The sequence below is a fragment of the Chitinophagales bacterium genome (assembly GCA_041392475.1).
Taxonomy (GTDB): domain Bacteria; phylum Bacteroidota; class Bacteroidia; order Chitinophagales; family UBA2359; genus JAUHXA01.
The window spans coordinates 1-48,551 of sequence record JAWKLZ010000005.1; the positions used below are offsets into that span (position 1 = coordinate 1).

The window sequence follows — 48,551 nt, forward strand, 5'->3', positions numbered from 1 at the left end:
TCTTAGTGATTGGTTACTCGTCACCAATTACTCATTACTACTCACTAATTATTCCCTCAACATTCGCCAAAATAGGGCTAACAACATCACACCCGAAAAGATAAGTCCTATCAAACTAATGTATGGGATTCCATAGCTACTCACAGGCCCTGCGGCAGCTCCTGCGGTCATGCCAATGGCTGAAGCAATCAGTATTCCAACAATCAATAGGGTGAGAATAAAGCGATTACCAAGCCGCTCAAAAGACTGCATGAGGGTAGTAAAACCTTCAATTTCTACTCGTGACTGATATTTGCCTTGACGCATCTGCTTCAAAATCTCGCGTGCTTCCATCGGAAAACTATAGGCGAGACTCATAAAACTGGTGAAGACAGTATAGGCATCCGAAGCCAAATTTTTGGGCGAATATTGTTCTTGAATCAGCTTTGCACCATAGGGTTTTACGTATTGAAATACATTCATATCGGGATGTATCGTTTTTCCGATACCCTCCAAAATCGCCATTGCCCGCAAAATGATGAAAATACTGCCCGGTACTCGCAGTTTGTAGGTGTAAATCAGCTTCTGTATTCGAGAAGTTAAGTCTGCTATGCTGCTTTCACCAATGTCTAAAGCCGAAAAGTCTTCGACCAAAAGATTGAGGTCTTGCTCCAATGCCCGCATGTCATTTATTTGATCGTCAATGGCTAACTTCCGCAAGTTGAGTGCCATTGCCTGTGCATTTTGTTGGGTCATACCAATGAAAATACCCGCAAAGGCATATTTGTCCCGGCGGGTTAATTTACCCACCATGCCAAAGTCAATCAAACAAATCATGCCGTCTTCTCGCACCAATACATTGCCAGGATGTGGGTCGGCGTGGAAATAGCCAAATTCAAAAATCTGTGAAAGGTAAATATTCATGCCCTGTTCGGCAATTCGGGTAGGAATCAAGCCCCATTTTTTGATTTGTTCGATATCCGTGATTTTGCAGCCCTTGATAAACTCCAAAACCAATACACGCCCTGTTGAAATAGATTTGTAGGCATTAGGTACATAAAAATCATTGCGGCCTTTGTAAAACTCTCTGAATTGAAGGATATTGCGAGCTTCGTTTTTGTAGTCGAGTTCCTTTTGCATATTGCGCTCAAAGGCTTCAACCACATCCATTGGATTCAAAATACCCAAAGATTCAAAATATCCTTGTCCTCGCCTGACGATTTCTTTGACAATCGAAATATCGGTTTCTATCAATTGCGCTACTTCAGGACGCTGCACCTTGACCACTACCCTTTCACCTGACTTCAATTTGGCTGCATAAACCTGACCAATTGAAGCCGAACCTATGGTTTTTTCATTGAAGTAACTAAAAATGGCTTCTAATGGCTTACCTGTATCTTCTTCAATGATTTGCCGTGCCAATTCGTATTTGAAAGGCGGCACACTGTCCTGCAATTTTTCGAGTTCGGCAATGAGTTCTTTGGGTAAAATATCGGGTCGGTTGCTCAAGACTTGCGCTCCTTTGATAAACGTTGCGCCCAGTTCTTCTACTGCCATACGCACCCGTTCCCAACGGCTGTATTCAAAAACAGGCTTTTCTTCTCGCAGCCAAGTCAGTCGCTTTTTTTGAGGCACAAAGTTTTGCAGGGGAGTATTTGTCACCACATCTTCAAAACCATATTTGAACAAAATGGCAATGATTTCGCGGGTTCGATTGATATTTTTGATTGTTTGGTCGAAAAGCATGGAAGCGACAAATTTTAATCAAAACTACCAAATTCTGCATAAGGAATCAATTAAAATCAAAATGAAAATCAAAATGAAAAAAATACATTGATTATCAGCCCACTGATAAATCATTTAACAATCTCTGTCATATCCTTCTCTAAGGAAATATTTGGACTTTCCACGATTCGCCCCATTTCTTGGTCGCCTTTGTAGAAAATAATGGTGGGTACTCGCTGTATATCCAGACCTGTTTCGTATTCTTCGGGCGTTTCTTTGTACTTATCCATACTGATAACCGTCAATTGGTTTTCATCAAATTGCAGGTCGTCAAGGATTTTATAAAAATGAGGTACTTCTCTTTGACTATCAGGACACCATGTTCCCATAAACACCTTCACTTCTACGTTTTCCAGTTTTCCCTGCAAAACCGCCAAAGTAGTTTCGTCCACCTCGTATTCGTTGTAACTGGCTTGAAACCAGTCGTTGTAGTTTTCTTTCATAAAACCTTCTCGATTGACTTTTCCGATTAGGTAACTTGATCCAAATACAGGTTTCACTTCTTGATTCATGCTTTGTTGAGTTGATGCCTGAGGTTGGGCTTTTGCTTCGTGCATGGTTTTGCAGGATGCAAACAAAAGGGTGGTAATTAGAAGGAACAATAGGTTTTTCATACAAACAAATTAATGAGGTTAGCAATGTTGGTTCTTTGATAATTTTTGTAGATTCTATAAAAGACTTCGGTAGTTTCGCAAACAATTTTTTTTGCATAAAATGCCTCTGTAATCTTTTCAAAGGATAAACTACCGAAGTCTCACTTCACAGACTTTGTCAAATAACCGCAATGTTTTGCAGGCATTAAACCCCAATTGAAGGAAGTTTGTTTATTGCAGCAAATGACAGAAATAGAAAAAGGCAGCAACCTACAATTTTGGTTACTGCCTATTATTCTTTTTGCCATTTCTATTTTTTTAGAAAAACCTCGGAGATTTGATTCGACCGCTTTCTCTCTTCACATCATACGACAACATGATTTCGTGAGAACCCGTAGTATAATCACTCAAGTCGCTCAATGTCAAATCATAAGCATAGCCAATTTTTACACCATTTTGCAATTGAAGGGCTACAATAAAGTCTAAGGATTCGGGCGCAGTACCTTGATCGGCTCTAAAGGAAGTACCCAACCAAATGGTTTCTTTGAACAAAGCCATCAAGCTAAGGTCAAATTGTATGGGTGCATTGCCTGGCACCATTTTGAAAAGCACCGAAGGGCGAAGTTTGATTTCATCACCAAATACCATTCCAGCGGTCACATAGTAGTGTCTGAATTCACGGGCAATCTTCTCAATAGCAGCATCTTGATCTCTAAAATTGTTGGTCAACAAACGAGGAACAGACAGTCCGATATAGTATTTGTTAGGCAAGAAATAATACGCTCCCAATCCGAAGTTAGGTAGAACTTTGCTCATATCGTCACCACTGTTGAATATAGGGTCAATCGTTGGGTCAATGACGCTGTTGCCTTGTGCTTCACTCAGGCTTTTCTGCATATAGGTTGCACCTGCACTGATTCCCAAATTGAGCATCGGGGTTTCTCCTCTTCTACTCGATTTGAGGCAATAGGCATAACTCGCAAAACCGCTGTAAACTTTGGTCAAACCGATTTCGTCAAACTGTAAATTCAAACCCAAACCCACCTTGCCGTCTTCAACGACTTTGGAGTGTGCGCTTAGGTTTGCGGTTTGTGGCGCACCTTCAATGTTGACCCACTGTTTGCGGTATAACGCCGCCAATGCCAAACCATCGCCGCTACCTGCATAAGCTGGATTGAAGGCCAAATTGTTGAACATATATTGTGAAAAACGGGTATCTTGTTGGGCAAAACTTGAAGTACAAGTCATGGCTAAACAACAGATTATCAGCAGTAGAATCTTTTTCATTACTGTATTGTATTGGTTAAATCATGTAGAACTTGGCAAGAAAAATAAAAATTGGGCTTGCATACAGTAATAGACAAAAACCATGCTAAAACACCTTTTTCGTCAATAGATGTCTGTGCCAAAAAGCTGGATTTGATTCGTCATAAAATGGTTTTCAGGAAACAAATAACATTTTTTATACGCTCACAACTTTCTTTTTATAAATTGTTTAGGCATTATCTTTTATTCCAAAAACACTTTTTACCTCATCGTGACATTTTTTTCAATTTCGTTATTAATTGACTTTTCCATGACAATAAGGTGACGATTTGTACTGTTTGGACTGTAAAGAACAGAAATTTTCTCAACGGCTTTGTGTTTCATAGTTGATTATTGTTGCAATTTATTTCACCACCAACTTCCCCCTTTCCCTTCAATGCTCACTTTATACAAATACAATCTACTTTCCCAACCTTCAATATATAGCTACATCTAATCATTCATTCAATAAGCTCCAAACAATTTTACATAAAAAAAGCCACTCAAAATCAATTGAATGGCTTTACGTCGTACTTTTATAAGAACCGCTTTCGCAGTTAGTTTTCATTGTATCATTCCACAAGGGTAGAATCACCCACTTCCTCCAATGTAGGTTCAGGCGGTGCAAGAACAAAAGCAGAAGCCCCTTGATTGAAGGCAAAACTCAACATTCCATCCACTGCATAAATTTCATCTTCCCCTTCCAAGCGCACATAAGAGGTAATCTCAGGGCGTTGTTGCTGCTGCTGCATTTGCTGTCGTGGATCAGCACCTGCTGGTGTTTTGGGTTGAGCAACGGTAAATTTACCCACATACAAATCCAAACTCGTTTTATCCCCTTCCATGACCTTCAATCGGGTTGTTTCGCTGCCTTCGACTTTGTATTCTGCCCACTTGTCTTTGTTTTTGGAGACAACCCGCTGCGGTTTGACCGTTTCAAGCATCGCAATCATGCTATTTATCCTGCTGCTGTCACCTGCTTGAATTGCGCCATTTTCGTCCGTCACCGTCCAATTACCAGACCCATCCTTCACCATTTTAATTTCCTGTCCACCATTGTTTTGTGGAGATAAATAAACGGCTGTCACTGCATCGGGGTCAATCGTTACTATTTCCTCTTTGAAGGTGCTGCTGCCTTTTTTGCTGTTTTGTAGCAACATCAAAGCCACTAAAGCTGCAAGCAATCCTACAACTCCAATCAATAAGGTATTGGAAAATCGTTTTTTTGACATTTCTTTTTATTGTGTTAAGGTTTTTGTGTTGGGATGTTGATGTATTAAGGTATTAATGTTGCTTGTATGGGTTTTGTTTTTTTGTGTTCCCGAATAAGGTCGTTGAGTATTCCCACAAAATTCTTGTGATCTCCGTGTCATCGTGCCTCTGTGTTCAATTATACACTCATTCATCTCCAAATTCTTATAATACTCTCGAACAAGATTCCTACGGAATGACAAATTAAAAGAGAAGAATCTCTGTGTCACCGTGCCTCTGTGTTCAAAAATCAACCATATTTTTCCGACATCCATTTCATTTTCCTTCGGTTACGGATTTGAGAGCGAATAAATCCATAAAAAACAATCAAGAAAATCGGCAAAAAGAAATTACCATATTTTACAAAACTTCTTTCACTATCACTCAACTCCTTTTGAATCGGTCGAGAAGTAACAACCTTATTTCGCAAGTCTGTCAAACCTGTATCGTCTGACAACCAATCAATTCCATTCGCCAAAAAGTTGATATTATCAGGCTGCAATCCTTGTGCTTGTTGCCCGATACCATTCACTGCAAAATCACCGTCCCCATATACCACCATTTTCGACAAGCCCTTTTCCCATACACCTGCTATGGTCAATCGAGAAGTAGGAAAATCTGCGGCCGTCCATTCTTTTTGCAGGGTAGTTGCATCGAAAGTGATAGGCGGTTGTGCCATACCCGATCTATCTGAAGTATAAGCAATTGGAGTGAATTTTGCCTCCGTATCCGTTGCAGTATAGGTGATGGAACTTGCAAAAGGTAAAATCAACTGCTCCAAACCTTTGGTAATGGGGTGGTCCGAAAAGTTTTTAATCAAAGGAAGGTAAGGGAATTTTACCTGTTCATTGATGGTAAAAAATCCTTGCTGCCTCTGCATCGTAATGCTTCCACTGTTCACATCCATCACAAAATTGGGATTGACGGTGATGCCCTTCGATTCGAGCCACGTTTCTAAACCTGTATAAACCTCTGTCCCAGAGCCTGTTTGTAAATCTGCATTAACTCGATTCAAGGCAATCAATACACCTTTGCCAGCGTTCACAAATTTATCAAGATTCGCAAGTTCGGCAGGGGAAATCGTGTCTTTTGGAGCAACGATGACCAAGGTTTCAAAGTCTGTCACCAAAGCCGTATCGCTCAACAAAGCAGTTTGGGCGTTGTACAACACATCCAAGGTTTCTTTTACTTGCTGCATTGCATCCAATCCAGCTTCTCCATGTCCGCCCACAAAACCAATCTTGGGCTTATTGGTAGCCGATATTTTTTTGATGGCCGAAGACATAGCATATTCCATTGCGCCTTCTTGCGAAATGATGGGAATAACTTCCGATTGGTCTTTGTAGCTGAACTTTGCGCCCAAATAAACGCGTTGTTGCTTCATCTGATCCCGCTCACGCATATTCACCATCCCAGGTTGCATTCCTTCCTTCATCGCCTCTTGTTCCAACTCCTCGCTCTCATTGGGGTTCACAAACTTGTATTCGATATTGCCACCCGAACGATTCGAGTATTCGGTCAGCATGTCCTCAAAACTTGTTTTTATTCGCTCCAAATTTGGAGGCATATCTTCGGAGAAATAGGCCGTAACGGTAACAGTTTCATCCAACTCCTTCAAAATGTCTTTGGTTGCTTGACTCAAGGTATAACGTTTGTCACCCGTAAAATCCAATCGAAGGAAATATTGACTGACCAAAAAATTGAGTAAGATGATGATGGCTAAGACCAGTAAAACCCGCAATCTGATTCCACCTTTGGTTAGCATAATATTGTTATTTTTTTTGAATTAAAATTTAAGATAAAAGATTTCAGAAGCAAAGAATTAGGATTGAAATTATCTTTTGTCTTTCTTCTCATGTCTTATTTGTCTAATCCACTACATTTCGTTTTGACAACATTGCTTCGGTCAAGACCAAGCAAAACGCAGTGATAGACAGGAAATATACGATGTCCTTGGTGTCAATCACTCCTCTAATCATCGAATCGTAATGCACCCGTAAACTCATGTAGTCTAATAAATTGGCAAGCCAACCACCCGATGCTGCTTGCGCCAAAAAGCCAAACAAGAGGGCAAATAACAGGTTGAGCATCAACGACAATAAGATGGCTACGATTTGATTGTTGGTGATGCTGCTCGCAAACAAGCCAATACCGATATAGGCACTGCTCATCAACAAAATTCCCAAGTACCCTACCAAAACCGCACCGTGATCAACAGAACCAAGCCATGCAGCAGTGAAGTAATAGGGTAAACTGAAAACAAGCGTCACTGCAACCAATGCCAAACACGCCAAAAATTTACCGAAAATGATTTGCCAATCCGTCAAAGGGTTGGTTAGCAAGAGTTCGATGGTTCCCGATTTCTGTTCTTCTGCAAACATTCGCATCGTCAATGCAGGAATGAAAAAGAACAAAGCCCAATAGGCAATGTCGAAAAAAGGAGCAATGCTCGCTTGTCCTCTCAAAAAAACATCTGCTCCAAAGAGCCAAGTGAAAAATCCACTAAAGCCCAAAAAAACGACAACCATGATATAGGCAATCAAAGAATCAAAAAAAGTGTTGAATTCCCGTTTTGCTATGGTGAATATTTTGTTCATTGTCACTTTTAAATTAAAATAAGTTTGAAAATTACCCTTCGTATTCCGTCAAGCGTCAGTCGTCCAACGTTTTACCCCATCGTCACATTCCTAAACACATCCTCCAAATCTCTTTCGATGGGAGTCAATTCGGTGAGAATCCACTGATTGTCCACACACATTTCAAAAATAGCTCGCCTTGAACCCACTCCTTGTTTACTTTTCACCTCATATAGATTTCCAGTTCCCGACCAGTCCACCAACTCTACAGTGTTGATGCTGCTCAATCGTTGAAAAACCTCATTTGGACTACCTTCTTCAATGCGAACTCGGCTGATTTCGGCACCACTCGCTTGCTTCCGCAATTCGCTTGGCACTCCATCCGCCACAATTTTACCATCGTTGATGATAACGATTCTATCACAAGTAGCTTCCACTTCTGGGAGAATGTGGGTGCTGAGAATAACCGTTTTCTGCTCGCCCACTCGTCGAATCAACTCACGAATTTCTACGATCTGGTTGGGGTCAAGCCCCGTAGTCGGTTCGTCCAAAATCAATACTTCTGGGTCGTGAATCATGGCTTGCGCCAAGCCCACTCTTTGACGAAAACCTTTGGAGAGTTCGTCAATTCGCTTGTGTTTTTCCTTGTCCAATCCACAGACTTTTACCATTTCTCGGACTCTTGCATTGATATTGCTTTTGGCAACACCTTGAATTGCTGCTGCAAACTGCAGGTATTCAATGACAGGCATTTCGAGGTAAAGCGGATTGTGCTCGGGTAGGTAGCCAATGCACTGTTTGATGGCAGCCGCATCGTCTCTGATAGAGTAGTTTCCTACTTTCACATCGCCCTCAGAAGCAGCCATGTAGCAGGTGATGATTTTCATGGTAGTTGTCTTGCCAGCACCATTCGGACCGAGAAAGCCCAATATTTCCCCACTTTTCACTTCAAAGGAAATACCGTCCACTGCCCGTTGAGTGCCATATTTTTTTACCAAACTTTCAACTTGTATATTCATACTGTTGGAGATGTAAGTTTAATTTTCTGATTGTAGATTTCGGACTGCAAATATAAAAAACGTAAGGTAATTATGTCATATCGAAATACGCAGTTTTTGCTTACTTTTCTGCAAAAATTTAGAGTGAGATGCAAAAAAATGAAGCTATAAAATATTTCCCTTATGTAACGATCAAAAAATAAGTTGTGCATTTGAAATTTCCAACAATCTGATTTAGGAGTGGTTTTTTCATTTTAATTCTTATTCTAATTTTTATTCGTTTCTTATTCAATCTTTTGTTTCAGTCTCTTTATTTTTTCGTTTGGAAAAGGTTCTAACCAATCTATCGTTTTGAAGGGAGAGTAAGAAATAGCAATAGCTGCTAAATTTTTGTCGGGTTTGATGTAGGGTTTGAGGGGACGGCCATTCAGTGCTACTTTGATATCTGCTTGAACCGTTGCATCTTCCATGCCGTTCTTGCGGTATTCTTGTTTCAGATAATGAACAAATTGAAGGATCATATCTGGATGTACTTCCATTTTCCGTTCTTGCTTTTCGCTGAGGTAGTTGTTGGGGAAAATGGTCCACGTTTTACCAGTTTTTGGGTCTGTTCCTTTGAAGTAAGCGTGCGCTCGTTTGTGTCGGAGCATCATTCTCCACGAAAAACGATGCCCTTGTTCTGTCCATGCCACGTTGTTGGGATAGAGATGGTGTCGAAGGGGAAGTGCTATTTGCAGTAAACAATAGACAAGGATAAGCCCAAACGCCCATTGAGGGAGTTTTGAAGGAGTTGCATTGTCTTTTCCGTTCTCTTTTTTAGGCGAAAAAGAGGGAAACCATGCTTCCAAGTATTTTCTGCTCCAATTGGCCGAGAAAAACATCAGGGTCATGGCAATGGATAAAATGGGAAATATGCCAATGTCGAACAGTATTTTGTTGATGAGGTGAAAGAAAACAACCATCACCAAAGCAAAAACACGGGTCCTTTTGAAGACAAGTAAAGGAACAATGCAAAGATCAAAGGCCAAGCCGCCATAGCTGATGAAGTAAGCAAACCAATCTTGGGTGACTATATCGCCAATAAGCCAATAATTGTACTTATAAGACAACCAAGTTCTTATGGGTTCTGCATTGAACCAATCGGCATTGATTTTTGCCAATCCTCCAAAAAAATAAACTACTGCCATCTGGAACTGCAATAAGAATACAGGCCAGAAATGAATGGTATTGGTGTGAATATCAGGATGCTGCTTTGCATCCAATGACCACGCACGATTTGCAGGAAAAATTGCCATCATCACACTTACCAGACATATCAAATATGCGTGATTCAAATAATCGGCGGTGTCTATCAAAAAGGTATATATTGTTCCGACTGCAAATAGGATGGCACTGATACGGTATTTCCAGCCCAACATTATATTGATTGACAGAACGCCCATGATTGCCCACAGTATATACATTCCCCAACCTGGTAACGGATGTACCCATCCAAAACCGTAGTAGGTGAAGTGCATTTTGGGGGCAATTTGAGAATCGTATATCCACCCTGATGCAAAGTTGTTGATGACATCTATAAGCATGGTTGCCCCAAATACTATGCGAAAAAATACTAGAGAGGCGATGTCTATCGGGCTTGAGAGTGCTTTGAAATTCAATGGTTTCATTTGCAGATAATATAGAATTGTTGACACAAAGCTACTACAAGTAGAAAGAGATTTTAGAAAAAACAGGCAATAAAATGGAAATAATTGAAGATTTGAAGGAAGAAGCGGTCAATATTCCAACTCTAAATCTACCACATTCTTCAATTTTTGCTCACCTGCCGCAAAGGATAAAACATTGTTCACCAATTCATCCCACCGAGCTGTTTCTGAAAATGGTGAGCCTGCTCGGTGTGGTGACAATACAATGTTGTCTAATTCGTGAAATGGAAATTGGTAGGGATATTTTCTTCCTTGTTCATCTGGATTGGGTTTGTAATTATACCATACATCTATTGCAGCACCTGCAATGGTTTTACTTTGAAGTACTTCAAAAAGAGCTTTTTCTTGGACAATGATTCCTCTCGCCACGTTTACCAAAAGCCCTCTTTCCCCCAATAGTTTCAGTTCCGCTTCTCCAATCATGCTCTCTGTTTTTGAAGTATGAGGCAGTGCAATAATGAGTGTGTCAATATGCTGTAAGAAATCATGTAGCTCCTCGGAAGTAAATTTGTTTACATTTTGAAGTGCATCATTTTCTGGGTGTTGCTTTTTCCAATTTCTTTTGAGTATGGAAAATTCTACGCCAAAAGGGGTCAGTAATTGATGCACATTTTGATTGATGGCACCATATCCCAATAAGCCAATTTTGCGTTTGTAAATAGACATGGAGGGAGAGTTTTCATCGCCTGTTCGCCAAATACCTTCTGCCATCCATTGGTGGTGTTGAACGATTTGGTTGCTGAGTGACAGCAGTAGAGCTACTGCGTGCTGTGCGGTTAGGTGGGCATGTCCGTGACCATTGATAAGCATAACAGGTCTTTCTTGATTCAGTTCTTTCATCATCGGGAGTAGGTGGTGAATACCTGTACCTGGATTGATGAATAATTGCAAGTTTTTTGCTGCCCACAACCATTCCTTTTTGGGTTGCCAACCTATCATGATGTGTGCCTTCGTTGCGTGTTGTTCACAAAACTTATCCATATCTTTTTTCTCCTGCGAATCAGTTGGAAACCAAAATTTTAAATTTGGGATAACTCCCAATCGTGTTTGCAACATTGTCTTCAATTTTTTGTCTGGCGACCAAAGAAAAAGTACATGTATGATGTTCATGAATAGAAAGATTTGTTTAAATGTGATTTATAAACAAAAAAAAACGAATAATAATTGAGTCGTTTGGGTACTGACTGAATTATTACTCGTCTTTTCTTTTGCTTCAAAATATAAAATATCTTTAAGCTAAACTTTTATACCTCTTTCTTTTACAGATATTTGGTATGAGGCAAGAGCATCTTTTAACTGCTCAATCTTCTCGTAGTTAAGTGTATAGTAGATATACTTACCTTCTCTACGGGTTTCTACGACCTCCGCATTGCGAAGAATTCTCAAGTGTTGTGATGTGATTGACTGCTCCAAATTGAGAGTATTATAAATTTTATTAACATTAATAATTCCATTTTTGTCAATAAATTCAATAATGGACAATCTCAAAGGATGGGCGATAGCTCTGAGCAATTCAGTAGCATAATCCAAGTTGTGCTGATTTAAAGCTGCCATTTTAATTTTGTTTTTAATAAGTAACAATAAGGTATATATAAAATAAAAAAATTTAAGGTTTCAAAAATAAAAAAAGTCCTGTTATAAAACAAATTATACCAGGACTTTCTTAGTTAACGATATTTTATTTAACTAACGTGCTAATTCCTCAACCAATTGTGCGATTTCAGCAATCCGGTCATGGTTCAAAGCATAGAAGATATATTTGCCATCTCTCTCTGTTATAACGACTCCTGCTTTACGCAAAATAGCCAAGTGTTGAGACGCTACTGATTGTTCAAGTCTCAATTTTACATAAATCTCAGTTACAGTGAGTTTTTTATGTTCTTCCAATAAATGAACTATGGATTGGCGAAGCTTATGATTCACAGCTCTTAAAACCAAAACTGCTTTTCGAAGCAAATCGTAGTTCAAAGTAATAGGATTGTCAGAATCCTTGCGGATAACTACTGTATTAGCTAAAGTTCCCATTTTAAAAAAAATTTAAAAAGTTAAAAAAAAAGTGCGTATTTTAGAAAAGCATATCTACTTTTCTTTAGTTCCCTTATATACAAAGATACGGAATATTTCTTAATATTAGAAGAAATTATTATCACAAACGATTAAATATTTTTTTTGTTTTATGTTTTGGTAAATATTTTTTTAAGTAGTAAGGTTCATAATAGGCTATATCCTCAAATTCATTCTGAATAAAATGCTGATAAGCAATAGAAACAAGGTTTACTGCAGAAAAATATATATCCGTAAAAAACACAGCATTGGGATGAGTAAGTATGGTTGTACATTTAGCTGAACCGTTACCAAAAAACAATACTTTTTTTTGAGATAAATAACTTTCAAAAGAATCGCCTTCAATAATTTTTGCATGTTTAACCTCTAACTCATCTAATTTATTGTCATACACAGATGCATAAACTTCCATGCGTCTTGCATCCATCATCGGAACACAATAAAAATCTTCGTATTTATGACCATATTTTTCTATTGCCACAAAAGCCATTGCCCTTAAAGTATCTACTGCAATCAATGGAATATCCAGCGAATAACACAATCCCTTTGCAGTAGCAGCCCCAATTCTCAAACCTGTATAAGACCCAGGGCCATCGCTGACTGCAATTGCAGCCAATTCGGTCATACTCACAGAAGATTCCTGCAATATTTCTTCAATGAACAAAGTGAGGAGTCCTGCATGTTGCAGTCCTTCCTTTTGTTCTTTTTCGGCAAATAATGTTCCATTTTTAGTCAAGGCAACAGAACAGTTTTCCGTAGTCGTATCAATACATAATATCCAGTTCATAATTCAATTTAAACACTTATTAATGCCATATTTACCCCACATACGTCTTATGGGTTACAGCACTTTCATTAAAAAATCTAACCTTGCAACGCTAAAGCAAAAACATAGTCTTATTATTTAGAATGATTTTCCGCAAATTTGCTATATTCAGCAAATCTTGTCGTCATTATATGTACACAATGTATAAAAACCGTCGAACACACAATATCTATTCTTAATAAAAAAACTACATGCTATGCTAAAAATATACTTTTTCTACATACTTTTCCTTTTGATGACCGTTGCCAGTTGTAAGAAAGAAAACCTAATTATCATTGAAGGAGTTGAATCTATTTCTTTTGATTGTTTAACCTCTATTAACGAACATCAGATTATCAACGATTCGGAAGCATACAAATTGTTTTTGGACACATATAGGAACAATTCCCAAAATTGTCTTACTTACATTTCACCTTCAATTGATTTCACAGAAAAAACTTTGTTGGGGCAATATATTGAAGTGACTGCCTGCAACGTTTCTTCCATATCAGAAGTTTTTGCAGACCCTAGTCAAAAGCGGTATATTTACCAATTACAGGTAAATTTAGAGGGAACTTGCGAAACCCGTTTTGAGAGACTCGTCTGGATTGTAGTTCCCAAACTTCCTGATAATTACACTGTGGCTTTTGAAGCAAACTATGAAAGAATATAAAATTCAAGAAAAAATGATGCAAAATATAACCTCCAACTTCACAGTTTGGCTTATGCTGCTATTGAGTTGGTTATTGGTCTTCAATGCTTGTGGAACGTCAAAAAGAACGGAAGGAAGTACATTGAAAAAAAAATCACTGAAATTTGTTGAAAATCAATTAGAGCGAAATTTGTTTGATGCGGATTGGCTGCGGATGAAAGCAAAGATTACGGCAAATGATGGCAAACAAAAACAAAGCTTCAATGCGGATGTTCGTTTACGAAAAGACAGCGTTTTGTGGATGTCTATTTCACCTACCATTCTAAAAATTGAAGTGGCAAGAGTGCTAATTAGTCGTGACAGTGTTCAGGTGATAGATAGAATTCACAAACAATACTACGCCACCAATGTTGACTTTTTAGAAACACTGACCAACTACCCACTGAATTTTGAAATGCTCCAAAACATTCTTTTTGGAAATCCCATAGTAAAAGGTGATACAAAGTCTGTTTTGTCGATTACCAAAGAAAACTACTGTCTGCAAAATGCGCTTCAGGATTTGGCTCTGGAGCTTTGTTTAGACCCCAAAAATTTCACACTTGCTCAAATGAGTGTGAACGATACCTTACATCAACGCTATTTGAATGTGGCATTGGAGGATTACGAAGCGGTTGATAAACAAATATTTTCACACAAACGCCTTTTGTCCATTGAAGCCCCTCAGAAATATGAGGTAGATATAAGGCTTTCTAAAGTGAAGGCAAATGAAGCCCAAAAAGTAGAATTTTCGGTGCCAGAAAAATATGAAAAAGTAGAGCGTTTGGAAATAAATTAACCATAAAGGTTGTCTAAACATCGAAACAAAATGGAAATCAAAACCAATACAAAAATCAAAACCCCATTTGACTTTCAAGAACCAATCCATCATATACTGAAATATAGTTTCTTATTTGTGCTGTTTATCTTGCTAGTCGGAAAAGCAGATTTGTTTGCCCAAGAAAAAAAAGACTTGGAAAAACAAAAAACGCAGTTGGCAAAGGACATTGCTTTGACCCGAAAATTGCTCAAAAATACTCAGAACAATCAGACCCTTTCTATCAATGACTTGAAACTGCTCCAACAACAGGTTCATAATCGAGAGAAGATGATTCATACGGTTCAACAACAACTTGATATATTGAACATTAGCCTCACCGAAACGGATTACCAGATAGATTCAGTTTCTACGGTTTTGGAGGAACTTAGGGACGAGTATGCCGAATTGATTCGACACGCATATTTGTCCAACAATGCCTACAATCGCTTGTTGTTCCTGTTTTCGGCCGATAGCTTCAATGAAGCCTACCAGCGTTTGAAATATTTGCAGTATTATACCAGTCATCGCAAGAACCAAGTGGGTCAAATAGAGTTAATGAAGAAGGAACTATTGGAAAATCGGGTGCGTTTGGAATCGGAAAAGGAAGAGAAAAAAGGATTGTTGGTCGCAGAACAGCAGCAACGGTTGGCATTGAAGGTGGAAGAAGAACAGAAAAACGAAATGGTGAAAAAATTGAAGCAAAAGGAGAGTTATTTGAAAAAGAAATTGACCTCCAAAAAACAAGCCATTGAAGAATTAGACCGCCAAATCAGAGCGATTATAGAAAAGGTGACAGCTGAGGAAACGCCGATTGATAATTTGCCGAATAGAAAAATGACGGCTGATTTACTAAAATTGAGTGCTGACTTCAAAGAAAATCAAGGTAAACTTCCTTGGCCTGTGGATCAAGGAATTATCACTGGCAAATTTGGCAAACAACAACATCCTATTTTGAAGCACATCACCCTCACCAACAATGGTTTAGATATTGCTACCAAAAAAGGAGAAGTTGCACGAGCCTTGTTTGAAGGAAAGGTCAGCAATACGCTCTACAGTCCTACTTTTCAATGGGCGGTCATTGTGAAACATGGAGAATATTTTACGGTTTACTCCAATTTGGAAGAAGTGCAGGTGAGTAAAGGAGATGAAATTACGACCCGACAGGCCATCGGAACAATTTATACGGATGTAGAAGAAGGCAAAACCGAAGTACATTTGGAGGTGTGGAAAGGCAACGGAAAATTGAATCCTATCGAGTGGATTTACAAAAAATAATGCTCGGAATGTTGAATGGTAAACGATAAATGATGAATTTTGCGGTTTAGATTCAATCCTGTATCGGTTTTGAATTTTGTGTCGGTTTTAAATACACTGCAATTCATTTTCGAACCACAACAGTTTGACAATAATTTATTTGAATGAATGGCATTTGCCATTTCAATATTTTTTAAAATAACTTATCATGAATACATTACTCCTTTTTGGTATCCCAGGCGGACCAGAGTTAATTCTAATTTTAGTGGTCATTCTTTTGCTTTTTGGTGGTAAAAAAATTCCTGAATTGGCGAGAGGTATTGGCAAAGGCATCAAGGAATTTAACAATGCCAAAGCTTCTATCCAACAAGAAATAGATGAAGGAATGAAAATCGAAGAAACAAAAAAAGACAAATAAGTTTTAGCTTTGCGTTCTTTCTTTAGAGGAGAGAAGTAGGAATTAAGAAGCAAGATAAAATAATAAGCGTATCTTGCTTCTTGAAGTGTGAAACGGTCTTGCTTCTTGCATCTAAAATTCTCCATCTCAAAAGAACAACGAGTGCAACATTACAAAAACCTAAAAGTCATACAGCAAGATATTGCTGCAAAAAAAATCACCTGTGCAGAATTGGTAGAATTTTACCTCTCCAATATCGCACAATCTCAAACAACTAATGCCTACCTTGAGGTATTTGAGGAAGAAGCACGCCAAAAAGCAAAAGAACTGGACCAAAAAATAGCCCATGGCGAAAAAATAGGTCGCCTTCACGGAATGGTCATTGCCATCAAAGATGTAATTTGCTACAAAAACCACAAAGTCAGTGCTTCCTCCAACATCCTTCCCAATTTTGAATCCCTCTTTTCTTCAACGGCTGTTGAGCGTATCTTAGCAGAAGATGCGATTATCATTGGACGCACCAACTGCGATGAATTTGCGATGGGTTCGACCAACGAAAATTCTGCTTATGGAGTTGTCCGCAATTTTGCCGACCAAAACAAAGTCCCTGGCGGTTCTTCAGGCGGTTCGGCAGTAGCAGTTCAGGCGAATACGTGTTTGGCGGCTTTGGGTTCAGACACAGGCGGTTCTGTGCGTCAGCCTGCCTCTTTCTGCAATGTGATTGGCTTCAAACCCACTTATGGACGCATTTCACGACATGGATTGATTGCCTACGCTTCGTCCTTTGACCAAATCGGCACATTGACGCACAGCGTAGAAGATGCAGCTTTGTTGTTGGAAATTATGGCAGGAAAAGACGATTTTGACGGCACCAATTCCTCCAAACCCGTTCCGAGTTACAGCCAATCTTTGCAGCAAAAACCCACTGCAAAAAAACGCATTGCCTACTTCAAAGAGGCCTTAGAAAACAAAGGTTTGGATGCAGAAATCCAGCAAAAAATCAAAGATTTATTGACCCAACTTCAATCAGAAGGTCATACCGTTGAAGCAGTTTCTTTCCCTTATTTGGACTACATCGTTCCGACTTACTACATTCTCACCACAGCCGAAGCGTCCTCCAATCTTTCTCGCTTTGACGGTATTCATTACGGACATCGCTCCAAAGATGCCAAAAACATGGAAGACACCTATCGAAACTCACGCAGCGAAGGATTTGGAGCAGAAGTGCAGCGGCGTATCATGTTGGGCACATTTGTATTGAGTTCAGGCTATTACGATGCCTACTATTCCAAAGCCCAAAAAGTTCGCCGACTCATTCACGATTATACCCGCAACATTTTCAAAGACTTCGATTTTATCCTCACACCGACTACACCAACTCCCGCTTTCGACATTGGCGACAAAGAGTATCAAGACCCCGTGAGTATGTACTTAGCGGATATTTATACGGTTCAAGCCAATATTGTGGGAATCCCTGCCATTTCTTTGCCATTGTCGCATCACTCCAATGGAATGTCGTTTGGAGTGCAGTTGATGGCGGATAAGTTTGAAGAGGAGGCGTTGTTGGGGTTTGGGAAAGAGGTTGCGAACTATCAAAATCAATAATGCTTCAATGGAATTTGTAAATGCCTTAAACAGCAAAGCTTTTCAATATATTTTTTTGGAAACAGCAGAAGAAAAATTTTTACTGGCTTTTTTGAATTGCTTTGTGACAGAAAAACTGGACATTGAATTGGCTAAAATCACTTCAACAAGTATTGTTTACAGCAATTCCTTGTTTCAGTTCAAAGGCTGTTTACAAGATGGAATACTCATAGAGGCTATCAGTAGAAGAGGGAGTTTGGTTTTTCTTCAAGTAGATATTCTGAATTTACATTGGGGTGTTACAAACATAGAAATTCTCGCTACGGATAGTCTAAGTTTTTACAGCGATGAGATGGCAAAAATTCAAAAAGATGTAGAATTTATACATCTTGCTTTTATCCACTTTGATATAAATAAAAGTGGAAACCGAGAAGTCATTAAAACCAATATTTACAGTCGAAAAATGAACTTCAAAGCTCATTTTTTGTGGTTTCATTTACCTCTTTTCAACTTCGATGCTTCACAATTGACGGAATTGGAGCAATGGATTTTCTTTTTATGCCGAAGCGTTCAATGTCAAAAGATACCTGCGTACATTGATAGTCAAACGGTCAGACTTGCTTTCCAAAAGGCAAATCCCATAAGTTGGGAAAAAGAGGATTTAGACTGGTATCAAAAATATGAAACGGAATTTCCCATACGTCAAAAGAAAATCAATAACCATTATCGAAAAGCAGGTTTGCCGCTACACCCCGATTTTTTGCAAACTTCACCGCCTTATGCCAATTTGAAAGGCTGGAAACCATTTTTGAAGTCTTTGGGAGTATATCCCAAACAAGATGTATTATCGTCAGATATTAACATTGGCAATACAGACCTTACTCTTGTCTTTTCGCTATTTAGATATTGGACAAAACAGGTAAAAAGTGCATTGAATCAAGTAGTTGAAATTAAAAATGAACAAGATTTGATTAAAGATTTTCAAGAAGAACTGAAGGAAGCGGTTGTTCATCTTTATTTAGAAGATAGTTTTTTGAAGGAAGAATCTGATAAAGAATGGGGAGCAGAATTGTTGGCAAGTCTTGTCAATGTGAAACTCAATCTAAGATGGCATTTTGAATACTTGATAAAAAACACCGAATTGTTCAAAACTTCACAAGCTCTAAGAGCAATCTTGGTTTATCTTGCAGCCAATGAAATAGAGGAGATGAAAATGGATGATATATACCAGCAATTATTAGAAGAAGCAAGCAATTTGCAGGCAATTTCTAAAGAGATTGAACTTCAAAAAGAAAGTAAGTGGGTGCACATTAATGCTGAATTGTATCAAACCCGCCAAAGTCAAGTGAGAACCGTTTTGAAGAATTTGATGGGAAAGAGGATAAAGGAAATATCAGAAGAAACAAAAAATTTGACTTTCTATTTGCGAGGGGCAGAATCTTTACACGATTTGGAAAATTTAAAACAGGTTATTGCTATCAATCGAAGTTTGTTTGAATGATGGAGATAGCATTTACCAAGTCCAAGTTTCAACCAATCCCACTTTTTCGACTTTGGTGCTTAAATGAAAACAAAAAGGACAGTCAAATATTGACTGTCCTTTTTGTTTTTTTTCAAAATATTATTTCTTACATCTGAAAAGTATAATAATAAACGCTTTTGCCACCACTATACACTCCTCCAATCGTCACCAATTCGCCCTCTCTCATGTTCTCCATTATTTTTTTGAATTGGCTAACCGAACCCACTTCTCGTTGATTCACCTCCGTAATCACAAAACCTTTGCGGATGTCGGTAAAAGTACGCAGTTTACCATCCTCCAAACTTTCCACACGAACACCGCTCGGAATGTTCAATTTGGTCAATTCATCGGGCTTCAATTCGCCCAATTCTACGCCCAATTTCTCCAATACAGCAGCACTTTCTTTTGTGACCACTTTGGTATTGCCTTCTCGGTTTTTGAGTGTCACGGGAATGGTTTTTTCCCTGCCGTTTCGAGAAACGGTGATGTTCACTACATCTCCAGGGCGGTGACGACCGACCATTTCCTGCAATTCGGGAACAGAATTAACCGGGCCTCCATCTATTTTCACCACTACATCTCCCTTTTCGATTCCTGCAACAATAGCAGAACCGTCTGTAGCCAAGCTGTCCACATACACACCTTGCGTAAGATTCAAGCCCAATTCTTTCGCTAAAGTGCCGTCCAAATCACGGATGATAATTCCCAAAAATCCACGCTGAACTACACCATGTTCTCTAAGGTCATCCACTACTTTGTGAACAATATTGACAGGAACGGCAAAAGAATAACCTGCATAAGTACCTGTCGGCGTAGCAATTGCAGTATTGATGCCCAATAGTTTACCTTCCGCATTCACCAATGCACCGCCACTGTTGCCAGGATTCACCGCCGCATCTGTTTGGATAAAAGACTCAATAGGTGTTTTGGATTTTTCACGCAAAATATTGATGCTTCGCCCTTTAGCACTCACAATGCCTGCGGTAACGGTTGAAGACAAATTGAAGGGATTGCCAACTGCCAATACCCATTCACCGATTTTCGCTTCATCCGAGTTAGCCAATTCCAAAATGGGTAGGTTAGTTCCTTCAACTTTAAGCAAAGCAATATCCGTGGAAGGGTCAGTACCCACAAGAGTTGCGATAAATTTGCGGTTGTCGTGAAGAGTCACTTCAATTTCATCTGCTCCTTCAATAACGTGGTTATTGGTCACAATGTAACCATCTGCATCAATGATTACACCTGAACCTGTGCCGACTCTCGGCTGAGGCTGCCCACCTCTACCATTCGGGTTGAAAAAGAATTCATCGAAGCCATCGCCAAAAAAGTCTTTGAAAGGATTCGCTCCCTGCGGATCACCTCCTCTTACGGTTCTTGCCTTTTCAGTGGATTTGATGTGTACCACTGCTGGCGTTGTTTTTTCTGCGGCATAGGTAAAGTCGGCAGGGCCAAATTTACTATCCACTGAAGAAGTAGCGTGGTTATTATTTGCAGTTGCATCGTAATTGGTCAGAGCAGCAGGTGATACTGTTCCGTTTGCATCTTGAAAAATGACGGTTTTTTGATTCAAGCCTGTCATTTGAAAGGCAGTGAGGGTTATAACGCTGCCTAAAATTGCTGCTAATACTAGCTGAAAGGTACGTTTCATAAAATATTGATTTTTTATTGGTTTATTATTGATGTTTTAAAAACTAAAAACTCTTTTGCTCTTTCTACAAAGAAATTTAAAGCTCAAAAATATTTTCTTTGAAAATCAGAATCACTTCAAAAAACTATCCACAATTCTTTTCCATCTACTAAATTATAACGTGAAAAATGTAGGATTAGTTGAAAGAAATATTCATGTTTCCTTTCGATTTTTATTAACAACAAACGTTTAAGAATTATTTTTATCGAATAAGAGTTTAACTTAATTTAACGGCAATCGTTAATTTATTTTAATATCTGTAAGCATTGAATCGTCAGCCAACTTGCATTTTCATAGCGAATCTTAACCTTTTCTTAACGCTAAGAACTCTATAAGGAAACCGCTTTCTTTACTCAATTGCGTAAATTTGCGCTTTATTTAAAAAATGCTAATAATCAGACTTTTAATAACACATTTCATATTTATCATACTATTTTTTTAATAAAAATTATTTGAACTATGCGAAATTTTTACGCTTTGTTATTATCGCTTCTGATCAGTGCTGGTGCATTTGCACAGGTAAGCGGCACGATTACAGATGGCGAAACTGGCGAACCTTTGGTAGGGGCTACGGTTCTGGTCAAAGGTACTACACAAGGTACTGTCACCAACTTTGATGGTGATTTTGCTTTAAAAGGTCTTTCTGATGGTAGCCATGATTTGGTTATGACTTATATTGGCTATACCGAACAAGAAATGAATGTAACCGTAAGTGGCGGTAAAGCTGATGTTGGAGAAGTAAAATTGGCTTCTTCTGCAATTGGCTTGTCGGCTGTGCAGGTAATCGCCTCTGTTGCAGTAGATAGAAAAACACCCGTTGCCGTTTCCACCATTAAAGCCGAGCAAATTGAAGCAAAATTGGGAAACCAAGAATTTCCTGAAATTTTGAAATCAACTCCTTCTATTTACACCACCAAACAAGGTGGTGGATTTGGTGACGCTCGTATCAATGTGCGTGGTTTTTCACAAGAAAACGTGGCTTTGTTGATCAATGGTCTTTCTGTTTCTGGTATGGAAGACAACAAAGTATATTGGTCTAACTGGGCAGGTTTGGGTGATGTGACCCGTACGATTCAGGTTCAACGTGGATTGGGTGCTTCTAGAATGGCAATTTCTTCTGTTGGAGGTACTATCAACATCATTACCAAAACAACTGACCAAGAAAAAGGAGGAAACTTCTTTTCTTCTATCGGCAATGATGGCTACAAAAAAACAGGGGTAACACTTTCTACAGGTCGTACTGAAAATGGATGGGCATTTACTTTTTCTGGCTCTCGCACTACAGGTGATGGATATATTGAAGGAACGTACATTGATGCTTGGAGTTATTTCCTTTCTGTTGCAAAAGAAATCGGAACAAACCAACAATTATTGTTTACCGTTTTTGGTGCGCCACAACGTCATGGACAACGTGACTTTTTTCATCCTATTGATGACCAAAGAGATGTGTATGGAACTAAATGGAACGATGATTTTGGCTACTACAAAGGAGAGAAGTTCTTATTTCGTGATAACTTCTACCACAAACCTCAAGCTTCTTTGAACCATATATGGGACATCAATGAGAAAACAAACTTGATTACAGCACTTTACGGTTCTGTTGGTCGTGGCGGTGGAACTGGAGATATTGGAACTGCAAGAGAATTTTTGATTCAACACGATTCTTACGGCAACCAACAATTTGACCAAATTGCACGATACAATGCAGGTTTGAGCAACGAAATTGGCTTGACCGATTTCCCTGACCTTACGTATGAAATGGCTGGAGGTTCATCAGGTTCTGGTAGAATTATTTCTGCTACAAATGGAGGTATCATCAAACGTGCTTCTATGAACGAACACGAATGGTATGGTTTGCTTTCCAACTTATCTCACGACCTATCTGATAACCTAACTTTGACTGGTGGAATTGACTTCCGTTTTTATACAGGTAGTCACTACCGTAAAACCATTGACTTATTGGGAGGTGATTATTGGTTTGATGATGACAACATCAACAACAAAACAGATTGGGTAGATCTCAATGCGGATGGCATCAAAGATGCCAATGAATATGGTGTTTTAGTACGTCCTACCAACGATGCGTCTTCCTTCTTTGGTTCTGTTCCTGATGATCAAAAAATTGACTACTACAACGATGAAGACATCAATTGGTATGGTCTTTTTGCACAATTGGAATATTCAAAAGGTCCATTGTCTGCTTTCCTTTCTGGTGCTTACAATGCAACACAAATGCGCCGATACGACTTTTTCTTGAAAACACCAGGTAATCAAGTGACCGATTGGTTGAACTTCTCTGGTGGAAATGCAAAAATTGGAGCAAACTACAATATTGACGATAACCACAACGTATTCGTAAATGCAGGTTATATCTCTCGTGCGCCTTACTTCGATGCCTTGTTCCCTACCTTCAACAACGATGAACCCAACGAAAATCCTGTAAACGAAAAAGTAGTGGCTTTTGAATTGGGCTATGGCTTACGCACCACTGGTTTTGCAGCAAACCTGAACGCTTATTACACAGATTGGAGCGACAAAACTGAATCTCTTTCAAGCAGAGATGCTGGTGGTCAAATCTTTTTTGCAAGCCTTTTGGGTGTAGATGCAAACCACAGTGGAGTAGAATTGGACTTCAATGCTCGTATTACCTCCAACATCAAATTGACTGGTTTTGCAGGAATCAACAATTGGGAATGGAAAAATGATCCTAATGGTACGATTACAGACGAAAACCAAAATGTATTGGGTGAGGCTACTTACTACATTGATGGCTTGAAAGTAGGTGGCTCTGCTCAAACTACTTTAGGCTTGGGTACAGACATTAACCTCGGTAATGGATTAACATTCAATCTTCAATGGTTTGGCTTCGACAATCTATATGCAAATTACAATCCTTCAAACCGTAGCAATCCAGATCTCAAAGGTATTCAAGCATTGGAATTGCCTTCTTATAGTCTAGTAGATGCTGGTTTCGCTTGGAAATTCAAATTTGCAGGTTTGGATGCAAGGGCAAATGTAAATATCAACAACTTATTTGATGAAGAATACATTGCAGAAGCACAAGACAGATACCGTGCTGGTGACTCTACGGACAAATTAATCAGCGACACCAGTGGTTGGTACGGTTTTGGTCGTACTTGGAACGCAGGTTTGAAAATTTTCTTTTAGTAGATAGTGATTGGTGATTAGAAACTGGTAATTGAATCGGTTTCTAAACAAAACACAAAAGCCCTTAGCATTGCAGAATGTTAAGGGCTTTTTTTGATGTAAGCATTTGAAAATTCAATCTACTACTCCCACTCAATCGTTCCTGGAGGTTTTGAAGTAATGTCATACACCACCCGATTGATGTGTGGCACTTCATTCACAATTCTTGTAGAAATCTTCTCCAAAACATCGTAAGGAATTCTTGCCCAATCCGCCGTCATTCCGTCCGTACTTGTCACGCCACGCAGCGCAATAGCCGTATCGTAAGTGCGTTCATCCCCCATCACTCCCACACTTCGGATACCTGTATAAACTGCAAAGTATTGCCAGATGTGTTTATCCCAACCTGCTTTAGCGATTTCACTGCGATAGATAAAATCTGCTTCTCGCAAGATTTCTAATTTTTGCTCGGTGATGTCACCTATTACCCGAATTGCCAAGCCAGGCCCAGGAAAAGGTTGACGTTCGGTGAGATAGCTCGGTAAGCCAATCACACGCCCAACTTCTCGCACCTCATCTTTGAACAAATCTTCCAAAGGTTCAATAATTTCTTCAAAATCAACATGGTCAGGCAATCCACCTACATTGTGATGGCTTTTGATGGTTGCGCCATGTTTGCTGCCGCTTTCGATGATGTCGGCATAAATAGTGCCTTGTACCAAATAGTCGACCTTGCCGATTTTTTTGGCTTCTTCTTCAAAAACTCGGATAAACTCTTCTCCAATGATTTTGCGTTTTTTCTCTGGGTCGCTTACCCCCGCCAACTTCGACAAGAAACGCTCTTGAGCATTTACCCGAATCAATTTGAGCTTGAATTCGCCTTTGAAGAATTCCTCTACTTCATCGCCTTCATTTTTCCGCAATAGTCCATGATCTACAAAAATACAGGTCAACTGCTCTCCAACGGCATGGTGAATCAAAGCGGCAGCAACTGAAGAATCTACACCTCCTGATAATCCGCACAAGACTTTTTTACCTCCAATTTTCTCCCGCAGTTCTGCAATTTTCTCTTGGGCAAAATCTCCCATAACCCAGTCGCCTTTGCAGCCACAGATATGGTAGAGAAAATTTTGAAGGATTTGAGTGCCATAGGGTGTATGGACAACTTCGGGATGAAACTGGACTCCATAGATTTTCTGGACATCATTGGCGATTGCACCCACAGGACAGGTATCCGTTGAAGCAATTGTCGTAAAACCCGTTGGCGGTTCGCTCACATAGTAGGTGTGACTCATCCAACAGGTAGATTCTTTTTCGACTCCTTCAAACAGGATGTGGTCGGAGGTGACATGCAGTGGTTTTTTGCCATATTCCCGTTCCTCCGCTTTTTCTACTTTTCCCCCCATCAAATGACCAATCATTTGAGTGCCGTAGCATATCCCAAAAATGGGAATGCCCAAATCGAGAATAGCTTTGTCTATAATGGGTGCATCGTCTGCATAAACAACACTTGGACCGCCTGTAAAAATAATTCCCTTGGGATTTTTGGATTGGATTTCAGCAGGAGATGCATCCCACGGTAGGACTTCGCAATAGACTTTGGCTTCTCTTACTCTTCTGGCTATCAATTGGCGATACTGTGCGCCAAAATCTAAAATAAGGATTGTTTCGTGCTGCATGGCAATATTTGAGGTTGCTAAATTGCATGCAAAGATAGACAATGGATGAAAATTAAAATGGCAATAAAAATAAATAATCAATCAATGATTGGGTTATTTGAAAATAGAAGGTAATAAAAAGTAAACAGCAGTCCCTTCTCCTTCCCTAGATTGCAGCCCAATTTCTCCATTGTAAAGAGATACAATTTTCTTACAAATAGCCAAGCCTATACCTGTTCCTTCATAACTTTGCTTGTGTAATCTTTGAAAAATGCGAAATATTTTTTGTTGTTGTTCTGCTTCAATTCCAATACCATTGTCTCTGACTTCAATGTACTGACGGTTGCGTTTTTGATAGGTATGAATATAGATATGACAAAGGCGATTGGGATCACTAAATTTCAATGAATTTTCAATCAATTGAGTCATCAGCCATTGAAAATGTTTGGGTTCGATACTCATAGTAGGCAATATATCTATCTGAACCTTCGCTTTTGCAGCGTCTATTTTGGGTTGTAATTGTGTCAATATTTTTTGAAGGGTTTCATTAGTATCAATTTGCACAACTTTTGCTTCGTTCAATGACAAAGTAGTGTATTTCAGAAGGTCTTCCAGTAATTTGTGCATATAATTTGCTCCTCCTTCAATGTATTGCAACAGTTCTAACACTTCTTCATTGAGTTGTTCTTTGTATTTTGAACTCAACAAAGTCGAAAATCCAGTGATGTTGCAAAGAGGTTCTTTTAGATCATGTGCCACAATAAAAGCATATTGTTTCAACTCCCTGTTATACTGTTGTAATCGTTGATTTTGCTCTTCAATTTTAATATGCCTTTCTACCAATACATCCATTTCTTCTTCTTGCTTGCTTAGAATCGCCTGAACTTTCTCCTTCTGTTCGGGGTAAAAATACTGTGATTGAAGCTGAATGAGTTGATCTTGATAATCTATACAATTCTCCCACCATTTTCTTTCTTTACAGTATTGTATAATGATTTCCAATACTTCTTTCTCTTCCACTATATGTTGGTGCTCACGAGCATTCAAAAGGGACTTTTGGAATGATTGGTAGGCATCATCATATTTCTGCTGACCAAGATAGGCTTTTCCTAACAAACGAAGACAGACACTGATGCGTTTCAACTGCTTGAGTTGGATATTAAAATCAATAGCTTGTCGTAAATAAAGCACTGCATTATCATACTGTTTTTGCGCCAAACTCACCTCTCCAAAGTTTTCAAAACAAGCTGCTTTTTTATCCATATACAACTCGCTGTCACCCATTACCTCCAACGATTTAAGGTAATAAGGTGTCGCTTCTTCATATCTCTCCAGACACTGCAATGTTACACCGATGTTGATATACGTATTTAATTTATTTTTTTCTTCAAAACCCTCTGCACGCTCCATTGTTTTTTGGTAAAACTTCAATGCTTTTTCATATTTTCCTTGCTCAAAAAAAGCTGTTCCAATATTGGAGTAAATAAAACATTCCTGTCCTTCGGTATGTAAACTCAAGGCTTTGAATAGAAAATGTAGCGCATTGCTGTGTTTGTTTCTTCGGAGATTTAGTAGCCCCAAATTGCTGTAAACATGTGCGGTAAATTCGTCTTTACCCAGTTCTTCTGCCACTTTAAGCGCACGGATATACTGTTTTTCTGCCTTTTGATACTGCTCCAAACGGTGCCAATAAAAACCCCATTTAATCGTTAAACGAAACAGATTTTTTTTATCATTCGACTGTTTAGACAGTGCAATGGCTTCTTTTACCAGCACTTCAATATTAGATGGTATCTCATTGATACCCTTATCCAATAAGGCTAAGGCATGGTCTAATATAGAAAGATTTGATATTTTGGGATCAATAGTGTTTTCGCTTACAGCGGCTATCATAAGTATTCATTTGGGTGTGGTTCTCTTTTTTACGAACTTGAATCAAATAAGTTTTTAATTTTGATTTAGTACTTAAATTTTTCCACCATTATTGCTAACCATGCTGCTTCAATTCTCCTTCAATTGTCAGTACATGCTTCTTCAATTTTGCATCCTTTTTCACCAAAAAGCCCACACCCAATAACCAAATCTCCTTGTCCAAACCTTCAAAAGATTCGTAATATTTGAGTTGGTCAATTTGGTTGATGGCTTGCTTTAACAAATAATCCATTGTTCCTTTTTCACCATATTTGAATTCGATGATGTAAATTTTCTTGCCCAAATCTAAGGTGCAGTCAATTCGCCCTTTATCTGTTGCATCCTCCAAATTAGGGCGCACACCTAACAGTGTCATTACCAAATAAAACAAACCGTGGTAGTAGGCTTCACTTGCTTTATTGCGATGTTGATAGGGCAATGCACCAAAAAGTGAGCGAAGGAGCGTTAAGAATCCCTCTTTATCATTTGCTTCCAAAGCAGTTCTCAATTTGATTGCTTTGTAATGAATAGAATTGGTCGTATCTGCTGAAAAAGCACTCAAAATAAAGGCGTTGAAGGAATGTCGGACTTCATAATTGGGGTAAGTCAAAGTATATAAATCTCCTATCTCTGTTTCCAAAAGGTCTGTCACTGTCAAATAACCTGTTTCAAACAATAGTTTCTCCAAAGGAATTTTCTGCTCTAAATCATAACTACTGTCTAAACCAACTGCTTCCTTATTTTCAAACTCCTCCATCGTAGGAGCCTTTTCCCTTTCTTTAGAGTATTTCTCTTTAATCAATTCCATCAAAATAGTGGGTGTACCCGTTTCAAACCAATAGTTTTTGAACTTTAAATCCTTGAAAACATTGACAATAGAATAGGGGTTGAATATTTTGTTCTTTGCCTCCCAAGAATAACCATCATACCAATATGTCAATTTCGCCAATAGTTCATCTTCACTTATTTTTTCCTCTTGAGCAAAGGCTGCAATATAGTCTCCAAAATAATCTTGTAAATCCACTGGAGTAAATCCCACAATGTTGTTGAATGGCTTCAACAAACTCACATCTTTCATTAGGTTTATGACCGAAAAGATAGACATTTTGGCAAATTTAGAAATACCTGTCAAAAACACGAATTTGATTTCGTTGTTACGAGCTTTTAAAATACTGTAAAAATCTCGCAATGAATTTTGGTATTTCGTAGCCAACTCTAAATCAGCAATATGTCGAGCAATTGGAGCATCGTATTCATCCACCAAAATCACCAACTCTTTACCCGTTTTGTCATATACATCTAAAATCAAATTTCTTATTTTGCTCAGATAATGAGAAGACGTAAGACTTATATCATACCTTTCCCCAAATCGATCTAAGATACTTGACATTTGTTCTTCAAATAATTCAAGCGATTTATAATTCAAATCTCCAAAATCAATCCGAAGCACAGGATATTCCTTCCATTCTATTTTATCTTCAATCCAAAGCCCTTTGAACAATTCCTTTTTGCCTTGAAATAAAGCCTCCAAAGTACTAATCAACAAAGATTTTCCAAACCTTCGAGGGCGAGATAAAAATACATACGAACTGTAATTGATTAAATCATATATCTCCTTAGTTTTGTCCACATAAACATATCCTTCCTCAATCATTTGGGGAAAACTCGACTTAGCTAAAGGTAATTTTTTCATCTGCATCAATTGGATTCAATCTATATTGTGTTAATGCTTGTGTGAAGATAAAGGTTTCTTTATACTAAGAAAACCTGTATCCAAAAAGGGAGGTGTGGTGAAGGTAAGGGATAGAAAAAACCGTATATTGGCAACAGAGCGAATATTATTAACTCACTAAACAATCATCTCAAAATAATATTTAATATTACAACACTGAAAAATGATGTGTTACTGCAATTAGAATCAAAAATAAGAAACCCTTACCCCTCATAAAATATCAATCCACCAATCACTACCCTACCGACTTCGGCACCGCAAAAACCAAGTTCCGCCCCTTATAATGCTCCACCAACTGCCGATAAATCGGACTATGCTCCAATACATCCGTATTTCCAATCAAAATCAAATGGTCTTGCGCCCTCGTCAAGGTCACATTCAAGCGTTTGTCCACCGTTTTGTCCTCATTCAAGACAGGTAAATAGCGCAATTGGGAAAAATCATTCACTGCAAAAGAAACAATAATAATCCGCTTTTGACCACCTTGATACCGCTCTACCGTATCCACCGTAATGTCTTGATAATCTTCGTCATCCAACTGTCGTCTAATTTCTGCAATTTGCGAACGGTACGGCGTGATTACCCCAATCGCATCCTTCAAATCTTCGGGCGCAAACAAAGGTGCAAGCTGATTCAACAACCATTTCACCGTTTTTGCCTCCTGCACATTTCGGTTGCGTTCAGGCTCGGTATTCGTTTTGATGAAAATACTTCTATGCAACTGCAATATTTTCAGAAACTTGGGCGCACCTTCTATATTTTCCAAATAGTCGGGTATAGCGGCTTCCTGTTCGGGCAAAAAGTTCTTCAATTCCCCATTGTAAAAATATTGGTTTGGAAACGCCACGATTTGTTCGTGCATTCGCCCCTGATAATCCAACATTCCATAAGCATCCAACCAACCCATTTTTTTGCAGCGCTTCACCAACCGTTCAAACAAGGAATCCGACAAACGCTTCAATTCAATCTCATGCAAAATCTCCTTGTCCGTCACCGATGTATCTGCATTTTGCAGCACAATAGCAGGCAATTGTTTTTCGTCTCCAATCAAAATAAACTTGTCTGTATTCCCCAAAATGCCCACAATTTGCGGCTCCAACAACTGCGAAGCCTCATCCACAATTGCCGTAATTTTGAACTTATCCCCTTGCACAGCCGAGTTAGTGCCTTTTTTGACCTCCAAAAAATGCCGCAATTCACTGCTACGTTGATAAGTCAAAACGGTGGTAATGAATACCCTACAACTTTCAATGGATTCCTTCAATACCTTCAAACTGTTCGCCTTGGCAAACTTCGACAAAACTACATCGGGATGTTCGGTAGAGTGGGCAAAACCCAATCTAAAGAATTTGGGCGTGTCGGGAATTTCTTTGATTGCGGCACACATTTCGTCCACCGCACGGTTGGTAAATGCCAGCAAAAGGATTTTCTCTTTCGGGTCTTTCAACAGTTGTTCCACCAGATTTTTGAGCATGACCTTCGTCTTGCCCGTACCAGGAGGCCCTTGCAGTAAGAAGTAATCCTTTGCAGCCAAGGCCTTCTGAACCAGTTTGTTTTGACTTTCCTTCAATTCTGGAAAACTAATGTCGGGCAGTTCCCCAAACCTCGGTTGACGAGTACCCAAAAGCAGTTCTTTTTTGAAGGGCATAAGGTTCAAAAACTGCTGCAAAAGTTGATACATCGCATCATAGCTCATATTCGTCGACTCCGTTTCAACCGCCCAAAAGTCATGCACTGCAAAATGATCACCCTTCACATGCACATTCACAGGACTAAATGCCAAGCGGTCTTTACCCACTTTTTTGATGGTCGCTTTTAGAATTTGGTGACGGGTCGGCTGCAATGATCCATCCGATTCTTGCGGATACAACAGCACAAAATCACCTACTCGAAAACGAGAAACTTCCAGCGTGTTTTCGGTCTTATTGAAGTGAACCTCCACGATTCCCGCATCGGTTTCTTCAATGTGTGTGTATTGCAGAAAAGCCAAAACACCATACTCTTGTTCTTTGACTTTCAAAGGTTTGTTCCACAAAGCTGCAAAACCATTATTGCCTTTTCCCTGTCTTTCACCAATTTTAGCTGTTCGGTGTTCTCTCGCAATGAAACCCACAAACTCATAAAAATAGGTCAGTTCCAAGGTCTGTGAACTGTCCAAGGTTTGCCGAAAATTGCGGATTTTGTTCTTTTCAGTTTCCCACAGTGATTGCTGCATAAAGCTCTCCAATCGAAGTAGTTGAATTACCTGTTGTGGATGATTACTCAATTGGTATTCATACGTCACCATCGCATTGCGGAGCTTCAATAGGCGGCGTTTGGAAGGAACATCGTTGGGAACGTTGCGGAGTGGGTTTTGGTCTTTGAGTGAACTCGAATAGAGGATGTAACTCACGCCCGTATGTTTGGGATCAATGGTGTCGAGCAAGAGATTGTACGCCACCGCTTGCAGAGAATCCTTGTAATCCACATTTCGCCCACGTTGAAGCGGATCTTTACTCGTTTTAAGCTCAATCACATCTTTCCGATTCGGTTCGTCTGCATAGCTGACCAACATATCCAAACGTCCACGTATCCCAAATTTGTCGGACAAAAAGGTAGGCTCAAAAGACAGTTCCTTGGTTCTCAGTTGTTGAACGGCCTTTGTTTGCAGGGTTGCAAAGTGGTATTCGGTTTCGAGACGCAGTTTTTTGTAGTCGTCGTTGGTGAAAATGAGTGAATAGGTCGGCTTGTTTTGGATGTATTCCGAAAACAAATCCATCAACGGAGGCGCAGGATTTCCCGACATCACCTCATCCAAATAGTTGTTCACGATACTACCCCGCATGAAATAATAGTTGGTGGGGGTTCCTGCAAATTTTGCCAAAATCATCATCAGCGCATTTACCCCTTCTCGCAGGCTGCAATTCGCCATTGAAGTAGCATCTATCAAAAAATCGGGGTCGAGTGTCACCAAACTTTCTCGGCTAATCGCATAAATCGGTTCGGTTGTTTGGAAGCTGCTTTCTTCGATGTCGAGGTGCGTGAAATGAATGCGGGCATATTCCCAAACGAGCGAATGTAGATAGGTAAATTCTTCCCACAAATAGATGTTTACCTTCCCGTATTCTTGTGAGGCACAGGTGAGTTGAAAATAACGTCTATCGTTTTTGGCAGTCTGCAATTCGCCAATCTCCAAAACCATTCCTTGTAGGTAGTCAATGTGTTCGACCTTCACAAAAACGGGAATTTTCTTGGCATCGGCATGAAAGTCCTCATAAATTTCCTCCAAAACCGTAGGCACAGCCGTTTCCGAAAAATGCGCTATCAAATGACTCAAAGTGAGGATTCCCTGTTGAAGGTCACCATAGTCCAAATCGTCTTCTTTCTGCTTGTTGTTATTGACTTGCGTGCTGACATATCCCCATATCCTAAGGTTTTTCTCCAAACCTTCGGGCAGGTCAAACTGATCCATCACGACCACCGAACGCTCGTAGTCCGAACTGAATACCTGCGGCTGATTTTCTGTTAATTGCATCAACAACTCGTGGTACAACTGTGTCATTTCGACTATCAGTTCTACTTTGGGTAGCTTTTTTTGGAAGGTGGCGTAGAGGTAGGTGTAGTAGGAATGGGCGATTTGGGGGGTGATTAGTAGGGAGTTTTTTGAAGTGGTCATTAATTTGTTTTTATGCTACTTGTATTTTTATCTTCAAAGATAGCACTTTTACTAAAACTACTTTTTCGTCTAAAAATCTAAGGTAAGGTTATTTTAGCCTTGTTCAAAACCATTCTATACAAGAAAAGCCGAATTCCCTTTAAAGAGATATTCAGCTTCACTCAAAATTATTTACTGTTTTCTACCGATGAATCACCAAAGGCTTCACCATCCTTTCGCCCTTTTCTCCACTCCAATGCACATAATACAATCCATCCGCCAAAGCTTCAATGGGAACGGCTAAACGCTGTTTTCCCTCCACGGTGATTGTTTGCTGCAATTGTCCATGCGTATTGTAAAACCGAAGTGTTCCTGTAGAAACTCTTGGCAATGTAATATTCACCTTGTCTTGACTTGGATTGGGGTACAAAGTCAATGCTACGTCATTCGATGGCGGTTCTTCAATGTCTGTGAATAAGGCATCTTTGTCAAATACTACTACATAATGCTTCTTCATAATGTTGTCAAGTGGCCCCCAGGGAGATTGATATATAGTATCATGGTCTATACTAAACTGCACCATCATATCTCCAGTATGTAGTTCTTGAGCACGATACATGTTAATTCTCTTGTCTATCACTTCGTTCTCCAATGTCCAATTAGCTATCTCATGTATATTCCCTTCTTCGTCACATTTCCACAAAAAACCCTCTGTACCTTCTCTGACACCTGCCAACAAATAACCTTCTTCGGTTTGAAGACTCGAAGCATAGATAATTTTGTTGGAAGCATCTATATCGCTTCTCCACAAAAAATCTCCATTCTCATCAAATTTGCTGACATAGTAGGGCCTGTCGGAATCATAAGGAATGCTGCCTTGATTCAATCTGCCATAGACCATATAGCCCGAAGTGTTAGACACCACAAGGCTTGCTCCTATTCCCGACTGCTCTGTGATTAGCTTTCGCCATTCTACCTCTTTGGATTCATTGAGTTTCACCAATTCTAAATAATTGGCAGGATTCTGGAAATCATCTACTTGAAATTCTTCTAGCAACAAAATATAGCCCCCTTCCTCTAAGTATTCAAACCCTCCGACTCTATCTCGATAAATACCATCATCTTCGTTGAGAATGCGATTGCCTGTAATGAAAGTATGAGGTTGGGTCTCTATACATGTTGAATCAGCATGAACAAAACGCCAAACGCCCCTAGGGGTTATCTGTGTATTGGGAAACCCTTCTACAACAAGGAAGGAATTGTTGTTAGGATTGTGCGCTAAAGAAGCCATTGCGCCACCGTTATTAACTACAAACGTTCCACCTACTTGCCAAGTAGGATTGTATCTCTCCAATACACTCCCATCTTCCATAGAGATGCGGCTGCGAAATAAATGCCCAGAATAAACGCTTTGAAGTTCTGGGTTTCTCTCATAACCCACTAAGTCAAGTGTGTTGGGACTACTCTGATAGAGATAGGCAGGAAAAGAGGGAATGTTATCCGTTTTTTTGGTAATGACTTTACTCCAAATAACTTCACCCGTTTCTACTTCTATATTGAATATAATCCATCCTTCTGCAAGAGGCTGTTCATAAACAAGGTATATATTCTCATCTAAATCGAGTGTATAAGTTGGATATAACAAATTAGCCATTTTATTTCCAGTAAATGTGCTAAAGTCAGTGGATTCTGTTTTGTTTTGTGACAGATGAAGCCATTTGATAGGAGTACCTGAAAAGTTGGGAAGGGATTGGGCATTTATTAGTAGAAAAAAATGTAGAATAACTATCGCATATAATATATTTTTCATATCATTGTAGTTTAATTAAATCTTCTCCAAAAACTCCCCAACAATCACCTCCAATATACCAACAATTTTCTCCAATTCCGTCTTTTCAAAATAACTAATTTCGTCAATATAAAGATGGTTGCCTTTCAATTGAAGAAACTGCCATTCCTTGCCAGAAGTAGCCACACCATATATAGTTGGATAAGCACTTTGGTGGTTTTCATTGAAGCGTTTAGCCGCTACCATTGCAGCCGCACACTGCCCCAAAGCCTCTTCAACATCTGCTTTTTTCGCTTCAACAATGGCAAAAACAGGAGCAGTGATGAGGTAAGTATCAGATTTATTGCAGAGCAGATAATCGCAATAACCCGTCAAACCTTTTGTTTTATCCACTTCAAATTTCTCTCCCGAAAACAGCGTAAAAGCCGCTTTGTGACGTGCCACCATATTCACCAAAACTGGGAATACCATAGATTCAGACCTTGCTTTTTCTGACTTCAATGGCACTAATTTATTCATTTCCAAGACTTGTAAAAGCAAATTATTGACTTTTAATGGGGGGACAGTTGTAAATAGTTCTGTGCGTACAATAGTCAGCTCAAGTTGTTCTTCTACGTCTCGCAGCGAAAAATCCTGAAAACTTTTAGGCATAAAAATAGTGTCTGTTTGAACTTGTTCTTCAATCGTTTTTAGTAAATCATAAAACTCGTTTTTCTCCAATAATGCCATTAAATTCTTTACTTGTGTTGGGGATAAACTCAATTGAACTGAGTTTGATTCTTGTTTTTGTTGAACATCCAATGGTATTGTAGCAATCATAATATAACATCTTTTGTTGTTTAAAGATAACATTTTACCCTCTCAAAACAAAACCCCAAAAGAGCAACCCAAGTTCACTTTTCCCTTTTTTAGGTGAGAAATAAACTTTTCTCCCTAACTTCACCGTTTATTTGGTGAAATCATCAAAATAGCAAAACAAGACATACCATGCTTAAAAAATTCGTATTCCTTTTATTAGCCGCAAGTTTAACCTTTTCAGTAGGTTGCAATCGAAGTACCTGCCCCAAAATGGACCAAGGACAACTCGAAATGGGCAAAAAGAAGCACAAAACCACATCGGGTTTGTTGCCTCCTAAAGCCTACAAGAAAAAGAAAAAATAGGGAACTCCTCTTTTTCTATTCGTTTAAGTTTGTAGTTTTGCAGCCAAGTAATTTTTGAATTTCAAATTGAAGAACAACACAAACATGATACAACGAATTCAATCCATATACCTTTTATTGTCTGTCATTTTCAGCATTGTCGCTATTGCTGCCCCTATTCCCTATGCGTTTAGTGGTGAAACTGCCATGGAATTCAACGACCAAATCGCCATGATCGTCCTTGCGGCTTTGATAGCGGTGGTTAGTTTGGCCAATATCTTTTTGTTCAACAACCGCAAACGCCAAATGCTTATCTGCAATATTATCACAGGTTTGACCTTGGTAATGATTGGAGTAGCGGGCTATTTTTCGGTAGCACACGAAGCTGTTCCCGATGTTCCCTACTATGGCACTGCCCTTCCTGGTCTTGTATTGGTTGCCAACCTTTTGGCAAAACGAGGCATTCAGGCAGATGAAAATTTAGTTCGCTCGGCGGATAGATTGCGGTAAAGCTGAAGATGGGATAAAAGATTTAACATGGGAGTCATATTGGAGTAGTATATTTGTCACAATTCAATCACCAAATTAGCTCCCATGAAAACGTTTATCCTTCTATTTTCTTTCTCCTTTGTCTTCCTGTTCACCGCCTGTACTCCCCGACCAAATCAAGCCAAAAAAATTGACCTTCAAGGACATAGAGGCGCACGAGGCTTGATGCCCGAAAATACAATTCCTGCTTTTATCAAGGCTTTGGATTTGGGAGTGAATACTTTGGAAATGGATGTGGTCATCACCAAAGACAAAAAAGTATTGCTTTCGCATGAGGCATTTATGTCGTCCGAAATTTGCTTGGATTCATTGGGGCAAGCTATTCCCGATTCTTTGGCGAAGTTCTTGAACATCTACGAAATGAATGCTGAAGAAGTTCAATCCTACGATTGCGGCAGCAAACCTTATGGGCGTTTTCCGCAGCAGCAAAAATTGAAGGTCAGCAAACCGCTTTTGAGTGCAGTTATTGACACCGTTGAAGCCTATATTGCAGCCAATAAACTCGCTCCCGTTTTTTACAACATCGAAACCAAATCTGTTCCCGATGGCGATGACCGTTTTCACCCAAAACCCGATGAATTTGTGCGATTGCTTTTGGAGGTCATTGACCAAAAAGGCATTGCAGACCGTACGATTATTCAGTCTTTTGACCCTCGCACTTTGCAGGCTACCAAAGCTTTGAAGAAAGAGATGGTTGTAGCATTGTTGGTTTACAATGAGGATGGCTATGAGGCAAACATTCAGCGATTGGGTTTTTTGCCCGAAATTTACAGTTGTTATTTTCCTTTGGTGACGGACAGTTTGATGGATTATGCACGCCAACAAAAAATGAAGGTGATTCCGTGGACGGTCAATGATAGCCTCGAAATGAAACGATTGGTAGAAATGGGTGTGGACGGGATTATTACAGATTACCCTGACTTGGGGGTGAAGGTGTTGCGGTAAGAGAAAATTCAAAGTGCAAATTCAAAGATTAAACGCTGCAAATCAGTTTTTTGAGATAAGGGGCGGCTTTCAACAAACGGCTGCCATACCACGAAAACAACTCACCATCTACCAAGCGAATTTGAGTATGCGGCAGTAAAGTCTGCAAGGCTGCAATATGTTTGGTTTTGAAGGGATAAGGCTCAGAAGAAAGCAAAAGCAATTCGGGAGATAGGTTTTGTAAATCTTTGTGAGTCAAGGTCGGATAGCGGCTTTGTGGCTTCAAAACATTCTCAAAACCACAGATGGTCAACATTTCGTCAATAAAAGTTTCGCTGCCTACTGCCATAAACGGATTTTGCCAAATCAAATACAGCACTTTTTTACGCTCTTTTTGAAGTGAAAAACGTTGAAGGTCTGCAAAAGCGGCTTCAATTTGCTGCAATAAGCGTTTGCCTTCCTGCGCTTTTCCCACCAAAACCGACACCTTTTCTATCATCTGCAAAGCATCTGCAAAAGTCTGAATATCACTCATCCATACTGGAAAATGCTGCTGCAAAGCTTCAATTCCTTCTTTTGTATTTTCCTCTTTGTTGCCAATAATCAGATCGGGTTTGAGGGCTTCAATGCGGTCTATGTGAAAATTTTTAGTGCCTCCTACCCTATTTTTGGACTGAAACCATTGTTGCGGATGCACACAAAATTTGGTGATTCCAACTACTTTGTCTCCCAAACCCAAATCATACAATAGTTCGGTTTGAGATGGCACTAAAGACACAATGCGCTGAGGAGGAATTTGATGCAAACAGATTTGATTGCCCATTTGGTCTGTAAAAAGCGGTGTTGACATCTGCTCGTTTGAAGTTTATAGAAGAAAGGACTCAAAAACAAGATACGCATTTCATTGTTAACCACAAGATGTAATTTTGCAACGCTTACAAACGGATTATTCAAAAAAACCGATAATCTCCATACAATCATGCCTACTTCTAATATTTTGACCCAAGAAGAACAAATTTTCGAAGCACTTTACGAGGTGAAAGATCCTGAAATTCCCGTTATTTCGGTGGTGGATCTGGGCATCATTCCCAAGGTGAGCATTGACGCAGAAGGCTGTGTGGTCATTACGATGACTCCGACTTTTACGGCTTGCCCTGCTACTCAGGTGATGCAAAACGAAATCATTGAAGCTGTTGAATCTCTTGATTTTGTGTCTAAGGTAATCGTGAAGGTAGATTTTACTACCCCGTGGACTTCGGACAATATTTCGGAAACGGGTCGCCAACAATTGAAGGAGTTTGGCTTGGCGCCTCCCAACAAACATCATGGTAAGTTGGATTTGGATATGATTTCGGATGTGCATTGTCCACATTGCGGCAGCGATCATACTTCTTTGAAGATTTTGTTTGGGGCTACGCTTTGTCGCTCCACTCATTTTTGTTACGACTGCAAACAGGCATTTGAGGCGTTTAAGCCTGTATGATCACAGATTTTGAAGATGCAAGTTTTAACCGTTTCCATTTTAAACCTTATAGGTTTTTCTTCTATAATTTCTGCGAACTATCAATGTTGTGTGTGTTCTAAAAAAATAAACCTATAAGGTTTTACCTCATAAATATTCTTTTGTCCTATACTTTTCATTCCTTACTTATTATACCCCAAATGCACCGATCCATTGCGGGTTTTGATACGCACTTCTGTTCCTTTTGTATCACCTTTTGAAGTCGAATAACTCTCTTTGGAGCTTGTCACCTTTCCGTCAATGTGCCTCATACCTTCCTCCGAAACACTATCTGCTTGAATCTTGGCATTTTTTTCGGGAAAATAAAAATTATCTCCTTCCTTCAAACTCACATTGAAGTCGTAGCTGACAGAAGGATTGAAACCGAGCGAATAATCGGTATAGTTGCCAAACAGGTTCACACTTTTGACTTGTGGCTCAATACGGCTGACATCTACGCTGCCATATTTGGAGGTGATGTCAATGGATTTGCTCAAATTTCGCACCCTCAAATCCGTTGAAACTTGTGAACCATTCACACTTTCAGCCGAACCAATGTACCATTCATCGTAATTTGCATCTACTTCCAAGTGTTCCACCTCCTCCAAATTAATGTTAGAAGAACGGCTTTCGACCTGCAAACTACCTGCGGATTCAATGACGGCATCTACAAAACTCAAATTCAAATTGCCCTGCCGTATGTTTTCGATGTCCAACTTGCCATATTTTGCAGAAATGTTGCGGGCGTTCCAAATGTCCTTGGCGTGTAAATCACCGTGTTCAATGTCTGTCCGTAAAGCTCCTTTCACTGTTGGCAACAACACATCACCAAACCGATTTTCTATGGTTAGCTTCACTGACTCAGGAAGAAATACCTTGTAATCTACCGTCACATTTTGAGTATTCAATAGGCTATTAGTCAAGTCGGAGGTGCTGTCCCATAGGTCTTGAAAAAAACCGAGAATTCCGCTGCTACCTTTACCGCTTCCAATTTCGGTTCTGAAAATCATGAAATCCTCTGATTCAGTATTCATATCAATGTTGATGCGATCCATGATTCGCTCCACTTTGTCAAAGTTTTTTGCCTGTGCGCTAATACTCACTTCAATATATAGGCTATCCTTGTTCCATGTGTCAATTTCAATTCGCCCATACTTGTTCGCAATTTCCACTGTTGCAGTGCTGGAAATTGCTACGGTTTCTTCAATGGTTTTGGAACGGTTTGTCCATTGCTGGTCGGCAGCCATTGCAGTATTGGTAGCGAAAAATGCCATTGCAGTGATGAGAATTGTGAGGATACAAGAAGCAGAGTGAAAGAAGTGAGGTAATCGTTTATTGAAACACTGAGTTTTATCTTTTTTAATAGCTAAAGTCGTGTTTTGATACATAAACTTCCCCTGTCTTGCCTCTCGCTTCTCACTTCTCGCTTCCAAAGTCCAATTATAAGAAAATGCTGTTTTCATTTTTGTCCTCCTTTTCTGGTTTTGTATCTGGTTCTTTGTGAATTTGCTTGAGCATTTTTTCCAAAATCTTTAGGCGCAACCTGTAGTTTTGAATCATTGCTTCAATGACTTTTTCTTTGTCCAAACTATTTCTTAATTCTTCCTTCAGTTCTTCATAATCTTTGTCTAATACTTCCATCTCTTCTATGAGTGATTGGTAATCAGATTCATTCAGTATTTCGGAGGTCTGCAAAGTGGTGAGCTTGGCTTCAATCAAGGCCATGTAATGACGCTCTACTTCAGCCAATTCGGGTGAAATATCGTGTAGCGCAATCACATTGCCTTTCAATCGTATGTCGCTGTTATTGTTTGATTGAAAAAAAAGCAACAGGGCTGCGCCCAATACCACGACAATCATTGCCGCCATTCTCAATACCAGTTTGAGTGGCACCATTTTAGGGATAGATTTTTCCTTGTCAGGCGGCAATTTATCTGCTATTCGTTCCCAAAGTGCTACATTCGGCTCTTTTGAGTCGAAGGCATCCCGATGCTGCTGGACGAATATTTCTAATGGATCTTTCTTAAAATCGTTCATGTCTGATTGCTCTATGGTTGTATGGCCGAATTGCTGAATTGCTGAATTGCTGAATTGCTGAATTGCTGAATTATGCTAAAAATTGCATCTCACCCATAAAAACTTATTTATATCTAATTGATTGTCCTTGTTAAATTTTCAAATTTTAATATCCATTCCCCATCCTCGATTGCTGCTTCAATAGTATATCCCGCACTTTCCTTTTGGCTCGGCTGTACTGCGACTTTGAGGTGGATTCGGTGATGTTCAATTCCTCCGCAATTTCTTGGTGACTGTATCCTTCAAACATAAACAAACTCATCACCACTCGATAGCCATCAGGAAGAGTTTCGATAGCTCGCTGAATATCCGATACGGTAAAAGACGGAGCTTGTGGCTCATCAAAACCATTGTCATAATCACTGACAAAATTGTCTTTTTCAACTGTTTCGATATCCGTCACCATTAGTTTTTTCTTTTTGACCGCATTGAGCGATTTGTTGATGACAATGCGTTTGATCCATGCACCAATTGAAGCCTCTCCACGAAAGGAATTGATCTTGGTAAACACATCAATAAACGCATCTTGCAACACATCTTCTGCATCTTCGGGCTTGCCCATAATCCGCAGGGTGATGTTGTACATCGCCATTGCATACAACTGATATAGTTGTTGTTGTGCTTGACGATTACCTTTCTGGCAGCGTTCTACGATGTCTTTGTGAATGTTTTGGTATTGAAGTCGCAAACCGAATGGAGTTAGGGTTAATTTTAGAACCAGCCAAGTTTGAAGGTAATGTTTCCACTCACGCCGCTCATATCTGCATCTGTAGTGTTGGTGAATTCTGTATCTCCGATATACCGATACCCCAATCCAAAACCAATTCGTGCAATTTTCCAAATATTGACCTCCAAATTCACACTCGGTTCAACCACCCAAAATACATCCGACTCCACTACATCGTGGTCATAGTCAAAACCTCGCTCATAAAAACGCTCATCCGTCACACCAACCCATCCGCCACCGAGTATAATCGGAAAAGACAAATGCACCAGTTTATTGGAGTGAACTACGGGTTCAACCAACAAACCACCATAACCCATTTCATAAAAATATTCTCTCCCTGCAATGTCTATATAATTGGAATTCACATCTGTCACCAAACCATATCCAGCCAATCCTATGTTGAGCGAATGATTCAACACCACTGCCAATTGTCCACCTGTCAACAAAGCCGTCTGACCATTCACATCTGCTATTTTGCTGCTCAATGCACCAAAACCACCAAAGGCCGTTCCTCGTTTGAGGAGTGTTTCCATTTCGGGTTGAGTTTCTGTTTTTGATGTCATCACATCAGGCGTTTCCTCCATTGAGTCTTGCGCCAATACATTGTAGGTCGTACTACTTAGCAATACTGCTAACAATAAAAGATTTATGATTGATTTCATTTTAGGTTGTTTTTAAAATAGAGGGGAAAATTTAGATTTATATATTTTTTAGACTTTGGACGAAAGAGCAAAGATGCAAAAAATAAGAAGCAAGGATTTAATTGATTGATAACCAATTATTTGCACTCAATCACATCAAGGCTTTGAAACTTTGAATATCAATGTTTTATATATAAAATATTACTTCCTGCTTCTTTCGTCCAACGTTTAGCGTCCGCCGTTAGTCGTTCAATGTTTATCCACATTACCCGAACCCCTTATGTTTTTATTCACATTTGAAGGATTTCCTTTGTAGGCAACATTTCCACTACCATTGATTCTTACGTCCAAAGATTCACTTACATACACATTACAATCTCCAGAACCCGCAATTTGAATTTCACAATCTTTCGTTTTCAAATCAAAAGCATCAAATTCACCGCTTCCTGCTATTGAAACATCCAGATTTTTAGTGCTTCCTGCAATATCCATATCACCCGAGCCTGCAATTTTTGCTTCAATGCTGTGAGCATCCACTTCAATATCCAAGTCACCCGAGCCTGCAATAGATACCTTGAAAATCGTTGAAGTCAGGCCACTTCCTTCCACATCTCCCGAACCACTTAGGTACAGACCTTTCAAGCTTTTCGCCGAAACATATACTTTCACGTCATTCATATTGTCTTTCCAACTCCAGTTGTTTTTACCTTTTGGCGTTTTGATATGAACGACCAATTCTCCATTTTCGACTTCTGTGATAATATTGCCCATTTTGTCAGAAGGAGCTTCTACCCGCACTTGATAATCGCTACTTTGGGTAATCATCACATCTATGCTCCCTTTCACATGTAATACATCAAACTGCCCCACATTGCGGTTTTCTACATCGGCAAAAATGCTGGTGGTCAGCAAAAAACAAAAAACCAATGATAAGGTCTGAAAATAAAAAGATGTTTGTGATTTCATTGCATCAATAATTTTGGTTGTTAATGTTAAAAATTCGTCAAAACGCATTGCCGAACTTTCAATTGTAATGACAGAAGGTAGTCGAAAGGTTGCATTGGGTTTTTCAAAAAATAAAAAACAGCCATTGAAGTTAGAGCTTCAATGGCTGTTTTGGGGTCAAATATGTATTACATCACCCCTAAGCCGCATGAAAAATAGCATCCCAAATCTGCTTCAAGGTAATGCCCGTCAATTCAGCAAGTGCCGCCAACAGTGCAATAATGCCCGCAAGTTGCCACCAAATCTGTTCCTTCCAAGTTTTTGCAGGCAATTGTTGCCCCATATCTCCTGCCTCGCCCATAATGGCCATTTGATGCGCCCGTTCCACCAAATCAGTCGGAACGTGAGCAATTTCCATATCCGTATTTTTGATTTCTGCCCGTCTTTGAAGGCGGTTTTCTTGGCGCACACCTTCGGCTTCAATACCGTTGAGGAGTTTCTTCACACTCACTTTCGTCCGCAGTTCTCGCACCGCTACAAACTCCTCTCCTATTTCCTCCAAAAACAACAAATCTTCGTAGTCTATGACCACTTCACCACTTTCATCTACAGGAATTTTTTGGGATACATTCAGTTGACTCAAGCGTTCGTGAATGATGTCAAACTGTGAGCGAATGAAAGCCAAAACATCCCGTTTGTTGCTCTTGCCCATGATTTCGATGTAAATAATCCGCTCATTGGGGTCGGCTTTCACCAGTGCATCACAGTTTCCTTTCTTCAATATCACACCATTCCGCCAATAATCACGGCCTCGAATAAAAGGATGTACTTTCACAATAAAGCGACTCATAATGCTGCTCGGCATCACATCATAGTGGTACTGAAAAAACAAATGTCCTTCGCTGCTGTTCGTCCAATCCAGTTTGGCAGGTTTGTCAATCGGAAAAGCACCTGGGATAAAATAGGTATCTCGCACATCGGGCATCTGATACGCCAATTCAAAACGCTCCATGATGTCCATGATGTAAAACCGTTCTCGTTCGCTCGGATATTTGGCAGGGTCGAGTAGTTTGGAGATTTCTCGCACCGTCAAAATCCCCCGTTTTTTGACCAGTCGCTGAGAACTAATGATTTGATACACTCCTTTCGTGACCCACTCAGGATTCAACACCTGAGTTTCTCGCAGGCGGCGATCTTCACTAAAATTGAGCATCACCCCCAAATCGTGTAGCAAGTTCACCAAAGTTTGCATACTATTGGGATTGAAGTCAGGATCAACTTCTTTGCAAATACGCTCATAATCATTGTATTGGATGTAATCTTCATTGTGTTCCTCCAATCTTGCCTTGATGTCAAAATAACTCTGTGGCAAGAGGTCGTCAATATGCTTCAATTGGGTAATCGCTCGCCGAATCGTTCGCTTCAATTCTCCAATACCTACATTGTTGGCGCAAGAAGTTTCTACAAAACCGACCACATTCGGATATTTGTCTTTGATTTCGCCCTTTGGAACCGAAATTTTGTGCGTTTCACATTTGTTGATGACCACCACAATCGGCACATTTCCTGCATACGAACGAATCAACTTGAGCCAATATTCCAACTCCGAATCACCATATTTATCCTCTGCCCTCGGATTACTTACCAAAACATACGCACTCCTTGAAGTCATAAAAAACTTGTGGGTAGCGTGCATAATTTCTTGACCGCCAAAATCCCAAATGTGTAACTTGATTTCGTCTCTTCCTCTCCGAATCTGCCATTCTCGAATTTCGATTCCATCTGTAATCGTTTCGTTGTTGTTGAAATGTCCATCTGTAATCATGTTGATCAAAGAGGTTTTTCCGACAAATCCCGAACCGATAAAAATCAATTTGGCTTCATAAAGCGGTTTGTTCTTTTTGGAAGCCTGCAAATCTTGGATGTACTGAATGATACTTGCAGGTTCTCGCCCCAATACTTCATCTGGCACATTGAAGCGATTTCCCTTCAGGTTCAAGCCCTTGTTCCATTCCGCACCATTGAGATTACTTTTGAGGTTTTTCAAGCGAGCCATTTCGTTGGGAAGGCTTGACAAATAATTGCGGCTCAAATCGAGTACTCTAAGACGTGAAAGGCTACCGATTTCGGTGGGCAAATTGCTGATTTGGTTGTTCGCCAAATACAATTCTTGGAGTTGCTGCAATTTTCCGATGATGGTTGGTAGTGTGTTGAGTTTATTGTTTTCGACATCCAACAATTGCAGTTCGTTCAACTCTCCTATTGCAGCAGGTAGTTTGTTGATACTGTTTCCATTGAGGTAAAATTTCTCTAACTGCTTCAATTGTCCAATGGATTCGTGCAGAGCTGCTAATTTATTGGAATTGAGATATAATTCTCTTAGCTGAGTCAATTGCTTGATAGCTTTGGGAAGTCCCGTCAAGCGGTTTTTTCCCAAATCAATACGTTGAAGGTGTTGCAGCTGGCCCATTTCACGTGGAAGGCTGCTAATTTGATTGTCGCTGAGATCGAGTTCGGTCAAATGGGTAAGCTGTGCAATCGTTTTGGGGATAAGGAGTATTTGATTGTTACTCGCATCTAATTTTTGCAGTTGGGTAAGTTTGCAGATGTCATTTGACAAAACAGTAAGGCAATTGTTTTGGATATACAATTCCTTCAATTGCCGCAATTCAAATAATTCTGGCGGCAATTGTGTCAAACCCAAACTGCTTAGGTGAAGAACCGTAGCCTTACTATTTGCTACGGCTTCAATTTTGTCAACGGCCTCTTGATAGCGTTCTTCCATAGAGCGTATAGATATGTTTTTGGAACTTACAAAGTTATCAATATTTTCTCATTGCAAAAAACTTATTCTGTCTATGTTCATCGGTCAGCAGAATACAATATAGAGGATAGGTTGGCGGGATTATTCTCATGAATTTTCTTTTTTGGGAAATTTTTAGCTAAAAATTTTTTACTTCAATAGTCTTCAAAATCATTCAAAATCAAGCCCAAAAACATCATTCAAAAAACTGTTTCTATTTTTTATGTTCAAACTGACTAAAAAAATTAGTTTATTTGCCAAAAATGTTAGTATATTTGTATCAACAAGCTAACATACTTAGTATTTCTATACTTCAACCTCCAAAACTTTACACTTATGTTTCCAACAATTACCGAAAAAAATGTTTTGCTCGATTTTAGAGCTGCAAGTATGATTGTGATGATTGTCATACTTACCAATGGATTTACCTATGCCCTTTTCAACAAAAGTGCTGCTGGGGCAGGTATATCAAATGCAAATACAGAAGTAACTGAACAATTGTATCTCCTCGATCAAGCGAGTGTGTTCGTGAGCGATGTGGACAAATTTGAAAAGAAGGTACGAAAAGTTAGCAAAAAACTATCTGTTCCTGCTGAATGGCTGATGGCGGTGATGTACAGCGAATCTAAATTTGATGCGTCTGTATCGAATCACCGAGGCAGCGGCGCAACGGGTTTGATTCAATGGATGCCAACGACTGCTCAAGATTTTGACATTACGGTTGAAAAACTACGCAACCTCAATCACACCGAACAACTGGATTATGTGTATGATTACCTCGACCGTGTGCGCCGAAAATACAAACAATACGAAACACTGACCGAATTGTATTTGGCGATTTTGTATCCCAAAGCGATTGGTGAAGACTACTGCTACACGATGTATGCTCAACCTTCGGAAGCCTATAAATTGAATGTGGGTTTGGATATTGACAAAGATGGACGGGTGACGGTGAAAGATATTGACGATAGAATGAAAAAAATGTACCCAACGGCTTATATGGCGGAGCGTGAAGCGGGCAGCATGTGGAGCTTTTTGGGGATATAAACCTCTGAATTATAGACCATTTTTTTTGGAGGTCATCATCAAAATCAAACGCCCTCATTTTCTGGATAAAGAAAATGGGGGCTTTTTTGTTTTCACTCAATTTCCAATTCTATTGGATTCAATATAGTTTCTTCAGGTCTTAAGAAGTGCTTTCCGAAAATATCAACAAAATACACTTTATCTCCTACTTGCACTTTTTCCAATAATGCTTTTGTTTGAGATTCAAAAACTGCTCCTTTATTGAAGGTTGTACCTATCAAATCTTCATTTCGAAGCACAATGATTCTGAATCGGGTGACAGGAGTATGAGCGCAACCATAGAGGTAATAATATTCATCTATTGTAATGACTCCTCGCTGGGCCTTCAATTCTCCAATTCCCATTTTACCACTTCTCTTGTTCCCTAACTGCGGTATTGGCAGAGGAATTGGATGTACTCCAAAAATTCTTTTTTGAAGAAAACACGTATCTCCTTTTTTTACTTCAAAAACTTCTATTTCAAGCCTTTCTCCCGCTTTTTTAGCACCAAAAGTATATTCACAATTTTTTCCAGATAGCTCTTTTCCATTTGCAGTTACATACAATGAACTACAAGGAATCCTAGCTGCTGTAATTGTCATTGTATTAGCGATTCTTTCATAGATGTAATCTATTTTGCTAATTTCTATGGCAACTTCTTGGGCAAAACTTGCATTGAAGACAAAAATAAGGAGTAAGAGAATCGGATTTGTTTTCATTTATCTGAATCAATTTTCACAATTTCTTCATTTTTAAATAAACGCAGATTTTCCCTTTCATAGTCATTCCGAATGACTGGATAATGTAAACGATTATAGACTTTTGCAGTAATGGCATATATTTTTCCTTTCTCAAAAAAATCTTCCCCTCTGAATTCTGGACACATCTCTAAAGCAACAATATATTTTCCAATAAGTTGGGTAGAATCTGAACCCAATACTTCAAATTTATATCCTGTTATGTTTGCATCACAACCGCAACGCATAGAAGGATTAGCTATATCTTCATACAATCTTGCTCTAAATGAGTATATATTTCCTTGTGCTAAAACATTGGTTTTCAAAACATTTACCATTGATACTCCCCCTACAATCTTCAATGATACTTCTACTTACATTTCGCACCCCTAATACAAAAATATGAAATTAGGTAAAAAGGTCTTAAACTTGCACCATGGTAAGCAAAGAATTATTACATCAAACAAAAGTTTTAGACCATTTAGGCTTAGTATCAGGTATGTGTAAAGAATTAGACATAGCTGGAATAATTGACCGAGAAATTCCCGTCAAAAGTCC

Annotated in this window: 40 protein-coding genes; 12 read left to right on the forward strand and 28 right to left on the reverse strand. The window is 39.4% G+C overall.

Translation table 11 applies throughout. From position 1 onward, the window contains the following. Positions 1-48 precede the first annotated feature (48 nt). The 12 genes from R3E32_29695 to tsaB form a co-directional block, all read right to left on the reverse strand. Positions 49-1,725, reverse strand: coding sequence for an AarF/ABC1/UbiB kinase family protein (locus R3E32_29695; protein ID MEZ4888937.1), 1,677 nt, complete (start codon positions 1,723-1,725; stop codon positions 49-51). A gap of 110 nt (positions 1,726-1,835) precedes the next feature. Continuing rightward, positions 1,836-2,378, reverse strand: a complete 543-nt coding sequence (locus R3E32_29700; protein ID MEZ4888938.1) for a thioredoxin family protein — start codon at positions 2,376-2,378, stop codon at positions 1,836-1,838. A gap of 297 nt (positions 2,379-2,675) precedes the next feature. Then, entirely contained in the window at positions 2,676-3,644 is a 969-nt protein-coding gene (locus tag R3E32_29705; protein ID MEZ4888939.1) for a type IX secretion system membrane protein PorP/SprF, read from the reverse strand. 590 nt (positions 3,645-4,234) lie between these two features. After that, positions 4,235-4,894, reverse strand: a complete 660-nt coding sequence (locus R3E32_29710; protein ID MEZ4888940.1) for a DUF4340 domain-containing protein — start codon at positions 4,892-4,894, stop codon at positions 4,235-4,237. A 269-nt stretch (positions 4,895-5,163) separates the two neighbouring features. Then, positions 5,164-6,678 (reverse strand): Gldg family protein, encoded by a 1,515-nt coding sequence (locus R3E32_29715; GenBank protein ID MEZ4888941.1) that lies wholly within the window; start codon positions 6,676-6,678, stop codon positions 5,164-5,166. A gap of 103 nt (positions 6,679-6,781) precedes the next feature. Then, complete coding sequence (locus R3E32_29720; GenBank protein ID MEZ4888942.1) at positions 6,782-7,510, reverse strand: ABC transporter permease subunit; 729 nt, start codon at positions 7,508-7,510, stop codon at positions 6,782-6,784. Between the two features lie 71 nt (positions 7,511-7,581). Beyond that, positions 7,582-8,508, reverse strand: a complete 927-nt coding sequence (locus R3E32_29725) for an ATP-binding cassette domain-containing protein (protein MEZ4888943.1) — start codon at positions 8,506-8,508, stop codon at positions 7,582-7,584. Between the two features lie 263 nt (positions 8,509-8,771). Next, positions 8,772-10,154 (reverse strand): HTTM domain-containing protein, encoded by a 1,383-nt coding sequence (locus R3E32_29730; GenBank protein MEZ4888944.1) that lies wholly within the window; start codon positions 10,152-10,154, stop codon positions 8,772-8,774. Between the two features lie 108 nt (positions 10,155-10,262). Next, positions 10,263-11,303: an NAD(P)-dependent oxidoreductase gene (locus R3E32_29735; protein MEZ4888945.1), complete on the reverse strand. Its 1,041-nt coding sequence runs from the start codon at positions 11,301-11,303 to the stop codon at positions 10,263-10,265. Between the two features lie 126 nt (positions 11,304-11,429). Next, entirely contained in the window at positions 11,430-11,747 is a 318-nt protein-coding gene (locus R3E32_29740) for a metalloregulator ArsR/SmtB family transcription factor (GenBank protein ID MEZ4888946.1), read from the reverse strand. Between the two features lie 132 nt (positions 11,748-11,879). Continuing rightward, positions 11,880-12,218, reverse strand: a complete 339-nt coding sequence (locus R3E32_29745; GenBank protein ID MEZ4888947.1) for a metalloregulator ArsR/SmtB family transcription factor — start codon at positions 12,216-12,218, stop codon at positions 11,880-11,882. A 121-nt stretch (positions 12,219-12,339) separates the two neighbouring features. Further along, positions 12,340-13,044, reverse strand: a complete 705-nt coding sequence (tsaB, locus tag R3E32_29750; GenBank protein ID MEZ4888948.1) for a tRNA (adenosine(37)-N6)-threonylcarbamoyltransferase complex dimerization subunit type 1 TsaB — start codon at positions 13,042-13,044, stop codon at positions 12,340-12,342. 235 nt (positions 13,045-13,279) lie between these two features. On the opposite strand from tsaB, the gene R3E32_29755 reads away from it, so the two are divergent. From R3E32_29755 to R3E32_29780, 6 genes are all read left to right on the forward strand, one after another. Then, entirely contained in the window at positions 13,280-13,735 is a 456-nt protein-coding gene (locus R3E32_29755; protein ID MEZ4888949.1) for a hypothetical protein, read from the forward strand. A gap of 13 nt (positions 13,736-13,748) precedes the next feature. Then, the gene (locus R3E32_29760; protein ID MEZ4888950.1) at positions 13,749-14,549 is read left to right on the forward strand and encodes a DUF4292 domain-containing protein; all 801 of its coding nucleotides are present in this window, start codon (positions 13,749-13,751) and stop codon (positions 14,547-14,549) included. Positions 14,550-14,579: 30 nt separating this feature from the next. After that, on the forward strand, positions 14,580-15,845 hold the full coding sequence (locus R3E32_29765; protein ID MEZ4888951.1) for a peptidoglycan DD-metalloendopeptidase family protein: 1,266 nt from the start codon (positions 14,580-14,582) through the stop codon (positions 15,843-15,845). 187 nt (positions 15,846-16,032) lie between these two features. Continuing rightward, positions 16,033-16,242 carry a twin-arginine translocase TatA/TatE family subunit gene (gene tatA, locus R3E32_29770; protein MEZ4888952.1) on the forward strand — a complete coding sequence of 70 codons (210 nt, stop codon included), beginning with the start codon at positions 16,033-16,035 and terminating at the stop codon, positions 16,240-16,242. A 141-nt stretch (positions 16,243-16,383) separates the two neighbouring features. Further along, the gene (gene gatA / locus R3E32_29775) at positions 16,384-17,826 is read left to right on the forward strand and encodes an Asp-tRNA(Asn)/Glu-tRNA(Gln) amidotransferase subunit GatA (GenBank protein ID MEZ4888953.1); all 1,443 of its coding nucleotides are present in this window, start codon (positions 16,384-16,386) and stop codon (positions 17,824-17,826) included. 7 nt (positions 17,827-17,833) lie between these two features. Continuing rightward, on the forward strand, positions 17,834-19,306 hold the full coding sequence (locus R3E32_29780) for a hypothetical protein (protein ID MEZ4888954.1): 1,473 nt from the start codon (positions 17,834-17,836) through the stop codon (positions 19,304-19,306). Positions 19,307-19,433: 127 nt separating this feature from the next. On the opposite strand, the gene R3E32_29785 is transcribed toward R3E32_29780, so the two are convergent. Further along, on the reverse strand, positions 19,434-20,975 hold the full coding sequence (locus R3E32_29785) for a Do family serine endopeptidase (protein ID MEZ4888955.1): 1,542 nt from the start codon (positions 20,973-20,975) through the stop codon (positions 19,434-19,436). A 498-nt stretch (positions 20,976-21,473) separates the two neighbouring features. On the opposite strand from R3E32_29785, the gene R3E32_29790 reads away from it, so the two are divergent. Further along, positions 21,474-24,182: a TonB-dependent receptor gene (locus R3E32_29790; protein ID MEZ4888956.1), complete on the forward strand. Its 2,709-nt coding sequence runs from the start codon at positions 21,474-21,476 to the stop codon at positions 24,180-24,182. Between the two features lie 122 nt (positions 24,183-24,304). Here the strand turns inward: R3E32_29790 and guaA are convergent, their stop codons facing one another. From guaA to R3E32_29820, 6 genes are all read right to left on the reverse strand, one after another. Next, on the reverse strand, positions 24,305-25,840 hold the full coding sequence (guaA, locus tag R3E32_29795) for a glutamine-hydrolyzing GMP synthase (protein ID MEZ4888957.1): 1,536 nt from the start codon (positions 25,838-25,840) through the stop codon (positions 24,305-24,307). A 93-nt stretch (positions 25,841-25,933) separates the two neighbouring features. Beyond that, positions 25,934-27,712 carry a tetratricopeptide repeat protein gene (locus R3E32_29800; protein ID MEZ4888958.1) on the reverse strand — a complete coding sequence of 593 codons (1,779 nt, stop codon included), beginning with the start codon at positions 27,710-27,712 and terminating at the stop codon, positions 25,934-25,936. 94 nt (positions 27,713-27,806) lie between these two features. Further along, positions 27,807-29,423, reverse strand: a complete 1,617-nt coding sequence (locus R3E32_29805) for an AAA family ATPase (GenBank protein MEZ4888959.1) — start codon at positions 29,421-29,423, stop codon at positions 27,807-27,809. Between the two features lie 274 nt (positions 29,424-29,697). Then, positions 29,698-33,117, reverse strand: a complete 3,420-nt coding sequence (locus tag R3E32_29810; protein MEZ4888960.1) for an AAA domain-containing protein — start codon at positions 33,115-33,117, stop codon at positions 29,698-29,700. A gap of 181 nt (positions 33,118-33,298) precedes the next feature. Next, on the reverse strand, positions 33,299-34,906 hold the full coding sequence (locus R3E32_29815) for a T9SS type A sorting domain-containing protein (protein MEZ4888961.1): 1,608 nt from the start codon (positions 34,904-34,906) through the stop codon (positions 33,299-33,301). Positions 34,907-34,921: 15 nt separating this feature from the next. Continuing rightward, positions 34,922-35,704 (reverse strand): hypothetical protein, encoded by a 783-nt coding sequence (locus tag R3E32_29820; GenBank protein ID MEZ4888962.1) that lies wholly within the window; start codon positions 35,702-35,704, stop codon positions 34,922-34,924. Positions 35,705-35,872: 168 nt separating this feature from the next. On the opposite strand from R3E32_29820, the gene R3E32_29825 reads away from it, so the two are divergent. The 3 genes from R3E32_29825 (at position 35,873) to R3E32_29835 (ending at position 37,519) form a co-directional block, all read left to right on the forward strand. Then, entirely contained in the window at positions 35,873-36,046 is a 174-nt protein-coding gene (locus R3E32_29825; GenBank protein MEZ4888963.1) for a hypothetical protein, read from the forward strand. Positions 36,047-36,130: 84 nt separating this feature from the next. After that, positions 36,131-36,535 (forward strand): DUF4293 domain-containing protein, encoded by a 405-nt coding sequence (locus tag R3E32_29830; GenBank protein MEZ4888964.1) that lies wholly within the window; start codon positions 36,131-36,133, stop codon positions 36,533-36,535. Positions 36,536-36,619: 84 nt separating this feature from the next. After that, the gene (locus tag R3E32_29835; protein MEZ4888965.1) at positions 36,620-37,519 is read left to right on the forward strand and encodes a glycerophosphodiester phosphodiesterase family protein; all 900 of its coding nucleotides are present in this window, start codon (positions 36,620-36,622) and stop codon (positions 37,517-37,519) included. 28 nt (positions 37,520-37,547) lie between these two features. On the opposite strand, the gene R3E32_29840 is transcribed toward R3E32_29835, so the two are convergent. Then, positions 37,548-38,348 (reverse strand): helical backbone metal receptor, encoded by an 801-nt coding sequence (locus tag R3E32_29840; protein ID MEZ4888966.1) that lies wholly within the window; start codon positions 38,346-38,348, stop codon positions 37,548-37,550. Positions 38,349-38,477: 129 nt separating this feature from the next. Between R3E32_29840 and paaD the strand changes: the two genes are divergently transcribed. Further along, positions 38,478-38,981 carry a 1,2-phenylacetyl-CoA epoxidase subunit PaaD gene (paaD, locus tag R3E32_29845; protein MEZ4888967.1) on the forward strand — a complete coding sequence of 168 codons (504 nt, stop codon included), beginning with the start codon at positions 38,478-38,480 and terminating at the stop codon, positions 38,979-38,981. Positions 38,982-39,142: 161 nt separating this feature from the next. Here the strand turns inward: paaD and R3E32_29850 are convergent, their stop codons facing one another. The 6 genes from R3E32_29850 to R3E32_29875 form a co-directional block, all read right to left on the reverse strand. After that, positions 39,143-40,462: a hypothetical protein gene (locus tag R3E32_29850; protein ID MEZ4888968.1), complete on the reverse strand. Its 1,320-nt coding sequence runs from the start codon at positions 40,460-40,462 to the stop codon at positions 39,143-39,145. Beyond that, a complete protein-coding gene (locus tag R3E32_29855; protein MEZ4888969.1) occupies positions 40,440-41,036 on the reverse strand; it encodes a hypothetical protein in 597 nt (198 codons plus the stop codon). The genes R3E32_29850 and R3E32_29855 overlap by 23 nt, the downstream gene beginning before the upstream one ends. 145 nt (positions 41,037-41,181) lie before the next feature. Continuing rightward, positions 41,182-41,763, reverse strand: a complete 582-nt coding sequence (locus R3E32_29860; GenBank protein MEZ4888970.1) for a sigma-70 family RNA polymerase sigma factor — start codon at positions 41,761-41,763, stop codon at positions 41,182-41,184. A 23-nt stretch (positions 41,764-41,786) separates the two neighbouring features. Then, a complete protein-coding gene (locus R3E32_29865; protein ID MEZ4888971.1) occupies positions 41,787-42,464 on the reverse strand; it encodes a hypothetical protein in 678 nt (225 codons plus the stop codon). 228 nt (positions 42,465-42,692) lie between these two features. Next, positions 42,693-43,409, reverse strand: coding sequence for a head GIN domain-containing protein (locus tag R3E32_29870; GenBank protein ID MEZ4888972.1), 717 nt, complete (start codon positions 43,407-43,409; stop codon positions 42,693-42,695). Positions 43,410-43,587: 178 nt separating this feature from the next. Next, positions 43,588-46,173 carry a COR domain-containing protein gene (locus R3E32_29875; GenBank protein ID MEZ4888973.1) on the reverse strand — a complete coding sequence of 862 codons (2,586 nt, stop codon included), beginning with the start codon at positions 46,171-46,173 and terminating at the stop codon, positions 43,588-43,590. A 354-nt stretch (positions 46,174-46,527) separates the two neighbouring features. Here R3E32_29875 and R3E32_29880 point away from each other — a divergent pair, with 354 nt between their 5' ends. After that, positions 46,528-47,238, forward strand: coding sequence for a transglycosylase SLT domain-containing protein (locus tag R3E32_29880; GenBank protein ID MEZ4888974.1), 711 nt, complete (start codon positions 46,528-46,530; stop codon positions 47,236-47,238). 92 nt (positions 47,239-47,330) lie between these two features. On the opposite strand, the gene R3E32_29885 is transcribed toward R3E32_29880, so the two are convergent. Continuing rightward, the gene (locus tag R3E32_29885) at positions 47,331-47,975 is read right to left on the reverse strand and encodes a GldM family protein (GenBank protein MEZ4888975.1); all 645 of its coding nucleotides are present in this window, start codon (positions 47,973-47,975) and stop codon (positions 47,331-47,333) included. Then, on the reverse strand, positions 47,972-48,319 hold the full coding sequence (locus R3E32_29890; GenBank protein MEZ4888976.1) for a hypothetical protein: 348 nt from the start codon (positions 48,317-48,319) through the stop codon (positions 47,972-47,974). Before R3E32_29890 ends, R3E32_29885 begins: the two co-directional genes overlap by 4 nt. Positions 48,320-48,551 lie beyond the last annotated feature (232 nt).

Excerpts from the sequence above, each read along its gene's own strand:
- R3E32_29695 (MEZ4888937.1), bottom strand. The coding sequence starts at position 1,725 with ATGCTTTTCGACCAAACAATCAAAAATATCAATCGAACCCGCGAAATC.
- R3E32_29700 (MEZ4888938.1), bottom strand. The coding sequence starts at position 2,378 with ATGAAAAACCTATTGTTCCTTCTAATTACCACCCTTTTGTTTGCATCC.
- R3E32_29705 (MEZ4888939.1), bottom strand. The coding sequence starts at position 3,644 with ATGAAAAAGATTCTACTGCTGATAATCTGTTGTTTAGCCATGACTTGT.
- R3E32_29710 (MEZ4888940.1), bottom strand. The coding sequence starts at position 4,894 with ATGTCAAAAAAACGATTTTCCAATACCTTATTGATTGGAGTTGTAGGA.
- R3E32_29715 (MEZ4888941.1), bottom strand. The coding sequence starts at position 6,678 with ATGCTAACCAAAGGTGGAATCAGATTGCGGGTTTTACTGGTCTTAGCC.
- R3E32_29720 (MEZ4888942.1), bottom strand. The coding sequence starts at position 7,510 with ATGAACAAAATATTCACCATAGCAAAACGGGAATTCAACACTTTTTTT.
- R3E32_29725 (MEZ4888943.1), bottom strand. The coding sequence starts at position 8,508 with ATGAATATACAAGTTGAAAGTTTGGTAAAAAAATATGGCACTCAACGG.
- R3E32_29730 (MEZ4888944.1), bottom strand. The coding sequence starts at position 10,154 with ATGAAACCATTGAATTTCAAAGCACTCTCAAGCCCGATAGACATCGCC.
- R3E32_29735 (MEZ4888945.1), bottom strand. The coding sequence starts at position 11,303 with ATGAACATCATACATGTACTTTTTCTTTGGTCGCCAGACAAAAAATTG.
- R3E32_29740 (MEZ4888946.1), bottom strand. The coding sequence starts at position 11,747 with ATGGCAGCTTTAAATCAGCACAACTTGGATTATGCTACTGAATTGCTC.
- R3E32_29745 (MEZ4888947.1), bottom strand. The coding sequence starts at position 12,218 with ATGGGAACTTTAGCTAATACAGTAGTTATCCGCAAGGATTCTGACAAT.
- tsaB (MEZ4888948.1), bottom strand. The coding sequence starts at position 13,044 with ATGAACTGGATATTATGTATTGATACGACTACGGAAAACTGTTCTGTT.
- R3E32_29755 (MEZ4888949.1), top strand. The coding sequence starts at position 13,280 with ATGCTAAAAATATACTTTTTCTACATACTTTTCCTTTTGATGACCGTT.
- R3E32_29760 (MEZ4888950.1), top strand. The coding sequence starts at position 13,749 with ATGATGCAAAATATAACCTCCAACTTCACAGTTTGGCTTATGCTGCTA.
- R3E32_29765 (MEZ4888951.1), top strand. The coding sequence starts at position 14,580 with ATGGAAATCAAAACCAATACAAAAATCAAAACCCCATTTGACTTTCAA.
- tatA (MEZ4888952.1), top strand. The coding sequence starts at position 16,033 with ATGAATACATTACTCCTTTTTGGTATCCCAGGCGGACCAGAGTTAATT.
- R3E32_29780 (MEZ4888954.1), top strand. The coding sequence starts at position 17,834 with ATGGAATTTGTAAATGCCTTAAACAGCAAAGCTTTTCAATATATTTTT.
- R3E32_29785 (MEZ4888955.1), bottom strand. The coding sequence starts at position 20,975 with ATGAAACGTACCTTTCAGCTAGTATTAGCAGCAATTTTAGGCAGCGTT.
- R3E32_29790 (MEZ4888956.1), top strand. The coding sequence starts at position 21,474 with ATGCGAAATTTTTACGCTTTGTTATTATCGCTTCTGATCAGTGCTGGT.
- guaA (MEZ4888957.1), bottom strand. The coding sequence starts at position 25,840 with ATGCAGCACGAAACAATCCTTATTTTAGATTTTGGCGCACAGTATCGC.
- R3E32_29800 (MEZ4888958.1), bottom strand. The coding sequence starts at position 27,712 with ATGATAGCCGCTGTAAGCGAAAACACTATTGATCCCAAAATATCAAAT.
- R3E32_29805 (MEZ4888959.1), bottom strand. The coding sequence starts at position 29,423 with ATGAAAAAATTACCTTTAGCTAAGTCGAGTTTTCCCCAAATGATTGAG.
- R3E32_29810 (MEZ4888960.1), bottom strand. The coding sequence starts at position 33,117 with ATGACCACTTCAAAAAACTCCCTACTAATCACCCCCCAAATCGCCCAT.
- R3E32_29815 (MEZ4888961.1), bottom strand. The coding sequence starts at position 34,906 with ATGAAAAATATATTATATGCGATAGTTATTCTACATTTTTTTCTACTA.
- R3E32_29820 (MEZ4888962.1), bottom strand. The coding sequence starts at position 35,704 with ATGATTGCTACAATACCATTGGATGTTCAACAAAAACAAGAATCAAAC.
- R3E32_29825 (MEZ4888963.1), top strand. The coding sequence starts at position 35,873 with ATGCTTAAAAAATTCGTATTCCTTTTATTAGCCGCAAGTTTAACCTTT.
- R3E32_29830 (MEZ4888964.1), top strand. The coding sequence starts at position 36,131 with ATGATACAACGAATTCAATCCATATACCTTTTATTGTCTGTCATTTTC.
- R3E32_29835 (MEZ4888965.1), top strand. The coding sequence starts at position 36,620 with ATGAAAACGTTTATCCTTCTATTTTCTTTCTCCTTTGTCTTCCTGTTC.
- R3E32_29840 (MEZ4888966.1), bottom strand. The coding sequence starts at position 38,348 with ATGTCAACACCGCTTTTTACAGACCAAATGGGCAATCAAATCTGTTTG.
- paaD (MEZ4888967.1), top strand. The coding sequence starts at position 38,478 with ATGCCTACTTCTAATATTTTGACCCAAGAAGAACAAATTTTCGAAGCA.
- R3E32_29850 (MEZ4888968.1), bottom strand. The coding sequence starts at position 40,462 with ATGAAAACAGCATTTTCTTATAATTGGACTTTGGAAGCGAGAAGTGAG.
- R3E32_29855 (MEZ4888969.1), bottom strand. The coding sequence starts at position 41,036 with ATGAACGATTTTAAGAAAGATCCATTAGAAATATTCGTCCAGCAGCAT.
- R3E32_29865 (MEZ4888971.1), bottom strand. The coding sequence starts at position 42,464 with ATGAAATCAATCATAAATCTTTTATTGTTAGCAGTATTGCTAAGTAGT.
- R3E32_29870 (MEZ4888972.1), bottom strand. The coding sequence starts at position 43,409 with ATGAAATCACAAACATCTTTTTATTTTCAGACCTTATCATTGGTTTTT.
- R3E32_29875 (MEZ4888973.1), bottom strand. The coding sequence starts at position 46,173 with ATGGAAGAACGCTATCAAGAGGCCGTTGACAAAATTGAAGCCGTAGCA.
- R3E32_29880 (MEZ4888974.1), top strand. The coding sequence starts at position 46,528 with ATGTTTCCAACAATTACCGAAAAAAATGTTTTGCTCGATTTTAGAGCT.
- R3E32_29885 (MEZ4888975.1), bottom strand. The coding sequence starts at position 47,975 with ATGAAAACAAATCCGATTCTCTTACTCCTTATTTTTGTCTTCAATGCA.